The sequence below is a fragment of the Halomonas dongshanensis genome, from assembly GCF_024790395.1.
GTDB lineage: Bacteria > Pseudomonadota > Gammaproteobacteria > Pseudomonadales > Halomonadaceae > Vreelandella > Vreelandella dongshanensis.
On record NZ_JAJISC010000001.1, the window covers coordinates 452916 to 510586 of the forward strand.

Annotated in this window: 48 protein-coding genes (1 of these 48 only partly in view); 33 read left to right on the plus strand and 15 right to left on the minus strand. The window is 59.8% G+C overall.

Annotation, left to right across the window (positions count from 1 at the left end; all coding sequences use genetic code 11):
• Positions 1-436, minus strand: partial view of an FAD-dependent monooxygenase gene (locus LLY24_RS02105; protein ID WP_259034606.1) — the beginning only. 731 nt of this gene lie to the left of the window's left edge; 436 of the gene's 1167 nt are visible here — the first part of the coding sequence; the start codon lies at positions 434-436; its stop codon lies beyond the left edge, outside the window.
• 433 nt (positions 437-869) lie between these two features.
• Between LLY24_RS02105 and LLY24_RS02110 the strand changes: the two genes are divergently transcribed.
• Genes LLY24_RS02110 through LLY24_RS02130 form a run of 5 tightly spaced genes read left to right on the plus strand, consistent with a single transcriptional unit; the run spans position 870 to position 7082 of the window.
• The gene (locus LLY24_RS02110) at positions 870-1367 is read left to right on the plus strand and encodes a (2Fe-2S)-binding protein (RefSeq protein ID WP_259034607.1); all 498 of its coding nucleotides are present in this window, start codon (positions 870-872) and stop codon (positions 1365-1367) included.
• Entirely contained in the window at positions 1360-4293 is a 2934-nt protein-coding gene (locus LLY24_RS02115) for a c-type cytochrome (protein WP_259034608.1), read from the plus strand. The genes LLY24_RS02110 and LLY24_RS02115 overlap by 8 nt, the downstream gene beginning before the upstream one ends.
• Before the next feature lie 21 nt (positions 4294-4314).
• Positions 4315-4503, plus strand: a complete 189-nt coding sequence (locus tag LLY24_RS02120; protein WP_259034609.1) for a hypothetical protein — start codon at positions 4315-4317, stop codon at positions 4501-4503.
• On the plus strand, positions 4496-6013 hold the full coding sequence (locus tag LLY24_RS02125; RefSeq protein WP_259034610.1) for a sodium:solute symporter family protein: 1518 nt from the start codon (positions 4496-4498) through the stop codon (positions 6011-6013). The genes LLY24_RS02120 and LLY24_RS02125 overlap by 8 nt, the downstream gene beginning before the upstream one ends.
• A gap of 37 nt (positions 6014-6050) precedes the next feature.
• Positions 6051-7082, plus strand: a complete 1032-nt coding sequence (locus LLY24_RS02130) for a 2,5-dihydroxypyridine 5,6-dioxygenase NicX family protein (RefSeq protein ID WP_259034611.1) — start codon at positions 6051-6053, stop codon at positions 7080-7082.
• 80 nt (positions 7083-7162) lie between these two features.
• Here LLY24_RS02130 and LLY24_RS02135 read toward each other — a convergent pair whose 3' ends face one another.
• From LLY24_RS02135 to LLY24_RS02175, 9 genes are all read right to left on the minus strand, one after another.
• Positions 7163-8932: a S8/S53 family peptidase gene (locus tag LLY24_RS02135; RefSeq protein ID WP_259034612.1), complete on the minus strand. Its 1770-nt coding sequence runs from the start codon at positions 8930-8932 to the stop codon at positions 7163-7165.
• A gap of 101 nt (positions 8933-9033) precedes the next feature.
• Positions 9034-9963, minus strand: a complete 930-nt coding sequence (locus LLY24_RS02140) for a 5-oxoprolinase subunit C family protein (RefSeq protein ID WP_259034613.1) — start codon at positions 9961-9963, stop codon at positions 9034-9036.
• The gene (locus LLY24_RS02145) at positions 9960-10664 is read right to left on the minus strand and encodes a 5-oxoprolinase subunit B family protein (protein WP_259034614.1); all 705 of its coding nucleotides are present in this window, start codon (positions 10662-10664) and stop codon (positions 9960-9962) included. Before LLY24_RS02145 ends, LLY24_RS02140 begins: the two co-directional genes overlap by 4 nt.
• Positions 10661-11422 carry a 5-oxoprolinase subunit PxpA gene (locus LLY24_RS02150; RefSeq protein WP_259034615.1) on the minus strand — a complete coding sequence of 254 codons (762 nt, stop codon included), beginning with the start codon at positions 11420-11422 and terminating at the stop codon, positions 10661-10663. Before LLY24_RS02150 ends, LLY24_RS02145 begins: the two co-directional genes overlap by 4 nt.
• A 24-nt stretch (positions 11423-11446) precedes the next feature.
• Positions 11447-13225, minus strand: coding sequence for a M14 family metallopeptidase (locus LLY24_RS02155; RefSeq protein ID WP_259034616.1), 1779 nt, complete (start codon positions 13223-13225; stop codon positions 11447-11449).
• Positions 13222-14070 carry an ABC transporter permease gene (locus LLY24_RS02160; protein WP_259034617.1) on the minus strand — a complete coding sequence of 283 codons (849 nt, stop codon included), beginning with the start codon at positions 14068-14070 and terminating at the stop codon, positions 13222-13224. The genes LLY24_RS02155 and LLY24_RS02160 overlap by 4 nt, the downstream gene beginning before the upstream one ends.
• A 9-nt stretch (positions 14071-14079) precedes the next feature.
• Positions 14080-15003: an ABC transporter permease gene (locus LLY24_RS02165; protein ID WP_259034618.1), complete on the minus strand. Its 924-nt coding sequence runs from the start codon at positions 15001-15003 to the stop codon at positions 14080-14082.
• Between the two features lie 55 nt (positions 15004-15058).
• The gene (locus LLY24_RS02170) at positions 15059-16534 is read right to left on the minus strand and encodes an ABC transporter substrate-binding protein (RefSeq protein WP_259034894.1); all 1476 of its coding nucleotides are present in this window, start codon (positions 16532-16534) and stop codon (positions 15059-15061) included.
• A 159-nt stretch (positions 16535-16693) separates the two neighbouring features.
• The gene (locus LLY24_RS02175; RefSeq protein WP_259034619.1) at positions 16694-18568 is read right to left on the minus strand and encodes an ABC transporter ATP-binding protein; all 1875 of its coding nucleotides are present in this window, start codon (positions 18566-18568) and stop codon (positions 16694-16696) included.
• Positions 18569-18751: 183 nt separating this feature from the next.
• Between LLY24_RS02175 and LLY24_RS02180 the strand changes: the two genes are divergently transcribed.
• The 9 genes from LLY24_RS02180 to LLY24_RS02220 all read left to right on the plus strand — a co-directional run bounded on the left by LLY24_RS02180 (position 18752) and on the right by LLY24_RS02220 (position 28092).
• Positions 18752-19282, plus strand: a complete 531-nt coding sequence (locus tag LLY24_RS02180) for a winged helix DNA-binding protein (RefSeq protein WP_259034620.1) — start codon at positions 18752-18754, stop codon at positions 19280-19282.
• A gap of 312 nt (positions 19283-19594) precedes the next feature.
• Complete coding sequence (locus LLY24_RS02185) at positions 19595-20512, plus strand: TRAP transporter substrate-binding protein (RefSeq protein ID WP_427854531.1); 918 nt, start codon at positions 19595-19597, stop codon at positions 20510-20512.
• Positions 20513-20570: 58 nt separating this feature from the next.
• Positions 20571-21134 (plus strand): TRAP transporter small permease, encoded by a 564-nt coding sequence (locus tag LLY24_RS02190; protein WP_259034622.1) that lies wholly within the window; start codon positions 20571-20573, stop codon positions 21132-21134.
• Between the two features lie 38 nt (positions 21135-21172).
• Positions 21173-22477 carry a TRAP transporter large permease gene (locus LLY24_RS02195; protein WP_259034623.1) on the plus strand — a complete coding sequence of 435 codons (1305 nt, stop codon included), beginning with the start codon at positions 21173-21175 and terminating at the stop codon, positions 22475-22477.
• 320 nt (positions 22478-22797) lie between these two features.
• Positions 22798-23493, plus strand: coding sequence for a cyclase family protein (locus tag LLY24_RS02200; protein ID WP_259034624.1), 696 nt, complete (start codon positions 22798-22800; stop codon positions 23491-23493).
• Positions 23494-23576: 83 nt separating this feature from the next.
• The gene (locus LLY24_RS02205; RefSeq protein ID WP_259034625.1) at positions 23577-24626 is read left to right on the plus strand and encodes a TRAP transporter substrate-binding protein; all 1050 of its coding nucleotides are present in this window, start codon (positions 23577-23579) and stop codon (positions 24624-24626) included.
• Between the two features lie 61 nt (positions 24627-24687).
• Positions 24688-25305 carry a TRAP transporter small permease subunit gene (locus LLY24_RS02210; RefSeq protein ID WP_259034626.1) on the plus strand — a complete coding sequence of 206 codons (618 nt, stop codon included), beginning with the start codon at positions 24688-24690 and terminating at the stop codon, positions 25303-25305.
• Positions 25302-26603 (plus strand): TRAP transporter large permease, encoded by a 1302-nt coding sequence (locus LLY24_RS02215; RefSeq protein WP_259034627.1) that lies wholly within the window; start codon positions 25302-25304, stop codon positions 26601-26603. The genes LLY24_RS02210 and LLY24_RS02215 overlap by 4 nt, the downstream gene beginning before the upstream one ends.
• 10 nt (positions 26604-26613) lie before the next feature.
• On the plus strand, positions 26614-28092 hold the full coding sequence (locus LLY24_RS02220; protein ID WP_259034628.1) for an amidase: 1479 nt from the start codon (positions 26614-26616) through the stop codon (positions 28090-28092).
• Between the two features lie 338 nt (positions 28093-28430).
• Here the strand turns inward: LLY24_RS02220 and LLY24_RS02225 are convergent, their stop codons facing one another.
• Positions 28431-29114, minus strand: a complete 684-nt coding sequence (locus LLY24_RS02225; protein ID WP_259034629.1) for a GntR family transcriptional regulator — start codon at positions 29112-29114, stop codon at positions 28431-28433.
• 359 nt (positions 29115-29473) lie between these two features.
• On the opposite strand from LLY24_RS02225, the gene LLY24_RS02230 reads away from it, so the two are divergent.
• Genes LLY24_RS02230 through LLY24_RS02265 form a run of 8 tightly spaced genes read left to right on the plus strand, consistent with a single transcriptional unit; the run spans position 29474 to position 37441 of the window.
• Positions 29474-30475, plus strand: a complete 1002-nt coding sequence (locus tag LLY24_RS02230; RefSeq protein ID WP_259034630.1) for a TRAP transporter substrate-binding protein — start codon at positions 29474-29476, stop codon at positions 30473-30475.
• Between the two features lie 8 nt (positions 30476-30483).
• Positions 30484-31041 carry a TRAP transporter small permease gene (locus LLY24_RS02235; protein WP_259034631.1) on the plus strand — a complete coding sequence of 186 codons (558 nt, stop codon included), beginning with the start codon at positions 30484-30486 and terminating at the stop codon, positions 31039-31041.
• On the plus strand, positions 31038-32318 hold the full coding sequence (locus tag LLY24_RS02240) for a TRAP transporter large permease (protein WP_259034632.1): 1281 nt from the start codon (positions 31038-31040) through the stop codon (positions 32316-32318). Before LLY24_RS02235 ends, LLY24_RS02240 begins: the two co-directional genes overlap by 4 nt.
• An 18-nt stretch (positions 32319-32336) precedes the next feature.
• A complete protein-coding gene (locus LLY24_RS02245) occupies positions 32337-33704 on the plus strand; it encodes an amidohydrolase family protein (protein ID WP_259034633.1) in 1368 nt (455 codons plus the stop codon).
• Positions 33705-33721: 17 nt separating this feature from the next.
• On the plus strand, positions 33722-34474 hold the full coding sequence (locus tag LLY24_RS02250; protein WP_259034634.1) for an aspartate/glutamate racemase family protein: 753 nt from the start codon (positions 33722-33724) through the stop codon (positions 34472-34474).
• A gap of 34 nt (positions 34475-34508) precedes the next feature.
• Positions 34509-35249, plus strand: coding sequence for a maleate cis-trans isomerase family protein (locus LLY24_RS02255; RefSeq protein ID WP_259034635.1), 741 nt, complete (start codon positions 34509-34511; stop codon positions 35247-35249).
• Positions 35242-36690 carry a dihydropyrimidinase gene (hydA, locus tag LLY24_RS02260; protein ID WP_259034636.1) on the plus strand — a complete coding sequence of 483 codons (1449 nt, stop codon included), beginning with the start codon at positions 35242-35244 and terminating at the stop codon, positions 36688-36690. Before LLY24_RS02255 ends, hydA begins: the two co-directional genes overlap by 8 nt.
• Positions 36683-37441 (plus strand): fumarylacetoacetate hydrolase family protein, encoded by a 759-nt coding sequence (locus tag LLY24_RS02265; RefSeq protein WP_259034637.1) that lies wholly within the window; start codon positions 36683-36685, stop codon positions 37439-37441. Before hydA ends, LLY24_RS02265 begins: the two co-directional genes overlap by 8 nt.
• Before the next feature lie 144 nt (positions 37442-37585).
• Here the strand turns inward: LLY24_RS02265 and iolB are convergent, their stop codons facing one another.
• Together iolB and LLY24_RS02275 are read right to left on the minus strand one after the other, a co-directional pair.
• Complete coding sequence (gene iolB, locus LLY24_RS02270) at positions 37586-38389, minus strand: 5-deoxy-glucuronate isomerase (protein ID WP_259034638.1); 804 nt, start codon at positions 38387-38389, stop codon at positions 37586-37588.
• 133 nt (positions 38390-38522) lie between these two features.
• Positions 38523-39353: a MurR/RpiR family transcriptional regulator gene (locus LLY24_RS02275; RefSeq protein ID WP_259034639.1), complete on the minus strand. Its 831-nt coding sequence runs from the start codon at positions 39351-39353 to the stop codon at positions 38523-38525.
• Between the two features lie 395 nt (positions 39354-39748).
• On the opposite strand from LLY24_RS02275, the gene LLY24_RS02280 reads away from it, so the two are divergent.
• From LLY24_RS02280 to LLY24_RS02305, 6 genes are all read left to right on the plus strand, one after another.
• Entirely contained in the window at positions 39749-40573 is an 825-nt protein-coding gene (locus tag LLY24_RS02280; protein WP_259034640.1) for a TIM barrel protein, read from the plus strand.
• 73 nt (positions 40574-40646) lie between these two features.
• Positions 40647-41657 carry a bifunctional inositol 2-dehydrogenase/D-chiro-inositol 1-dehydrogenase gene (gene iolG, locus LLY24_RS02285; protein WP_259034641.1) on the plus strand — a complete coding sequence of 337 codons (1011 nt, stop codon included), beginning with the start codon at positions 40647-40649 and terminating at the stop codon, positions 41655-41657.
• Between the two features lie 163 nt (positions 41658-41820).
• A complete protein-coding gene (locus LLY24_RS02290) occupies positions 41821-43764 on the plus strand; it encodes a bifunctional 5-dehydro-2-deoxygluconokinase/5-dehydro-2-deoxyphosphogluconate aldolase (protein ID WP_259034642.1) in 1944 nt (647 codons plus the stop codon).
• Positions 43765-43813: 49 nt separating this feature from the next.
• Positions 43814-45664 (plus strand): 3D-(3,5/4)-trihydroxycyclohexane-1,2-dione acylhydrolase (decyclizing), encoded by a 1851-nt coding sequence (gene iolD / locus LLY24_RS02295; protein ID WP_259034643.1) that lies wholly within the window; start codon positions 43814-43816, stop codon positions 45662-45664.
• Positions 45665-45756: 92 nt separating this feature from the next.
• The gene (gene iolE, locus LLY24_RS02300; RefSeq protein ID WP_259034644.1) at positions 45757-46656 is read left to right on the plus strand and encodes a myo-inosose-2 dehydratase; all 900 of its coding nucleotides are present in this window, start codon (positions 45757-45759) and stop codon (positions 46654-46656) included.
• A 101-nt stretch (positions 46657-46757) separates the two neighbouring features.
• Positions 46758-48260, plus strand: coding sequence for a CoA-acylating methylmalonate-semialdehyde dehydrogenase (locus LLY24_RS02305; RefSeq protein WP_259034645.1), 1503 nt, complete (start codon positions 46758-46760; stop codon positions 48258-48260).
• 76 nt (positions 48261-48336) lie between these two features.
• Here the strand turns inward: LLY24_RS02305 and LLY24_RS02310 are convergent, their stop codons facing one another.
• Positions 48337-49389, minus strand: coding sequence for a LacI family DNA-binding transcriptional regulator (locus tag LLY24_RS02310; protein ID WP_259034646.1), 1053 nt, complete (start codon positions 49387-49389; stop codon positions 48337-48339).
• 74 nt (positions 49390-49463) lie between these two features.
• Between LLY24_RS02310 and iolE (LLY24_RS02315) the strand changes: the two genes are divergently transcribed.
• The 5 genes from iolE (LLY24_RS02315) to LLY24_RS02335 all read left to right on the plus strand — a co-directional run bounded on the left by iolE (LLY24_RS02315) (position 49464) and on the right by LLY24_RS02335 (position 56623).
• Positions 49464-50384 carry a myo-inosose-2 dehydratase gene (iolE, locus tag LLY24_RS02315; RefSeq protein WP_259034647.1) on the plus strand — a complete coding sequence of 307 codons (921 nt, stop codon included), beginning with the start codon at positions 49464-49466 and terminating at the stop codon, positions 50382-50384.
• Between the two features lie 33 nt (positions 50385-50417).
• Entirely contained in the window at positions 50418-51581 is a 1164-nt protein-coding gene (locus tag LLY24_RS02320) for a Gfo/Idh/MocA family protein (RefSeq protein ID WP_259034648.1), read from the plus strand.
• Between the two features lie 88 nt (positions 51582-51669).
• Positions 51670-53271 (plus strand): solute:sodium symporter family transporter, encoded by a 1602-nt coding sequence (locus LLY24_RS02325; protein WP_259034895.1) that lies wholly within the window; start codon positions 51670-51672, stop codon positions 53269-53271.
• 30 nt (positions 53272-53301) lie between these two features.
• Entirely contained in the window at positions 53302-54465 is a 1164-nt protein-coding gene (locus LLY24_RS02330; RefSeq protein WP_259034649.1) for a Gfo/Idh/MocA family protein, read from the plus strand.
• 439 nt (positions 54466-54904) lie between these two features.
• On the plus strand, positions 54905-56623 hold the full coding sequence (locus LLY24_RS02335) for a purine-cytosine permease family protein (protein ID WP_259034650.1): 1719 nt from the start codon (positions 54905-54907) through the stop codon (positions 56621-56623).
• A gap of 7 nt (positions 56624-56630) precedes the next feature.
• Here LLY24_RS02335 and LLY24_RS02340 read toward each other — a convergent pair whose 3' ends face one another.
• A complete protein-coding gene (locus tag LLY24_RS02340) occupies positions 56631-57659 on the minus strand; it encodes an HDOD domain-containing protein (RefSeq protein ID WP_259034651.1) in 1029 nt (342 codons plus the stop codon).
• Positions 57660-57671 lie beyond the last annotated feature (12 nt).

Genomic DNA, 57671 nt, shown 5'->3' on the forward strand with positions numbered 1-57671 from the left:
CGGCAAAGGTTAAGCGCACTTTGTCGCCACTGTCGTCGACGTCGACCAAACGTTTGTCGAAGAACAGGTTGTCTTGATCGAGTGCGTCGACCATGAGCGCATGCAGGTCACCACGGTGTACGGTGATGTAGGAGGCGCCGTAACGCTCGCGAGCGAACTCACCCAAGGGGATACGCGATTGGTACTCGCCGGTCATGCCGTTGCGGCTGAACCAGTAATCGGGGTGTGAGCCCATGGCATCCAGGGCATCCTCGATGCCGATACGACGCATCACCTTCATCACATTGGGGCCCAGGTGAATGCCCGCGCCAAGCCTGGAAAACTCAGGGGCCTGCTCGAATACCTTGGTCGGGTAGCCGGCTTTTTGTAGCAGCGCGCCTGCAGCCGCGCCGCCGAGGCCTGCGCCGATCACGGCAATGGTGGGTTTGTCACTCATGGGGATCATTTCCTCGCTTTTTGTTGGCGTATGGCGCTAGAGCGCCGGGTCCGAAAAGGACCTTGGTTGTTTAAAAGTAACGTATACACCATTTATTTTTTGGTCAAGAGAAAAGCATTATATTTCTCGAGATAATTGTGGCTTAGTGAATGATCGTGTTAAATTATTGAAATAAATATTATTTTTAATTTTTATTGGATCAATAGTAAAATCCTTGATTGCTGGTGGAGTAAGGTGGTATACGTTTTATATAGCAATTTAAGGTGTGTGCACTATTAATGTTCGTGGCTTCTTCTGGGCGCACCACTACGGTGCGAAACCGTTGCGGTGTGAAGAAGAGCCCGCGCAAAAGCACGACATCTAACAACACAAAATGAATGCTCGGCATGCAACGTATGTCATCGAAGCTTCAACAATAATGACGATTGACCCTATGACACTGACGCTAAGAGTGAACGGGCACGACCACACCTTGGCCGTGCCTGCCGATACGCCGCTGCTGGCGGTGCTGCGCAACGATTTGGCGCTCAATGGCCCCAAGTACGGCTGTGGCCTGGGCGAATGCGGCGCCTGCAGCGTGCTGGTGGATGGCGTGGTCGCCCGCGCTTGCGTGTTGACGGCCGCCGCCGTTCAAGGGCGCGAGGTCACTACTCTCGATGGATTGGCCGTCGAGGGGCGGCTGGACCCAGTGCAGCAGGCGTTCATCGACGCTCAGGCCGCTCAATGCGGCTACTGCCTAAACGGTATGATCATGAGCGTACGCTCGCTGCTCAACCACGTGGCAACGCCGAGTGCGGCGCAAATACGCGCCGCACTCGAGCACAACCTCTGCCGCTGCGGCACGCACGTGGAAATTCTATCGGCGGCGCACTTGGCCATCGAGCTCGACGCCCAGCAGTGCAAGCAACTGCAGGGAGGCGCCCATGCTTGAGCCGACCGCCAAGCCAGCGCTGCCCATCGAGCTAGCGGGCACCCGTTTTGGCGTCGTGATGCGTCCACCTCACTATCGTTGGGATGGCGAGCGGTTGATCTGCTCTCGGCTAAGGCAGGTCGACGACTCAGCCTTGGCTGGCCTCGAAGAAGTACGGGTCGTGGTCGATGAAGACTTCGTTGGTGTGGTGGCTCCCACCATCGAGGCTGCTCGCAACGCGGCGAAGCGCGTGGTACTCACTTGGGACGAGCCGCCTGCCGCCAAGGCGGCTACTCGCAGCCCCAAGGCCAAGCTGACCAACACCTCCAGCGCCGCAAAGCGCGATACCCATACGCAGACCTATGCTTGGCCCAGCCGCCTGCGCTGGGGCGACGCGCCTGGGTGGGTGGTGGCGCGGGCCGATCAGGCGAGTCTGGAGGTGTGGGCGCCAACTGCCACGCCCGAAGCGCTACGCGTTGATTTGAGCCTCGCTACGGGTTGCGATGCCGAGCGCATCGTACTGCGCGACCCTTCGGGTTTGGGATTCGCGACGGGGTTGGGGCGCCACTGCGGGGACGACGCTGCCGTAGATGCGGCGCTGCTGGCGCAGGCGGTGGGTGCTCCCGTTGCGGTTTGGCTGGATGCCGATTACGCCCGTGACGTACGCGCCCTCGGCCGTGCCCAGTGCATGACCTTGGGCGCGAGCCTTGATGCCGCGCACGTGACCCGCTTTCGCTATCGCCAGGCCCATGCCCAAGGCGAGGTAGCGGCCGTCGGGCTTTTGCTGTGTGGTCGGGAAGCGCCGACACGACACGGCGATACTGACCGTGCCGATCTCTACTCGCCTTATCGCTTCGAACAAACGCACGTGTCGGCACATCGTGGTGCACGCGCCTATCAAAACGACGACTCGACCAGCATCCAGCACACCTTTGCGCGGGAGTCGTTTCTCGATGAGCTCGCCCATGCCGAGGGCGTTGATCCGCTGGCGCTGCGCCAGCGCCATTTGGAGGATGCACGGGGCCTCGAACTCATCGGCTCCGTGGCCTCCCAAGCCGATTGGGCTGTCCCGGTAACCGAGCCGCCAGTTGGCGATGTGATGCGGGGCCGCGGATTGGCGTATGCGCAGTTGCCCGATCGGCATCAGCGTCTCGACGGCGGCGTGCGTTCGGCCTGGATTGCCGATGTCGAGGTCAACCGCACGACCGGTGACGTTCGCTTGACGCGCTTGGTCGTCGGCCAAGATAGCGGAGAGCAGGTGGATACGGCGCGCCTTCAGCAGACGCTACAGGCGCGCGTATTGAGCAAGCCGCAGGGCTTACTCGGCCGTACGCCTGCGTTTGATGAGTGGGACGACGGCCGCACGACAGCCGTTGAGCGCGCCTCTTTTACCCCCGCGCCTGCGCCTATTTCCAAGGGCGTCGAGACGCTACCCGAACGCTTCGACGACACCGATTTCGCCCCTGGCGTGGCGGTCATCGCCAACGCGCTGTTCGATGCCACCGGTGTGCGTTTTCGTGAACCGCCCTTTACCGCTGGGCGCGTTCGCCAAGCGCTCGCCATGGGGGAGGCCTTCGACGGTGACGATGCGACGGCGCAACGAGGTACGCGAAAAACCAGCGCCAAGCTATCCGGTACGCGCCGCTGGTGGGCGGCTGCGGCGCTTACCACGGTGGCGGGCGGCGCCGTCATGGCGTGGCCTTTCAAGGGGGCAATTGCGCCCATTGCGCGGCCAGCGGCCACGCTCTACTCGGCTGAAACCATCGAACGCGGGCGCCTGGTAGCGGCGGCGGGGGACTGTGCAGCATGCCACACCGTGGCGGGGGGAGCGGTCAATACCGGAGGTCATGCCTTCGAGACCCCCTTCGGTACGCTCTACAGCACCAATATTACCCCCGACGAGGCGACCGGCATCGGCAACTGGTCCTACGCGGCCTTCGAGCGCGCCATGCGTCACGGTATCAGTCGAGATGGGCGCCATCTCTATCCAGCCTTTCCCTATACCGCATTTGCCAAAACCAGCGACGCCGACCTTCAAGCCCTTTATGCTTACCTGATGGCACAGCCCGCCGTAGCGGCGCCTGCGCCCGAAAATGCCCTTACCTTTCCTTTTAACCTTCGCGCGCTCATGGCACCCTGGAATGCGCTTTACCATGATCCTACCCCCTTCGTACCGAACCCGGCACAAAGCGATTTGTACAATCGCGGCGCCTATTTGGCCGAAGGATTGGGTCACTGCAGCGCCTGTCATAGCCCGCGCAATGCTATGGGCGCCGAGCAGGGCGGCGAGCGCTATTTCGCCGGGGCCCTGGTGGACGGTTGGGAGGCACCGCCGTTGAATGCGCTGTCGCGCTCGCCAGTACCCTGGAGTGAGAATGCTCTGTTCGACTACCTGCGACACGGCAGCTCACCCCTGCACGGCGTGGCCTCTGGCCCTATGGCGCCTGTCGTGGCCGGGCTTGCTGAGCTTCCCGAGTACGATGTGCGGGCCATTGCTCACTACGTTGCCCAGCAAATGGGGGCTCCTGTTGAGGACGAACCCGCCCAGTACGCTCAGGCCGCGCAGTTGGCGGCGTCGAGTGCGGCGAGTCCGAGTGGTCAAGAGGAGGGCGCACGGCTTTTCGAAGGCGCCTGCGCGGCCTGTCATCTGGATAACGGCGTGCCCGCCTTCACCAAGGCTTCAACGGCGCTGGCGCTTAACACCAACCTGTACAGTGAGCGACCCGATAACGTGATTCACTCGATTCTAGGCGGCGTGCACGATGACGCCGTACCGGGCTCGGGCAGCATGCCGGGCTTTGCCGACAGTTTCAGCGATACCCAAGTCGCTACCCTTGCGGCCTATCTCCGGGCGCGCTTTGCGCCCTCTGAGCCGCCTTGGCAACAACTCGAACAACGCGTTGCCGCACTACGTCAGCCTCACAACAACACTCCCTCTACTCCCTGATACGACAACACGAGGTGGAACATGAAACGAAGCAAGTGGATATGGGCCGTCTGGATAGTGATCCTATTGAGCTGCATCGTGCCCTATACCCTCCTGACCAACGTGGCAGCCTGGTATGGCAGCTTTCTTTTCTGGAGCTGCGCGGGGCTCGCTGTCATCGCGCTGAATGTCTACATCACCTTGGATTTCGAGGAGCACGATCATGACTGAGTCGATGATCTGGTGGTCGATCGGCATCTATCTGCTGATTGCGGTGGGCATCGCCTTTCTGTCGCGTCAGGGACCTGCCGAGAGCATGTCGGGCTACTTTCTCGGCAATCGACAAATGAACGGGTTCGTTTCGGCGCTGAGCTACAGCGCTACCACTTACAGCGCCTTCATGATGGTGGGGCTTGCCGGGCTTACCTACGCCGGTGGCGTTGGGGCGCTGGGCTTCGAGATCATCTATTTTGCTGGGGTGTCGCTGGTGGCGATCTTTGGCCCGCGTTTTTGGGCCGTGGGTAAGAAATTCGGCTACGTCACACCCAGTGAAATGCTTGGCCACCGCTATAACAGCAAGCGCGTTGCCATGGCGGTATCGATTGCTAGCTGTATCTTTTTGATTCCTTACTCCGCCGTGCAACTGGCCGGGGTGGGTTATCTGCTCGAAGGGACGACCGGCGGGGCGATCAACTTCACCACGGGCGTAGTCATGGCCACCGCCATCGCGATCTTCTTTTCCTACATTGCGGGCATTCGCTCGGTGATGTGGACCGACTCGCTGCAGGCGCTGATGATGATCGTCGCCTCGACGCTCGTGGCGTTTTTGGTGATCCAAGGGCTTGGCGGTTTCAGCGGTCTGTTCGGTACGCTCGCAGCCGAGCATCCGGCATCGCTGAGCGTACCGGGCTCGGGGCTTTTTAGCGTTGTGACCTTCCTTGGGCTATGTATTCCCTGGTTCTTCTTTAGCCTCTCCAACCCGCAGGTGAGCCAGCGTTTGTTCATGCCCTCGTCGCTGCGCTCCATGCGCCAGATGCTGATCGGCTTCTTGGTCTTCGGCTTCATCTACACGCTGGTGTCGGTACTTTGGGGCTTCTCGGCGCTTGCCGCCTTTCCGGGCCTGGCGCGCGCCGATCTCGCTACGCCATCGCTTCTGGCCTCCGAGTTCGTGCCGCCGGTACTTGGCGTCATCGTAATGATCGGCATCATGGCCGCCGCCGTTTCCACCATCGACTCGATCATGCTCACCCTGGCGTCGATGTTCTCGCGCGATGTCTACGCCAACGCCAAACCTGGCGTCGATGAGAAGCGCCAGCTGTTCGTGGGTAAGATCGTGGTGCCCGTCGTTGCGCTTCTGGCACTTGGCTTCGCCGAGCTTCAGCTCGACTTGATCGCCGTGTTGTCGGTGGCGGCTTCTTCGGGGCTGGTGGCCATGGTGCCGGCGATCATCGGGGCTTTCTTCTGGAAGCGCGGCACGGGCGCGGGGGCGCTTGCCAGCGTCGTTGGCACCAGCATCTTCGTACTGGCGATGTACGCCACAGGCAACTCGCTCTTGGGTCTGCCATCGGGCATTTGGGGCATCGTCGTTTCCACCGTCCTGTTCGTCGGCGTGAGCCTTGCGACCAAGCCGCATACGGCCTCGACCGATGCCTTCATGAGTGCCATCAGCGACGAACTGAGCCGTAAAAAGAGCCGCACACAAGAGGCGGCGTCGGTTGCCCCTAACGAGGCGGCTGTCTAAGGACCGTGTTTATCCTGACGCTAACCTAGGAGTCATCATGGATCACGCAAGCTTTACGGAAATCTGTCTGCATCAGCTGAAAATGTCGGGCGTGCGCTCGGACGAACGTCTCATCGTACTGACCCAGGGCAACGAGCGGCTCGACTACGCCGATGCGTTCATGGCGGCTGGGCAGCGCCTAGGGGCCAATATGTATCATATGCGCCTCCCGGCCCCGCCCGCCGTGGGCGGGTGGAACGTGGGCACGACGGGCCTTGCCGCCATGCCCGAAGCAGTCGAGGCGCTGAAGAACTGCGACATGCTCATCGACTGCGTCTTTTTGCTGTTTTCTCCCGAGCAGATGGCGATTCAGGCCGCAGGCACTCGGATACTCACCGCCGTCGAGCCGCCTGAGCTGCTGGCGCGTATGCTGCCGTCGCAGGAGCTCAAAGAGAAGGTCGAAATCGGCGCGGCACTGCTCGAAAAGGCCAAGGTGATGCGCATCACCTCACCTCACGGTACCGATGTCACCTATCGCCTGAACACCTATCCGACCGTCGCCGAATACGCCTGCACCGACGAGCCGGGGCGCTGGGATCATTGGCCTTCCGGCTTCGTCTTCACCGGCGGCGATGACGACGGTGTCGACGGCACCATCGTGGTGGCACCTGGCGATATCCTGTTACCCCAAAACATGTACGTGCGCGAGCCGATCACCTACACCATCGAGAAGGGCTTCATCAGCGACATTCGCGGCGGCCTGGATGCGGAACTGGTGAAATCCTACATGGCGAGCTTCGACGACAAGCGTGGCCTGGGCATGAGCCACGTGGGATGGGGGATGAACCCAGATGCCAAATGGCACCGCATGGTGCCGGGTGAGTTTCCTGGCGGTATGGGGATGGAGCCACGCAGCTTCTACGGCAACGTGATGTTCTCCACCGGCCCCAACAACGAGCTGGGCGGCCCCAACGACACCGCCTGTCACCTGGACATTCCGATGCGCGGTTGTTCGCTGTTTCTCGACGACGAGCCCATCGTCATCGACGGCGATATCGTGGTGAAAGAGATGCAGATGGCAAGGCGCTGACATGCCGTCCAGGCCAATGAAAAGCTGAGCACACAAGGCACCTTCGCGGGTGCCTTGTGTGCTTTTGCTTGGCGTTTTATCTAGCGCGCCCGCTCCAGGCTCTGCACGGTCAAATCCAGCGCCTTGTACATGTCGAGCCGGGCGGAGAGACCGATATCCGGGTGGTTGAGGTCGTTGGTGCGCTCCGAGGGTAAGATGGGGGCGGTGAGATCGTCGGCGTCGGTGGGCTCGAAGTCGTACTCCTCGCCTATCGGCATGGCGCTGCGGCGCAGTAGGATACGCAGCTGTGCCGGGGTGAGCGTTGGGTCGATCGACATCATGGCCGCGATCAGCCCGGCCACGAGCGGGGTCGAGTAGGAGGTACCGCAGTGGGTCTCGCCCTCGACGCCCTCTTCGCGCGTCGAGCCATGTACGCAGGCGGCGGCGGTGATATCCACGCGCATGTCGATGTTCGAGGCGTCGCGCTTCACAGCGTAGTGCACGTCCTCTACCGGCACGTCTTCGCCGCTGCGCTCGTGACCACCGACGACGAAGAGCTGGTCGGTGACGAAGGAGGAGGGCAGGCGATACTCGTCGCGTCCGGAAAACGACGAGGCGTTGCCCGCCGAGTTGACCACCACGACGTCCGGATGCTCGCGGCGCAGCCACAGGAAAAACTCCTCGAGCAGTTCCTCGTAGCCGTCCATGGCGATCCCGGAGCGCACCAACGAGTCGACCTCGTCGCCGTTGATGTCGGTGGTGCCCACGCGGTGGATGCCCCAGCTCCAGTTGAGAACGCGAGCGCCGTCCTGAACCAGATTGACCGAAGCCGCGACGTTGGCGGTGATACCGGCATCGGAGTTGCGGTCGACGATCACGTCGAACCCCGGGCCAACGCTGTCGAGGCCGCGAAGAAAGCCGCTGTTGCCGCCCTCGTTCCAAGCGGCGCCCAGAATGCCCGCTACGGTCGTGCCATGGCCGTCCGGAGCATCGGCGTCGCGCGCGTACACGCAGGTGCGCGTGGCCTCGGCGCGGCAGTCGCCGAGATAATCGGCGAAATCGGGGGTATCGAAATCGACGTTGCGCTCGATCACGCCGATGCGCACGGGGTGGGTATCGACGTCGTCGTGATCACGCGGCAGGCGCCGCTGATAAAAATTCACCGCGTCGAGAAAGCGGTTCGCCGCCCACTCCTGGTCGTGGTCATCCGGCGGGGCGGTCGCGTCTTGCTCGATGCTCTCTTCTGCGTTCGACTCCTCCACGATCACGGCATCGACGCTGAGTTCGCTGCCAAGGCGCAGTACCAGGGCGTCTCGCCCTTCTAAATCGTCGACCGGCAGGCGCAGCTGGTAGGTGTTGAGCGGGGGAATCTGCCCGACCACGTCGGCGCCGTAGCGCTCGGCCAGCCGCCGCGCCTCCTCCAAACCGTCGTACTCCTCCTCGATGATCAGGCTGACGAGATCGACGTAGCTCGACACGCCGTCCATGTTCTCGGCAATCTCGTCCTCCGTGGCGGCGATGACGTGGCTACCTTGCAGGGTGAGCCAGACCGGATTGCTGGCACGGTCGTGCTGTTCGAGCCACAGCGGCCCGCTCTCGGCCTCCGTGGTGTCGATGTCGATACGCAGGCGCTGCCCGCTGCGCTCGACGGCGTCGGGCGCTAGGGGCGTGCCGTTCAAACTAAGCGTGACCTCGGCATCGTCGAGCCCCTCGGTGTCGAGGCAGAAGCGCTGCGTCGGCGAGGAGAGCAGATCGTCGCAGCGCTGTAGCTGCTCGATACGCAAAGGGGTGTCGGCCGCTGCCGTCGTGGCCGTTATCAGTGCGGCTGCTAGTGCCATGCGGCCTATGCCGCGTCCAACGTTGACTGCCATGTCATCGCTCTCCATCGTTGCGTCAAGAGAGCAGCATAGCCGCTCGTTCTGAATGGAACGTGAACGGCTATGAGGAGTGCGGATTAGCGAAGAGAGATGCGTTAGGCCCAGGCGCTCAGCTGCTGGCGGTGTGCTGACTGCGCCTGGGTGGCGCTGATCGGCTGGAGCCAAATCTCTGTGCCGGGCAGGCACTGGGCGAGCAGGGCGCAGGCGCTGGGCGTGAGCGCACCGATGCGCGGGTAGCCACCGATGGTTTGACGATCGTTCAACAGCACGATGGGTTGACCGTCGGGCGGTACCTGAACGGCGCCTAGCGGAATGCCCTCGGAGATCACCCCACCGACATCGCTTTTGAGCGCCTGCCCGGTAAGGCGGATGCCCATGCGGTCAGCGCGCTGATCCACCGTCCAGGGCTGGTTGAACGCTTGGTAGAGGCTGCGCCCGGCGAAGTGCGCCGCCTGGGCGCCCAGCACCATGGGCAGATGACAGCGCCCGGAGGGGATCGGCAAGCGCGCATCGGCGGGAAAGCGCTGCGGTAGCACCGACACGCCCTGCCAGGTCAGTTGATCGCCTTGGGTCAGCGGTTTGCCGTCTTCGTGCAGCCCACCGATCTGCTCGCGTGCGGTGCACGCTTTGCTGCCCAGCACCTCGGGCGCCTCGAGCCCGCCGGGAAAGGCGAGATAGGCGCGCAGCCCCGCTTTGGGTTGGCGAAAGGTGAGTGACTGCCCCGGGCGCAGGGTAAAGGGGGCGTTGGGCGCCAGCGGCTTGCCACCAAGCTCAGCCCCCAAGTCGGCACCGGCCAGCGCCAGGCACACGCTCACATCGCTCTCAAGGGTCAGGTTGCCGCCCATGACGATCTCCAGCGCGGCGCAGTCGAGCGCATTACCCAGCAGCCAGTTGGCCCAGCGGTACGAGATCCAGTCGGCCGCGCCGCCCTGGGTAAAGCCAAGGTGGGCGACGCCAAAACGCCCGCCGTCCTGCACCAGCGCAAGCGGCCCCGCCTGAGTGACGATGATGCTTCCCTGGCTCATGCGCGCTCCTCCAAGGGGGTGGTGTCGCCGCCTGCGGCTTCGAACTCGGCTTTGTCGATAGCTTTGAAGCGGACCTTGTCGCCCGGCTGAAACAGCGGCTCGCCGCGCTTGGCGTACTCGAACAGCGGCACCGCCGTGCGCCCAAGAATGTTCCAGCCGCCGGGGGATAGCAGCGGATAGATCGCCGTCTGGCGCTCGGCGATGCCGACGCTGCCCGCCGCCACGCGCTGCCGAGGCGTTTTGAGGCGGGGCGTGGCGAGCGCCTCTTCTACCAGGCCCATGAAGCCGTAGCCGGGGGCGAAGCCAAGCGCGAACACGCAGTAGTCGTGGCCACAGTGGCGCGCGATGAGCGCATCGACGCTAATGCCGATGCGCTGGGCGACCACGGGCAGCTCCGGGCCGACGCTTGCGTCGTACCACACGGGGATGTCGTGAAGGCGACCGTTATGGGTATCCACCGGCGTAAGCCCGCTGAGCGAGGCGCGAATGCGCGAGGTCGCCTCGGCGAAGTCCAGCACGCGACAGTCGTAGTGCACCAAAAGCGTAGTGTAGGAGGGCACCAGATCGATCAGCGACTCGCCGAAGGCGCGCCTCAGTGCGGTGTCGGCGGCCATGATCCAGCCCATGTTGCCCTCGTCGATGGTATCGAACAGGCGCACCGTCAGGGCGTCCATGGCAGCGGTTTCAAGGCGCAGCTTCACGCGGACTCCAGAGCGTTGAACGCTTCACGGATCGCGCGTACCGCCTTGATCGATTCCGGGTTGTCGCCGTGCACGCAAAGCGTGTCGCAGGCAAGCGTGAGCGGCGTACCGTCGCGGGCGGTTAGCGCCTCGCCTTTGGCAAGTGCCACGGCCTGGGCGACGATGGTCGCGCGGTCATGATGCACCGCGCCTTCGAGGCGCCGCGAGGCCAAGTGGCCGTTGGCCTCATAGGCGCGGTCGGCGAAGGTCTCGAACCAGAGGGTGACGCCCAGTTTCGCCGCCAACTCGCGCTGGCCCTGGGTATCGGCGGTGGCCATCACCATCAAGGGCAGTGCGGCATCGAAGGCCTTGACGGCGCGCAGCGCACCTTCGAGCAGCTCGAGATTGGCGGCCATGTCGTTGTACATCGCCCCGTGGGGCTTGATGTAGGCAAGCTCGGCCCCTTCGGCGCGGCAAATGCCGGCAAGCGCCCCTGCCTGGTAGAGGATCATATCCTCGACCTCCGCGGCCGAGCAGGCCATCGAACGACGCCCGAACCCCATCAGGTCGGGATAGCCCGGATGGGCGCCGATGCGCACGCCGTGTTCGGCTGCTAGCGCCACGGTGCGGCGCATCACGTGGGGGTCGGAGGCGTGGTAGCCGCAGGCAATATTGGCGCAGTCCACAAACGGCATTACCTCGGCGTCCATGCCCAAACGCCAGTTACCGAAGCTTTCGCCCATGTCGCAGTTGAGTAGCGGGAGCGTGTTATCGGTCATTGTGTTCTCTCCTGATGAGCCCCCTCAGCGCTGCGCGTTGGGCAGCGCCAGGGTCTGATAGCTGCGGTAGGCACTCATGATGGTCTCGAACTGCACCTGATGGGCCATCACGAAGTCATCGCCGTAGATCGTTTCGTCCGGATACTCGGTGATTAGCTGCAGCGGCGTAAGCTGAGTATCGTCGGGCGTGAGCAGGTAGGGAATATGGTTCTGCACGGCGAAGCCGAGCTCTCCGGCGTGCGCCTCGAAGGCGGCGATCTGGCGCTGGTTGTAGGCCACGAGCCCCGGCACCTTTTCGAGGTGCGCGGTCACGTCATCGAGCAGCGCCCGGGCCTGGGCTTCCCACTCACTATGGTAGCGAAGGACCAGGAAAAAGCCCTTGGGGATCGACCACAGCTCGAAATTGCGTGGCACGTAACCGGTCAGCGGCCGGGTCCACTCGTGGGCGGGATAGCCGTGCAGGTTGATATGCAGCGCCGCACCGCTTACCGCCTTTGCTCGCTCGCGAATGGCCAGCTCGAACTCGCCCCCTAGCGGCTGGGCTTGGAGGTCGTTGCCGAAGGCCGTGTAGCGCGCCGCGTGGTGCATATGGTGGGGCTGCTCGGCGACCAGGCGCTGCTGCAGGTGATAGCCATCCGGATTTTCCAGCGGCGAAAGCACGAAGTGCGCCGAGGGCGCCTGGGCGAGCGCGTGGCCTGCGCGCAGTGCACCAACGATGCCCGAAGGCTCGTTGGCGTGCTGGGCGGCGCTGATGATCACCGCGCGATCGCTCCCTTGACGGTAGCGTGCGTTGAGGACACGTCCGCTGCGGCTTTTGGCCGTTAACGGCTCGCCGCCGAGGCCGTCGAGCTCGGCTTTGATCTGCGCCACACCCAGCGGGTAGGGCGCGCGCTCAAGCTCGGTGGGTTCGACCTCGCGTGCGGCGCCGGTGTCGAGCGGGCGCAGGGTGATGGTCACCGAGGGCGCGTCGCTTGGGCGGGTCAGAATCTCGGGGACGATCTGGCCCGGCTGAATCGAGCGGTCGCCCAGCGGGAGTCCCGCCAAGTGCTGGTAATACTCCAACAGCGAGAAGTAGAGCTCTTCGTGCAGGGCTTCGGCGAGGCTTATGTGTTCGCTACCGAAGGCCAGCGGCTGATCCGCTGCGGGTAGGGTCACGCGAATGTTGAGTTCGTCGAACAGCGGCTGGGTCCCGGGCCAGGATGCCCCGGTGACGGCCTGCATGGCGGCTTCGAACAGCATCACGTAGTCGCAGCGGTAGGGCGCGCTTTCGGGCTCGACATCCGCCTTGCGCGAGGTGACCCAGCCGCAGGGCGAAAGCTGCCAAGCCTCGACGTGATCGAGATGGCGGCGGTTGGGCGCGGCCACGTTGATCTCCTCGCGGCTGCCGTCGCGGTAGGTCAGCGTTAGCGCGTAGTGGTAAAGCGCGGTCTCGGCGCGACAGGCCACGGCCTCGAAGCTCAGGTCGACCTCGGCGCCGAGCAGTCCGGCTAGCGGGTAGGCTTCGAGCAGAAAGCGCTTGGGCGACTCTTCGGGGGCCGGGTAGTGGATACGCACGGTTTTAAGCGCGCGGGCGCCCGGTTCTAGCAGGCCGGTGTCGAGGAAAAAGTGCACCAGCGGCTTGTAGGCGCTGTAGAAGCGCGCCTCGATGCCGTGCTCGGCCAGCGCCTGCTCGGCGCCGCGGCGCGCCGTGCGGTCATCGAATACCCACGCCGTGAGCGTGTCGCCTGCGGCCAGGGTTTGGCGGTAGTGCGCCACCAGCGCATCGACGCTGCGCTCGACGCTGGTGTCCAGTAGCGTGGTCATCGGGACGTCCTTCCGGTCGGGTCGAGGGTATCGCGCAGCCAGTCACCCAGCAGGTTGAGGCCAAGCACGGTGAGCAGAATTGCTACGCCCGGGAAGACGCTGACCCACCAAGCGGTTTGCAGGTAGGTACGCCCTTCAGCGAGCATGCCGCCCCAGCTGGGGATGACCGGGTCGACGCCGAGGCCGAGGAAGGTCAGGCTGCTCTCCAGCAGAATGTTGTTGGCAACGTTCAGGGTCATCAGCACGATGACCGGGCCCAGCAGGTTGGGTAGCAGGTGCTGGAACAGAATGCGCCAGTCGCGCACGCCGATTGCCTGGGCCGAAAGGATGAATTCGCGATCCTTGAGCGACAGCACCGAGCCGCGCACCAAGCGGGCGTACTGCACCCACTGGGAGATGATCAGCAAAATGATCATATTGGTGAGCCCGCCGCCGATCACCGCAATGAAGGTGATCGCCAGCAAAATGAAGGGCAGCGCGAGCTGCACGTCGGCAAAGCGCATGACGAGCATGTCGATGACACCGCCGTAGTAACCCGACAACAGCCCCATGACGATGCCCAGCACCACCGCACCCAGCGCCGAATAAAAACCGACCTTGAGCGAGATCTCCCCGCCGATGACCACGCGCGCCAGCACGTCGCGGCCGAGCGGGTCGGTGCCCAGCGGGAAGCTGCCATCGGCGAATGGCGGGGTCAGGCGCATGGCGAGGTTGACCCCGCCGCCGCCTTCGGGAAACAGCCAGCCTGAAAACAGCACGGCGAAGGCAATACCGCCGACCAGCAGGGCGCCAAGGATGAACTCGATGTTCTTGAAGCGTCCCAGATCGAGAGAAGTTAGCGTCATGGCGGCACCCTAGCTCTTGCGTACGCGCGGATCGACGAAGCCGTAGGCGATATCGACCAGCAGGTTGATGGAGATGATCATCAGCGACAACACGGTGATGACCCCTTGCAGCACGGGATAGTCGCGGGCCGCCACGGCGTCGAAGGCGAGCGTACCCAGCCCCGGCCAGTTGAACACTCGTTCGACCACCACGATGCCGCCGAGCAGGCCACCGAACTGCAGGCCGAAGTAGGTGATCAGCGGAATCGAGCAGTTGCGCAGCGCGTGCTTGTAGAGCACCACCGAGTTGGAGAGCCCCTTGGCACGGGCCACCATGATGTACTGCGAGCGCAGGGTTTCGAGCATGGTGGTGCGTACCAAACGCACGTTGGTGGCGGTGAGAATGATGCCCATGGTCGCGGCCGGCATGATGAAACTCTGCCACCCCTCGAGCCCGCTGGGCGGCAGCAGGTTGAAGGTGATGGAGAACAGCAGGACCAGCATGATGGCGAGCCAGAAGTTGGGGAACGAAAGCCCCACTAGCGACACGATACGAATGAGCTGATCCGGCCACTTGCCGCGCGACACTGCGGCCTTGATGCCCAGCGGAATCGACACCACGATGGAGATGACCAGCGAGGCCAGCGCCAGGCCGAGCGTGGCGGGCAGCGCGCGGCTGATGAGATCGCTCACCGAGGTGCCGCCCATGAAGCTGCGGCCCAAGTCGCCGGTGAAGAGCCCCTTGAGGAATTCGAGGTACTGCACGATGAAGGGTTGGTTGAGCCCCAACGCTTCGCGAATGCGTTCGAGATCGGCCTCGGTGATGCTACCCGCTCCCTGGGCCAGCATGACGGCCGGGTCGCCGGTCAGGCGAATGGCAAACGAGACGATCAGGGTAACGGCTACCAGCACGAAGAGCGCCTGTAGCACGCGGTAGAAGAGAAACTTGGCCACGTGGCCTCCCACTCGAAGAAGAAACGACCGCCGCCCGGGCGGCGGTCGGGTCGGCTTACTCGGAAACGTCGACCTCGGTCAGACGAATCCGGTTATCTGGCGCCGGGTCGAAGTTCTCCACCCGGTTACCCACGCCGTAGAGCGCGTTCAAGCTGTAAAGCGGCATTTCCAGTGCCCGCTCTTTGGTGTAGCGCGCGACGAACTGCAACAGCGTCTCGCGCTCGGCGCGGTCGGTGATGCTGCGCTGGGAGTCGAGCATCTCGTCCAGGGTGGCGTCGCTGTCGTAGGGGTTCCAACGCTCGCCGGTGTGGTACATGAGGTAGGCGGTGTTATCGAAGTCGAAGGTCCAGCCGCCCCATTTTTGCTGGAACATCTCGCCGGTGCGCCCGGCAGGGATGATGTCGTTGAGCAGCACGTTGGTTTCGTAGGGCTGGATCGAGACGTTCAGGCCCACGCCTTGGAGGTAAGCCGCGACCACCTGAGCGACTTCGCCAAAGGTAGCGTCGTTGCCGCGCACGTCGATCTGGAGCTCGGCACCCGGCTCTACGCCTGCCTCGGCCAGAAGTTCCTGAGCGCGCTGCGGATCGAAGGGGTAAGGGTCGAGCTCGGGATCGAAGCCGAAGGACTGCTCGCCCTGGAAGCTCGCGATGACGCTGCCTTCACCCGAGAGGATGGTATCGACGATCGCCTGACGGTCGACCGCCATGATCAGCGCCTGACGCACGCGCTCGTCGCTGGTGATACCGGACTGGGTATTGAAGCGCAGCGCCTCGACGGTGGGCGAGGCCACGCTCACCACCTGGGAGTTGGGGTGATTGTTGATCGATTCGACCATGCCCACGGGGATGGTTGGCGGCAGCACGATATCGACGCGGCCGGCCTGCAGCTCGGCCACGGCCGTGGAGGGCTCGGCGATGAAGCGATAGGTCACGCTGTCGAGCTTGGGCGCACCACCCCAGTGGTCGGCGAAGGCTTCCAGGCGCACGTCAGAGCGCGGGGTGTACTCGACGACCTTGAACGGCCCGGTGCCGACCGGGTGTTCGTTGAAGTACTCCTCGCCGTGCTCTTCGATGTAGCCCGGGGGCACGATCATGGCGCCGTAACCGGCCAGCTTGGTCAATAGCACCGGGTCCGGCTGATACAGGAACATGTCGACGGTGTACTCATCGATCACTGTCACGTGGGAGATCGCGGTGTAGTTGGAGCGCTGCGGCCCACGTGCACCCTCTTCACCCAGCAGGCGGTCGAAGGTGAACTTCACCGCGTCGGCGTTGAAGGGCTCGCCGTTGTGGAAGGTCACGCCTTCGCGCAGGGTGAAACGGATACGCTTGCCGTCGTCCAGCTCCTCCCAGCTAGTGGCAAGACCGGGCACCAGTTCGAGGTCGGGGCCCCGATAGGTCAAACCGTCGAAGATATTGGTACCGACGGCTGCCCAGTTGACCAGGAACGTATCGATGGGGTCCCAGTTGCCCGGATCCTGCGGCGAGGCGATGGTCAGCGAACCCGCGTGGCTGGCTGTCGCCGTCATCATCGCGGCGGCCAGGGCGCCGACCTTGAACAGCGTGGCGGTTTTTCCCGTTACCTGCGCCATTAGCGTCTTTTTATACATCGTTGTTTCCTTAAGGCTGTTTTTTAAAGGCTTTATAAATGCTTTTTTAAAACGACTTTTTTAAAGGCTTGTGAGAGGGGCCTAGGTAGTGGCCACAAAGTGACCAGGCGCTACCTCATCCAGCGGGTGCACGGTGGGTTCGTCGCCCACTTTACGCACCGGGCTTGGGATATCACCTTCCAGCAGCAGGTGCTGGCGCCGGTGATGCGGGTCGGCTACTGGCACCGCCGACAAAAGCTTTTGGGTATAGGCGTGACGCGGTGAGTCGAACACCAGCGCCCGTGGCCCCATCTCGACGATCTGGCCCAAATGCAGCACGGCGACGCGGTGGCTCATCTTCTCGACCACGGCCATGTCGTGGCTGATGAACAAATACGCCAGCCCCTCTTCGCGCTGTAGCTGCATCATCAGGTGGATAATTTGCGCCTGGATGGAGACGTCCAGCGCCGAGAGCGCCTCGTCGGCGATGATCAGTTTGGGCTTGGACGCTAGCGCGCGGGCGATGCAGATACGCTGGCGCTGGCCGCCGGAGAACTCGTGCGGGTAACGCCTGGCATGCTCCGGCCTCAAACCCACGCGCTCTAAAAGCTCATCGACGCGCTGCTGAATGCGCTTGCTACCGGTCATCAAACCGTGGGTATGGATGGGCTCGGCAATCGAGAAGCCCACGGTCTTGCGCGGGTCGAGCGAGGCGAAGGGGTCTTGGAAGATGTACTGGACTTGCTGGCGCAGCGCCTGCTTCTCGACCCGCGACATGCGCGAGATCGGCTTGCCGGAGAACGAAATCTCGCCGCTGGTACTGGCCTGCAACTGCTGAATGGTACGTCCGATGGTCGATTTACCCGATCCGGACTCGCCCACCAGCGCCAGGGTTTCACCGGGAAAGATATCGAAGCTGACGTTCTCCACGGCGTGCACCCGGTGGCTCACCCCGCCAAAGAACCCTTTATGAATGTCAAAGCGCGTCACCAGGTTGCTGACGCTGACCACCGGCGTCTCCTGCACGCGCACGGTGTCCTGCACCGTTGCCTCGCCCTGGGTCACCACCTTCTCGCCATCGAATACTACCAGCGGCTCGGCGCGCGGAAGCGTCTGCCCCTGCATGCTGCCAAGGGTGGGAACGGCGGCCAAGAGCGCCTGGGTGTAGGGCGCTTCAGGGTTGGCGAACAGATGGCCGACTTCGGCCTCTTCGACCTTCTCGCCGTTGCGCATGACTACTACGTGATCGGCGATCTCGGCCACCACGCCCATGTCGTGGGTGATGAAGATCACCGCCATGCCGAGTTCTTTTTGCAGATCGCGGATGATGGCGAGTATCTGCGCTTGGATGGTGACGTCGAGCGCGGTAGTGGGCTCATCGGCGACCAGCACCTTGGGCTTACAGGCCAGGGCCATGGCGATCATCACCCGCTGGCGCATGCCGCCAGAGAGCTGGTGCGGGTAGCGCTTGATCAGCGATTCGGCGTCGGCCAGACGTACCAGGCGCAAGAGTCTCAGCGCCTCGTCGCGGGCGCTGGCGCGGGAGTAGTCGCCGTGCAGCTGAAGCACCTCGGTGAGCTGGTCGCCGATGGTGTAGACCGGGTTAAGCGAAGTCATCGGCTCCTGGAAGATCATCGAGATCTCCTTGCCGCGAATCTTGCGCATCGCCTTGTCAGAAAGCTGAGTCAGATCGATGGGGGCGGCATCGGCCTGGCGGCGATAAAGGATGCGCCCGCTGCCGATGGTGGCGTTGAGGTACTGCACCAGCCCCATGATGGCAAGCGACGTCATCGACTTGCCCGATCCCGATTCGCCAACGATGGCCAGCGTCTGCCCGGCGTGCAGGTCGAACGAGAGATTTTTGACGACCCGGTTCGAGCCGAAAGCGATGTCCAACGACTCGACGCTCAAAAGCGGCGGCTGTGCGGAGGAGGGCGCTTGGAGCGGCGCTTCAGCGCGCGGAAATTGCGAAGACACAGAGTCACCTGTACTTTTTATGTAATTTGAATAGAAATTATCGATATAGTATCCCTATGTCAATCAAGCATCATCTATTCCGATTACGACTAAGGTCGTAGTCCGAAAGCGGCTTAGTGTTTGCATGCCTAGGGCGTAAGCAGTGATCATGAGGCGTTACCACGACCATCATGGATATCAGGCATGACGCAATCGAGCTCTGAAATGCGGGCGGGACGCGGCCCCATCGTCTCCTCCGAGCATCTTTCGCACAAAGCGCACGAACTGTCGGAGTTCGAATTTGGACTGATCATCTCCGGGCACGCCTTCAATCGTTGGATGGTGCGCTGCATGACCGCCACCGGCTATCCTGAGCTTGGCTCGCTGGATATCCTCGTGCTGCACCGGGTCAACCACTGCGCGCGGGCCAAGCGCCAGGCGGATATTTGCCTGGTGCTCAACGTCGAGGACACCCACACGGTGACCTACGCGCTGCGTAAGCTTGCCAAGCTTGGTCTGGTGAGCGGTGAGAAGCAGGGCAAAGAGACCTTTTTTCGCACCACGGAACTTGGTCGCGACGCTTGCAGCCGCTACGCCGAGCTGCGCGAGGCCTGCCTGATCGACTCGCTCGCCTCCATGGGCATCGAACGCGCCGAGATCAGTCGCCTGGCCGGAATCATGCGGGCGATGTCGGGGCTCTACGATCAAGCGGCGCGCTCGGCGGCGTCGCTATGAGCGCGCCCTTCCCGCGTGCTTGGTGCTAGACGCTCCATGTTTGACGAGGAGTACTGAATTGACGTGGCGTACTGAATTGACGAGAAGTACTAATAGGCTTATCAACGAGCATAAAAATAGCGATAAATAGCGATAAATAGCAACGCGCAGCACGCCAGCGGCTCACTGCCGCTCTTGCCGGTAACCCTCGAATAACCAATAGCAAAAGAGGAAACACCCATGCGTATCGTCACTCCCTTGGCAAGCTTTGCCACCCCGTTCGTACTGCTCTCGGCGCTGGCCGCCTCTGCCGCTCATGCTGCCGAATGGACCATGGCCACGCCCTATGGCGATGCCAGCTTCCACACCCAAAATACCCGCGAGTTCGCCGAAGACGTCGCCAATGCCACCGATGGCGAACTGACCATCACCGTGCACAGCGGCGGCTCCTTGGTCGCCCACGGCGAGATCAAGCCTTCGGTGCGCCGAGGCACCATCGATGCCGGGGAGGTCTTTCTCTCGGTACTCTCCAACGATGACCCCATCTTCGAGGTCGATACCCTACCCGGCGTTGCCGGAAGCTACGACGATGCCTACGCGCTGTGGCAGGCGACCAAGCCGATCATCAGTGAGAAGTTTGCCGCCGAAGGGCTGATGCCGCTCTACGCCGTGGCCTGGCCCGCCCAGGGTATCTATACTGGCGAAGCGCTGACCGATCCGACGCAGTTCGAGGGGCTGCGGGTACGCGCGCCCAACATCAATACCCAACGCTTCGTCACCAACCTCGGCGGTAGCCCAACCGAAACCGAGGAGTCCGATATCCCCACCGCCTTCAGCACCGGCCGAGTGGATGCCATGATCACCTCAAGCTCCACTGGCAACGCCATGACCGCCTGGGACTACGTCGACTACTACACCGATGCCAACCTGTGGCTGCCGAAGAACATCGTGTTCATCAACCAGCGCAGCTTCGACCGCCTAGATGAAAGCACCCAGCAGGCGCTGCTCGATGCCGCCGCGCGCGCCGAAGAGCGCGGCTGGCAGCAAAGCCGTGAAGACAATCAGGCGAGCCTGGCGGCGCTGGAGGAGAACGGCATTGAGGTCTCCACGCCCAACGAGGCCGTAGCCGCCGCGCTGCAAAGCGCGGGCGACACGCTCTACCAGGACTGGCTGAGCCGCGCCGATGACGAGGCCGAAACGGTGCTGGAAACCTATCGCCAGCAGCGTCCGAGCGAAACGAACGGCGAGTAACCCCGCCACCTCGGGAGCCGTGCGCTCCCGAGACTCTTCTTCTGTGCGAGGGAACATCATGACGTTCAAATTCGACCTGCTCTATCGGCTGGGCGCCTGGGCAGCGGCTGCCTGCATGATCACCATTTGCGGCGTCATCGCCTTACAGGTGAGCTTTCGGCTCGTCGATGCGCTCTTGGTGCTGCTTGGAATGCGCCGTCTGGGCGTAAGTATCACCGGGGTGTCTGAGCTTGCCGCCTATCTGCTGGTGGGGGCCACCTTTCTTGGCCTTGCCTATACCTTCGTTCATCACGCGCATATACGCGTGACGCTGCTCATTTCACGCCTGCCTTCTGCTCTGCGCGTTTGGTGCGAGGTGTTCTGCTTAGGCGTTGCGCTGGCGATCGGGCTTTTGCTGGCCTATGGGCTTGTGGGCCTTGCGCGGGAAAGCCTGCAGTACCACGACGTCTCTTCTGGGTTTCTCTCCATCCCGCTATGGATTCCCCAGAGCGTGCTGGCGCTGAGCGTTGCGCTTTTGTGCCTGGCTTTGCTCGAAGCGTTGATCATGGCGCTACGTATCGCCGTGCGCGATCCGGCGAGCTTTCGCGAAGCCACCGCCACCGACGACAGCGAGATGCACTGAGTCGCGCTCACTCTTATCACTTTGCGGGAGAATACGTCGTGCTACTACTGAGTTTGGCGACCGTAGTGACGCTTTTGGTACTGCTGGGCAGCGGCGTCTGGATTGCCTTTGCGTTGATGGGCACCGCCTGGATGGCGCTGACCTTCTTCAGCCCCTTTGCGCCGGGGCCGGTGTTGGCCTCCGACTTCTGGGGCGCCAGCTACGGCTGGGATTTGACCGCGCTGCCCATGTTCATCTGGATGGGCGAGATCCTGTTCCGCTCCGGCTTGGCAGACAACATGTTTCGTGGGCTTTCGCCCTGGCTCAACCGCCTGCCGGGGCGGCTGCTGCACACCAACATCATCGGCAGCGGAATGTTCGCGGCCGTCTGCGGCTCTTCGGCGGCCACTTGTGCCACGGTGGGCAAGATGACGCTGCCCGAACTCGAGCGGCGCGGCTACGACAGCAACATGGCCATCGGTACGCTGGCCAGCGCTTCAACCCTGGGGCTTCTCATTCCGCCGTCGATCATGCTCATCGTCTACGGCGTGGTGACCGAGCAGTCCATCTCGCGGCTGTTCATGGCGGGCGTGGGGCCGGGGCTGATGCTTTTGGCGCTGTTCATGGTGTATCTGGTGATCTGGTCGCTGCTGAAGGGAGACCGAGCGGGGCTCGCAGGGCATGACGAGTCGACCATGAGCTTGGGGGAAAAGCTACGCAATACCTGGGCGCTCGTCCCCATTCTCGTGCTGATTGGCGGCATCGTCGTCACCATTTACGGCGGGCTTGCCTCGCCCACCGAGGCGGCCGCCGTGGGCGTGGTGCTCTCTATGGCGATCGCGCGCTGGAACGGTAGCTTCGATCTGACAACGTTCAAGGCATCGCTCTTTGCCGCCATTCGCACCGCCTGCATGATCGCGTTCATCATCGCTGGAGCGTCGTTTTTAACCTCGGCCATGGGCTTTACGCAGGTGCCGATGCAGCTGGCACGCGCCATCGGGGAAATGGGGCTATCGCCGACCATGCTGCTGGTCGCGCTAACGCTCTTGCTGCTGATCATGGGCTGCTTTTTGGACGGTATCTCGCTGATCCTACTGGTCACCGCGATCATCATGCCGCTGGTGAGTGCAGCCGGGTTCGACCTGATCTGGTTCGGCATCTATCTCGTGGTGGTGGTCGAAATGTCGCAAATCACCCCGCCGGTCGGGTTCAACCTCTTCGTCATCCAGAGCCTGACCGGTAAGGACATCTTCACCATCACCAAGGCAACGCTGCCGTTTTTCCTGCTCATGCTGCTGGCGATTGCGCTGATGCACCTGTTTCCCGATATCGCGCTTTATCTGCCTCAGGCGATGAATCGTTGAGCATTCCCTGCAGGGCATTTAATGCTCCGCAGGGAACTACTAATCCTTATTTATTCATCGGTAGCTTTTACGGACTTCCACTGTTTGTTTACGCACAAAATAAGAGCATTCAGAGATATCGGCACAATTTTTGTGCATGATTTTTGTGCTTATTATTGTATGCAATGTTGCGATCAATGATGATTGGCCATAGCGTGATTTTTTTAACGTCATGAAAAAAAAGTTTTTTTTAGTTTTACTTTGAGCTTGGCTCAAAAAGTGCTGATGGCTGGTTATCGCTAACACTGAATCCCAGTCGTTGAATCAGCCAAGGTATTTTCATGCCCACCATTATTGACCTTACCCTACCACTTCAGGATGGTTTGCCCGCATTGGGTCGGCTTGCACGTCCTGTGGTGATTCCGCATACCACTCATGAAGCCTCCAAAAAGTTCCAGCAGGGGACGCCGGAGGATCTGTTGACGTTCACGACCTTTTACCTGGGAATGCTGGACCACACCGGAACCCATGTCGATGCGCTATCTCACAACCATCCTGACGGGGCCACCATTGACGAAATGCCTGTGGATATGTTCATGGGTAAGGCTGTCTGCCTGGATTTGCGCCATGTCGGGGATCGGGGGGATATCACCCGCGATAGGCTGGAAGCGGCCGAGCAGGTTGCAGGAGTCAAGGTGGATGGGCATATCGTTTTACTGTGTACCGGCTTGAATGCGCGCCACTGGCCTAACGATTCGATTTGTACAAACAATGCCCAGGTCACCGCAGATGCTACTCACTGGCTTTACGAGCGGGGCTCCAGGGTGCATGGCGTTGAGGGGCCATCTACCGACCGTGTGGATGAAAATATCTTCGAAAATCACCGAGCCTGTCGTGACCTGGGAATGGTGCATTACGAGTGGCTTTGGAACCTTGAAGCACTGGTTGGTAAAGGAGAGTTTATCTTTCAGGGTATTCCCCTACGTATCAAGGGTGGCTCAGCATCTCCTGTTAGAGCCTTAGCATTTCTTGAATAACTTCCTTGTCTTTATCGCGGTGAGCAGGGAAGTTCCTTCCTGCCAGCGCATACCGTCATATTTCAACACTTGAGGGGAACGTCGTGAGAAAACGTCATCTAGCGCTGATGATTGGTTGCACCTTTGTAGCGCTGTCATCCACTACTCTGCATGCCGAACAGCTTAGCTTGAATGCGATTGGTATTGTCTCAACCCACCAGCACCACACGGCGCTGGAGCGTGATTTTTACGCCACCCTAGGTGAACGGACAGGGTTAGATGTACAGGTCAACTTCAATCCATTGGATGTCGTCGGTGTCAATATGCAGGACACCATGCGTATGGTGAGCAGCGGTAGTTTCGATGTTGTCGAAACCACGATTGGTTCCGCTGCACGTGACGATCCTTTCCTGGAAGGCCTAGATCTGATTGGTGTGTCGCCGGATATTGATACGTTGCAAACCACCATTGAGGCCTATCGTGATGTGTTCAGTGACCGGGTGGCTGAGCGTTTTAATGCCCGTGTTATGGGGTTATGGCCATTTGGCCCCCAAGTGTTTTTTTGCTCTGGTGACGTGGCAAGCCTAGCTGACTTACGTGGCAAACGTGTCCGTTCCTTTACCCCAAGTATGTCTGCCTTATTGGAGTATCTGGGAGCGACGCCGATTACGCTGCAGTTTGCAGAAGTTTACCCTGCCTTGCAGCGAGGCGTAGCCGAATGTGGGGTAACCTCACCCACCTCGGGTAATACCGGGAATTGGCCGGAAGTCACCGACTCTCTATTGACGCTTGGGGTGAGCTGGTCAGTGCAGGCGCACATGATGAATCTGGATACCTGGAATGCCATGTCGCCCGAGGCGCAGGAGGCCATTGCTGAGGCGTACGTGGACCTGGAAAGCCAGTACTGGAACATGGCCAGAACACTTACCCAAGATGCGGTGAATTGCTCGACCGGTAGCGACAACTGCGACAGTTATCAGCGCTTTGATATGGCCCTTGTCGAGCCCAGCAGTGAAGATGAGGAGCTTCTGAATGCTGCGGTGTCCGAGGTGATACTGCCCACCTGGTCTGAAACCTGTAACGCTAACTACTCAGCGTGCGCTTCTCTTTGGAATCGCACCATTGGTGAGGCACGCGGCTTAGCCATCGAGTAATGAGCTCTGCCGGACGAGCGATCAGCATCCGTCCGGCGTATCTATGAAGGAGATATCGCAGATGCGGTCCATCAGGTTTTTTTCAGGGCTGGAACGGCTAGTCAATATCGCTGCCATTCTGTGTGGGTATGCATGCCTTGGGCTCTGCTTGTTAATAGGTTACGAGATTGTAGCTCGCCGGTTACTAGGCCACTCGATACAAGGAGTGGATGAGCTCGGTGGTTATGTTTTAGCGATTACCTCTGCTGTTGGTTTTTCTGCTGCGCTCATGCACCGGATGCACACGCGGATTGAACTCGGGCTCAATCGTTTCCCTATTGCTATTCAGGCGGGACTGAACACTATAGCAGTATTGTTATTGGCGGGATTTGCGGTGTTTATGTTGCTGCAGGTCTGGGGCACATGGCAGTCGAGCATCGCCTACGGGAGTCGCGCCAGTACCCCTTTGCAGACCCCGTTATGGATCCCTCAAGGGGTGTGGATGCTGGGCGTAACACTCTTTGCACTCGTCGCCGCAGCGATGCTGTTACACAGTCTTTGGTTATTAGCAGGCGCTCATTATCAGACGCTCAATGACCGCTATGGCCCTCCCTCGTTACAAGATGAGGTGGAGAAGAGCCTGGCAGAAGCTGAAAGCCAGTTGGAGAATCAGTTTGTCGGTAAAGGGGAGCGGCCATGATCGACATTACCGGTGCCCTGATGGGCTTTGCCCTTATGTTGGGGTTGATGATTTTTGGCGTGCATGTCGCCGTCGCTATTTTTCTAGCGAGTGCATTGGGCGCACTGGTGTATCTGTCGCCCGCCATGTTGGGGACCTTCGGGACCCAACTTTGGGCGGTGATGAACGATTTTCTGTTAACGGCGATACCGCTGTTTATTCTGTTAGGTGAACTGCTACTGCGTTGTGGCGTCACCCAGCGAATGTATAACGGATTATCGGTACTGCTTGGCCGCTTACCTGGTGGACTACTGCATACCAATATCGGCGCGAGTGGTCTTTTTGCGGCGGTGTCAGGGTCTTCAGTAGCCACGGCAGCCACCATTGCAACCGTAGCGTTGCCGGAGTTTAAACAGCGAGGCTTTAATGAGCGCTTGGTGCTGGGGTCGATTGCGGCGGGCGCCACGCTAGGGATTTTGATTCCCCCCAGTGTGAACCTGATAATTTATGGTGCGCTGACCGGTACCTCTGTGGGCCGACTGTTCGCTGCAGGGTTAATACCTGGATTGTTGCTCGTTACGCTGTTCATGCTGGCGATCGCTATTATCTGCACGCTATTTCCCAATCTTGCCGGTACCCTTCAGGACAAAAGCCCCTTGAAGGTTAGATTGACCAGTCTACAACACCTGATTCCCCCTCTATTGGTATTTGGTGTGGTCATGGGGAGCATCTATTTGGGCTGGGCGACACCAACCGAAGCAGCTGCACTGGGCGTGTTGATGGCGCTTGGGCTAGCGGTATGGAATCGTGCGCTGACAATGACGATGCTACACGCAGCGTTTCTCTCTACCGTACGCACAACGGCGATGATTCTGCTGATTATCATCGCGGCCTTTTTTCTGAAGTTTGTGGTTGGCGTTTTGGGCGTGCCTCAGGCGCTAACTCGTTTTGTCGCTTCCATGGAACTAAGTGTGCTCGGCTTTTTACTGGTTCTGGTGGTGTTTTATCTCATCCTGGGATGCTTTATTGAAACGCTCTCGATGATGGTGGGCACCATCCCCATCGTGTTTCCTATCGTAATGTTCATGGGTATCGACCCCGTGTGGTTTGGAATTTTTTTGGTCTTGATGATGGAATTAGCCCTGATTACGCCGCCCATTGGTATGAACCTCTTCGTGGTGCAGGGGGTGCGCCGCACCGGCTCGGTCATTGATGTTTACTGGGGCATCATTCCGTTTGTTGCTGTATTGCTATTCGCGACGGCGTTGATTATTACCTTCCCGTCCATTGTGACGTGGCTACCATATCGGTTGTTGTAAGGAGCCGAAAGTGAATGACGATCTCAATGGCATATTGCACCAGTCAGCGAGTGAGCTACTCACTCAACTGACGGAGGGCCGCTTAACCTCTCAAACGCTGGTAGAGGCGTCCTTGGCTCGCATCGATTCGCTTAATGGTGCGCTCCAGGCATTTATTAATGTCGATGCGAAAGGTGCTCTTGCTGCAGCAAAAGCGTGTGATCGAAAGCGGCGTACAGGCCAAACGCTCGGTGCTCTGCATGGGCTACCGGTCGCGGTGAAGGATGTGAGCGACTCGGTGGGTATACCTACCACGAAAGGCTCACGCCTTTTGGCGTACAACCGGCCAGTACGAGACGAGCTTTCCGTTGCACGGCTGAAAGCGGCTGGTGCCATTGTGCTAGGTAAAACTAATACGCCGGCATTTGCTTTTGGGGCTATTTGCACCAACGACCTCTGCGGTCCGACTGCCAATCCATGGGATCTAGCGCTCAGTTCAGGAGGGTCAAGCGGTGGGTCGGCCGTTGCGGTGACCACAGGTATGGTGCCGTTGGCCCAGGGCACGGATTTTGGCGGGTCGGTACGAACGCCGGCCGCTTTTTGCGGCTGCGTAGGCTTGCGGCCAGCGCCGGGTACCATCGCCGAGCCGTACCGCCCGCGTGGGTGGAGCATGCTGGCTACCCAAGGTGTATTGGCCCGCAACGTGCGGGATGCAGCGTTAATGATGGATGTTATGCAGGGTGGGCATACGGATGATCCCAGCTCGGCGCGCTTCATATCGGACGCGTATTCGCTCAAGGTAGCGAATCTAGAATCTGTCAACGGTTCGCGCATGGTTCGAGTGGCTGCGTCCCTGACGCTTGGCGGTGCCTATCATGTCGCAAAACCAATCGACACCGCTTTCTCTCAGGCGGTCGAACTGATCGGTGTTTTACTTGGACCTGTAGCGTGGCAGCATCCTGAGGTGTCAGAAGGCGTTGCGGCGTTCAAAACGCTTCGGGCTGCTGAGTCATGGGCTACTTTTGGCGCACTGGTCAACGCTCAGGAGCAGCATCTCTCCGCTTCATTTGTTTGGAATGTACGTCAGGGCGAAGGCATTAGCGCCTCTCAGTATCTACACGCTGAAAATACACGCACAAAGGTGTACCGACGCTTTCAGGCATTCTTCTCACAATTTGATCTACTCGTGCTACCGGCAACCAGTGTCATGCCATTTGCTAATACTCAAGACGATGTCTGGGAAATAGAAGGGCATGCCTGTGAGACGATCATCGATTACCTGGCATGTACGTTTCTGATTTCGTTGGTGGGGTTTCCCAGTATCTGTTTGCCGATGCCGCGCCAGCCTGGAGAGCTACCCGTTGGCGTTCAACTGGTCGCTAAACCAGGTAACGAGCGCTGGCTGCTACAGGTGGCTATGCAGTTGGAAAATAGTGGTTTTCAACACCAGTGGCCACCTTGTGTATCGGGGCCCTCAACCGAAAGGAACCCTTATGCCATAGGCGATTGATCTGGATATAGCAGAGCGCTTGCGTGATCTACAGGGGGATGCCGGGCGGCCCCTGTAGCCTTGCTGTCCGGAAAAAGCAGTCTACCGTGCCTACATAGAAAAGCTGCTGAATCATATCTGCTGGGTGCACACTAAGCATATCAGTGGGATAGCCTGATGGTTGGCTAAGCGTAGATATTAGCGCTCTTTTTAGATTATGCGGAGCGCCACAAATGTGTGTGAATGATACGGCTTTGTATTATCGCTAAGCATTGGGGCACTAGTATCATGCCACCCCAAGCTTCTGGTAAAGAGGATGAGGCGGCAATATAGGAAGCTACATGCGAGCAATAAGAACGCTAGCCAAATAGGGTTTCCCAGTGAATATCCCGTGCTTCTGGGTCTCCCAGATGTAAGGCATCCTGAATGTGATTAAGGTGATGCAGCATCAGGTGAATGGCGCTTTCGGCATCTTTGTTGATGATCGCATCCACAATGCGCGCATGCTCATCCTCAGGGCAGGCGGGCATTTGCGGAGCATCATATAGCGCAATGATTAGGCAAGTGAGCGGACATAGCTCGGACATTAACTTCTGAATGAAGAGATTGCCGCCGAGCTCTGCCAGCAGCATATGAAATCTGCCGGTTAAGCTGATGATTAGTCGCCGATTACCCTCTGCTCTGGCACGTTCTTCCTCGACTAAATGCGCCTTAAGCTTATCCAGGTCGGTAGGCGTTGCCCGGGCGATTACCTGCCGAATGATTTCCGGCTCGATCAAACGTCGGGTTTCCATGAGATCGAGTGCTTCCTGGCGGGTAGGGCGGGTCACGTAAGCTCCACGGTTGGGATGCAGGGTGACCAACCCCTCCTTGGAGAGTGAGGTAAGCGCTTGCCGAACCTTGGTACGGCTGACATTGAACGTTTGCGCGAGGCGGTCTTCCCCTAGTTTTACCCCTGGCGGTAGCCGGTGCTCCATAATGGCATCGGTAATCCGCTCAGCTATCTGTTCAATGGCGGGTTTCGTCGTCAGAGAAGCGTCCATGGTCGTTATATCCTGTCAAAAACTGAGTCCAGTATGCCGTAAGGTGAAGCGAGCCAGTAGTGCTGCATTAAAAACGTTTTAGCCAGTATTACTACGCACTTTCTTGGTGCGTAGCAGGCTATTTTGGTGCTAAGTGCGCGCATTTTATTGTGCTATTTATTGTATGCAATATTTTAATTAAAAATTGTTTATTTCATGTTATTTTTTTAATTTTATTTAAAATCAGTGTTTTATGATTTTTTTTTAGGGAAATGTTTTGAGGTTCTCGAGGGGCCATGGCATGGCGCTTGCTATTCCATAACGTACCCGCCCATACCCGTAGGCGATGGTTACCCCATGAAACCGCTGGAGCCTCCCCCATGATCTCAAAAGCATCTGTATTGACATTGGCGTCACTCATCACAGCAGCAGCGCTGTTTTCGTCCTCGCTACAAGCTGCAGAGCGGCTGCGCGTCGCTGGTAATTTTCCGACCGATCACTCGGTTTCCCGCGCCATGGAGGTATTCAAAGAGCAGGTCGAGCGGGAGTCGGATGGCGAACTGCAAATCGATCTATTCCCCGCGATGCAGCTAGGCGGTGCCACCGAGAATGTTGACCAAGTGCGCTCAGGCACGATTTTTGCGGTATTCACCTCGATCGCCTATTTCACGCGCACTATTCCCGAATATGAAGCCGTCAGTCTGCCCTTCCTATTTGATAATCGAGAGCAGGCATTTGCTGTGATGGATGGCCCGGTCGGCGAGCAGTTGGATGCCAAGATGGAGGCACTGGGGTTTGTCAATCTTGGCTATGGTGAGCTGGGTTTTCGTCATGTTACCAATAGCCTGCGCCCTATCACTTCTGTGGATGACTTTGCTGGTATGCGTATTCGTCTACAGCCCAATGAAGTGCATCTGCAAACGTTCCGAGCGCTGGGTACCAACCCGGTTTCCATGGACGTCTCCGAGCTGTATTCGGCGTTACAACAAGGAGTGTTGGATGGCCAGGAAAACCCCTACAACATTATCGCTAGTCGTCGCTTCAATGAAGTGCAGCCGTATTTGTCTGATAGTGGCCACTTCTATGACTTCATCAACGCGGTAGCCAATAAGCGCAGCTACGAGCGTCTTTCAGAAGAGCACCGCGCCATTATTGATACCGCTATGGCAGAGGCCATGGCTTGGCAACGTGCAGCCGCTGCGGCTGAGGAAGAAGAGTGGCGCGAACAGCTAGTAGCAGCGGGCATGGAATTCACGCCTATTTCTGCTGAGTTACGGGCTGAACTGCGTGATGCGACTCAAGAGGTTACTACCAGTCTGAAAGAGCGTATCGACCCAGCATTTATCGAGCTGGTCATCCAGGAAGCTCAAGCAGCACTGTGAGACCCGCTATGAAAAATACCTCTGTATCACTTCAAGAGCCAACGCAGCGGGGGCCTGAACCCCCGCGCACCAGTGCTCTGTTTCAGCGGGCTAAATGGGTGGTTGGGCGTCTGGATGGTGTGACCTACTGCGGCATTGTCGTCGTAATGGCACTGATGGTCACTATCGTCGCGCTACAGGTTTTCTGGCGCTATGTGCTGGGCTCCTCTATCGATGCAGCCGACGAGCTTTCACGGTTGTGCTTTGTATGGGCGATCTTCCTGGCGATTCCCCATGGTGTGAAGCACGGCGTCCATGTCGGCATTGATCTGTTTGTCATGATGATGCCGGCTTGGTTGCAGGAAATACTCTTTCGTCTGATGGCTGGGATCTCGACGCTGTTAATGCTGATGGTGATGTTAGGTGCCTGGGTGGCAACAGTAGACCGCTGGCCTGAGCTGATGCCGACACTACCGGTAACGTCAGCGATCTACTACATCGCGGTGCTGATTTGCAGTGCCCACGCCTTTTTACACCTGGCGTTGCTGGCATGGGGTGGCTCGCGGACATGGGAGGAACTGTCATGACTTGGCTGGCGATTGGCGTATTTCTTGGGCTGGCTTTCTTTGGTATGCCGCTGGCCTTTGCGCTTGGGTTTGGCTCACTAGCGGGTTTATGGATGCTCGACTTTGAGCTGGTGGTGATGCCACAGCGCATGATGCATGCGGTTAATAGTTTTCCCTTAATGGCCATTCCGCTTTTTATGCTGGCCGGTGAGCTAATGGTGCGGGCAGGGATTATGGATCGCCTGATTGCCTTTGCGAATAGCTTGGTGGGTCGAATGCATGGCGGGTTAGCCCACGTCACGATTACCTCAGGGACTATTTTTGCCTCCGTGAGTGGGGCTGCGGTAGCCAGTGCTAGTGCCATGGGTAGTACCCTGGTTCCCTCGCTGCGTAAGTACTATCCCGATGCTTATTCAGGCGCGGTCATTGCCTCTGCAGCTAATTTGGGCCCGGTGATCCCGCCCAGCAATGCCATGATCGTCTATGCGTTGATGGCGGGCTCTTCGGTATCGGTAGGCGGGCTTTTTATTGCGGGTATTCTGCCTGGCATACTGTTGGCGATCGGTTTTATGGCGATTGCCAGTTGGATCTCCTGGAAGCGTGGTTACGCCCTGACCGGAGAGCGATTCAATTTAGCGAATGTCTTTCTCCAGGGCCGACGCGCTCTGATCATTATCATGATGCCGGTCATTGTGGTGGGCGGCATTGTAGGTGGCATTTTTACTGCCACGGAAGGGGCCGCCATCGCCGTGGTCTACTCAGCGCTGATCGGATTTGTCGTCACGCGGCGGCTAAAAATCGCCGATCTGCCGGGCTGTCTCTACCGTGCTGCGGTCACGTCGGCCATGGTCGGCGCGTTGATAGCGTTTGCTTCCGTGCTGACGTTCATCTTCACCATCGAAATGGTGCCGATGATGCTGTCCTCTTTTATCCAGGATCTGACCAGCGACCCGATGATGTTCATCCTGCTCACCATGGCACTGTTGGTCGTGGTAGGGATGCTGATTGAATCGAATGCTGCCTACATCATGCTGGTGCCGCTGTTTGCTCCTGTCGCGCTGACCTATGGCATTGACCCGCTCTATTTCGGTTTTCTGTTCATGTACAACTTGGTGGTTGGCATGATGACGCCGCCGGTGGGAGTGCTTTATTTCGTGATGAGTGGGATTACCAAGGTGCCAATGATGCAACTGGTGAAAGAGTCGCTGCCGTTTGTGGCGTTTCAGTTTGCTGTGCTTGGCCTGTGTATTTTTATCCCGTCACTTGTCACTGCACTGCCACGTGCATTGGGCTACTAACGGATTAGGGAGAAAAGCATGAAAAGCACTTTTGATGCGCGACATCCTGCCGATTTGGTTATCCATGGTGCCCGTGCCCTCACCATGGATGAGACATTAGGAGAAATCGCCAACGCCCGACTCGTGATTCACCAAGGTCGATTAGTCGAGATAGGGCCAAACGATCCGGCACAGCCGCTAATGCCCGCGCGCCGGACCCTTAATTTAACCGGTCGCGTGATTACCCCAGGCTTTATCAATGTGCATACCCACACCATTTTGAGCATGGTGCGCGGTGTGGCAGAAGATATGGGCTTCGCACCTGCCTATACGCCCGGGGTGCCACACGGCCACGAAGTGAGCGAAGAGGAGGCCGTTGCTCTGGCACGGTTAGGGGCTGCCGAAGCGCTATTATTCGGCTCCACACTGATTAACGACAGCTATGTTCATGCGGACCTAACGCTGCCCGCTATGGGCAAGCTAGGCATGCGGGTGATTACTTGTGGACGTATCCACGATGTGGATTTCAGCCGTGTACATGAGGGGATCTGGCAGCATCGTGATGCAATTGGCGAGCGAACGCTGAATGAAGCCATTGCGCTTCACGAGCGCTGGCAAGGCAAGCTGGATGGTCGATTAGGCGTAGAGCTTGCTGCCCATGCACCTGATACCTGCTCCCGAGATTTGTTAACCCGTGTGGCTGCCACCCGAGATGCGCTAGGTATTCATGTCAACGGCCACCTTTCTCAAAGCCTTAAAGAGAATCGGCGCGTATTTGAGCGTGACGGTATGACCCCCAGCGAACTGCTGGAGGACGTAGGCCTGCTCGGGCCACGCTTTACCGCCGCGCACTGTATGTACGTGAGCGACAGTGACATCGAGCGCATTGGCCGTACCGGTACCAACATTGCCCATATTCCGCGCGGCAATGCGACGGGGGGGCGTATTGCCCCCACCACCCGTTTACGCGCAGCGGGCGCGAACCTTGCTCTAGGCACCGACAACATGCACGGCGATATGGTGGAAGTGATGCGCTGGGCATTGATTATGGGCCGGGTGCAAGAGAGCGAAATTAACGACAGCTGGCAGCCGCATCACGTGCTGGAAATGGCCACCTTGGGAGGCGCCAAAGCGTTAGGGCTGGATGCTGAACTGGGTTCTCTCTCTCTCGGTAAGCGTGCTGATTTAGTGGTGTTTGACTTCCGCCGCCCGCACTTGGTGCCGCTGATCAATGCCCTTGGCAACTTGGTACACACCGCTCAAGGGCGGGATGTCGAGATGGTGGTATGTAACGGCCAAGTGGTGGTTGATGGTGGTGAACTCTGTTTCGCCGATACCTCCGCATTATTGACGGATGCCCAGCGCGCCGCTGAAGCACTGTGGACGCGTGCGCGAGCCCAGGTATAGAGAAAGGAGAGTTCTCGATGAAACTACTCATCGTTAATCCCAATATTTCCCAAAGTGTGACCGACCTTATTGCCACAGAAGCCAAGCGTTCCGTCAGTGCTACTACGCAGCTTACCTTGCGCACGGCCGCCTTTGGCGTGGCTTATATCGAAACCCGCGCTGAAGCAGCGGTCGGAGCGTATGCCACCCTGAACGAGCTTGCTGAACACTACGCCGGACATGACGCCGCTATTGTTGCCGCCTTTGGCGACCCGGGCTTAGAAGCTGCCCGTGAAATGCTGCCGATACCCGTGGTCGGGCTTACCGAGAGTGCCCTGATGAGTGCCGCCATGCTGGGTGGTCGCATCGGTATTGTGGCGATTTCGCGGCGTATTCGCGCCTGGTATAGCGAAACCGTTGACCGCTACGGCATGGCTTCCCGGCTAGCGGGCGTCCGCTGCTTAGACGAACCGTTACCCAACATTGGCAGTGTTCAGCAGGACAAAGGTGAACAGTTGGTAGCGCTATGTGACGCCGCAGTGCGCGAAGATGGCGCTGATGTGTTGATTATTGCTGGCGCACCGCTGGCCGGCCTGGCCCGCAGTGTTGCTGAGCGAATTCCAGTGCCAGTGGTGGATGGCGTTAGCTGTGCCGTTCATCAGGCAGAGCTGCTGGTACGGCTGAGTCCTCATAAAGCCACTGCAGGAAGCTACTCCGCACCCCCTGAAAAGAGCTGGACGGGGTTGTCGCCTGCCTTGGGCCAGTTAATCGGGCGACAGCGCATATCGTAAGGCAAATACCGCCTATCAATTTTGGAGCAGGACCATGACCACGCCCCGCAGCCGTTTTGGTGTTCTAACACCCTCTTCGAATACCGCACTAGAGCCATTGACCTCGGCGATGGTGGCTCAAGTGTCTGGTGTCACCGCGCACTTTTCACGATTTGGAGTCACGGAAATAGCTCTAAGCCAACGCGCATTGGGCCAATTTGACGATACCCATGTGCTCGCTGCCGCCAAGCTGCTCGCCGATGCCCGGGTGGATGTGATTGGTTGGAGCGGCACCTCCGCTGGTTGGCTTGGTTTTGATCACGATGTAACTCTGTGCCAACGCATTAAGGCTGAAACGGGCATTCAAGCCACCACATCAATGCTGGCGCTTAACGAGATCATGACCGACCACGGTGTGCGTGAGTTTGGTCTGGTAACGCCTTATACCGACGATGTACAGCAGCGTATCTTGGCGAATTACCACGCTGAAGGCTTCACTATTGTTGCGGAAGATCATCTTAGTATCAGTGAAAATTTTGCCTTTGCTGAGGTGAGCGCAGAGACCCTTACCGCCCAGGTGCGGCGGGTGGCTGAACAGGGCGCTCCCTTGATTGTCGTCGCCTGTACCAACCTCAACTCTGCTCAACTGGTTGCTCAGTGGGAAGCTGAATTAGGTGTGCCAATACTGGATACCACTGCCACGGTGGTGTGGAAAATGCTGCGTATGACGGGGCACGCTACTACGCCGATCACCGGCTGGGGACGTTTGATGGAAGGGGCACTGTCACATGGCTGAGTTCGATTTAGTGGTTCGTCGGGCGCGCTGCGCCACCGCCGCTGATGTTTTTGAAGCCGATATTGGGATCCGCGATGGCGTGATTGTTGCCTTGGGCAATGCACTTGCTACGGGGAAAGAAGAAATTGACGCAGCAGGGCGCTGGGTACTGCCTGGTGGGATTGATGGCCACTGCCATCTGGATCAGCCCACATCTGATGGTACTCAAATGGCTGACGATTTCCTCACTGGGACACGTTCAGCCGCCTGCGGTGGAACAACGACGATATTTCCTTTTGCCTGTCAAATTAAGGGCCAGAGCCTGCGAGCGGCCGTCGAGGATTATCATCAGCGAGCGGAAGGTAAAGCGTGCATCGACTACGCCTTCCATCTGATCGTCACCGACCCCACGCCTGAAGTGCTTGCCGTAGAGCTGCCGGAACTGATCCGCGAAGGGTACACCTCTTTTAAAATCTACATGACCTACGACGATTTAAAGCTAGCTGATCGTGAAATCATAGATGTGTTGGCGGTTGCCCGTGAACATGGTGCCATGGTGATGGTGCATGCCGAAAATGCCGACTGTATTGCTTGGTTAACCGAGCGTCTTATTGCCAATGGTCATACGGCACCCCGCTATCACGCGGCCGCTAGGCCGATGTTGGTTGAGCGCGAAGCCACCCATCGTGCTATTGCCTATGCCGAGCTGGTTGATGTGCCCATCTTGATCGTGCATGTGTCTGGGCGTGAAGCGATGGAACAACTGCGTTGGGCGCATCAACATGGTTTACGTGTCTATGCCGAAACCTGCCCCCAGTACTTATTCCTAACCGCCGATGACCTGGGCCTGGATGATGACCCCCAGGGAGCCAAGTGCATTTGTAGCCCACCTCCTCGCGATAAGGCGAATCAGCAACTCGTCTGGGATGGACTAGAGAATGGCGTGTTTCAGGTGTTCTCCTCCGATCATGCACCGTTCACCTTTGACGGACCGCAGGGCAAGTTTGCGGCAGGGGAAGAGGCCAGCTTTGATCATATTCCCAATGGTATACCTGGACTCGAAACCCGCTTAGCACTGCTGTTTAGCCATGGGGTCGAGACCGGTAGGATTACCATCCAGCAGTTTGTAGCGCTAACCGCCACCAATGTTGCGCGTATGTATGGGGTTTATCCACGTAAGGGGTCAATTGCCATCGGTGCCGATGCTGATCTAGTGATCTGGGATACTGGCCTTGATCGCACTATTCGTAACGTCGATTTACATCATGCGGTTGATTATACTCCGTATGAAGGATTAAAGGTTAATAGCTGGCCAGCTATAACTCTTTCAAGGGGAAGAGTGGTTTGGAAAGATAGTAGCTACCTCGGAGAAGCGGGTTACGGTAATTTTTTACATTGTGACTTACCTGTTCCAGCAAGACCTAAGTTTAAGGTAGGGGCAGGAATTAAAGAGAATGGTTAAATATGATAAGAAAGAGTTGGTAGCCACATTGGTTAATGCATGGAAGGGGAATGGGTTAGTCAATGCTGAGTTAGCTAGTGACTTATCTCCTGGAAGTCTGCTAGAAGCATATGAAATTCAGAAATTATTAGGTATACAAATGGAGTGGTGGCCTAATGGAAGGCCTTCCGCATGGAAGCTTGTCGGTGAAAGAGAGTTAGCGGCACCTGTTCCTGACCGCTTTATAATTCCTTCTCCTTCAGTAATTAAAAAAAATTCTTTGTTTAGTTTATGTGGGATTGAGGTTGAAATTATAGTTAGACTGTCAAGAGAGTTACTGGGGGGGTGTAGTGATCGTGATGTCAGAAATTCAATAGATGGCGTTTTTTCTGCAATTGAAATATTTGATGTGCGTGTTGAAGATTGGAGAAATGTGCCTGATAACTTTCTCTTAGCAGATCTTCAAATGCATGGAAAATTGGTTTTGGGAGATGGGGTTTTAAATGAATGGAATAAAAGTCTTTATGGAACCGAGCTAGATATTTTAGTGAACGGCCTTTCATTGGATAAAGGGTTGTTCAGGCATCCGATGGGAGATCCATTAGCAATGATTCCTTGGCTTGCCTCGCATGCAGAGAAAAGAGGATGGCCTTTGCAAAAAGGCGATATGATTGCAACTGGGTCATGGTCAAAAATGTTTGAAATTAATCCTGGCGATGTAGTTCAAGCCTTCTTTAAGGATATTGGAGGTGTTTCTGTATTTTTAGAGTGATTGCTTAATGAGTGTGTGAAGGCTCTGAGCTTAATGCATGGCGGATGCTGATACATTCTTTAATACTGGGTTTGATTTGCTAAATGAGTGCAGCACCTAGAGAAATAATTAGATGCTGCACTCATTTTATGTAGACTTAGAAGTTTAAGTAAGCATCAACCATTCGTGATCGGGATCGTTATAGAACTGCCAAACGCGCTGGGGCCCGGCCATTACGTTGAGGTAGTAGAGCGAGTAGCCGTGGGGCGCGCCGACGGGGTGATACCCCTTGGGCACCAAAACGCAGCAGCCGTTTTCTACCGCCATGGTTTCGTCCAGCGTGCGGTCGTCGGTGTAGACGCGCTGGAAAGCGAACCCTTGGGGCGGGTCGATGCGGTGGTAATAGGTCTCTTCCAGCAGCGACTCGTGGGGTAAGTTATCCACATCGTGTTTGTGCGGCGGGTAGCTCGACCAGTTGCCCGCTGGGGTGAACACCTCGACCACGAGGAGGCTATCGGCGGGCTCGGTTTCGGGCAGGATGTCGTGCACGTGGCGCACGTTGCTACCTTCTCCGCGCGTACTCTGCTTGATGTCACTTGGTGCGATCAGCCTTGGCGCGCGGTTGCCCTGGCCCGGGGCGGCGCACACGGCGAGTTCGAGCTCGGTGGTCGCCTCCACGGTGTAGCTTGTATCGTTAGGCAGATAGACCGCATAGGGCGGTATCTGCTCGAACACGTCCATTCGCTCGCCGATGTCGTCGAAGCGGTGCTCGCCGCTCACTACGTTGGCGCGCCCGGTAAGCAGTACCAAACAGACTTCCTGATCGCCGGTGGTGGCTTCAAGGTGCTCCCCTGGCGCAAGCTGATGCACCTGAAAGCCGATGTGTTTCCAGCCTGCCGAGGCGGGCGTCACGTCGATGATTTTGCCCTGTGCATCCGGGGCGCTGGGGCGAACGAGTAGCGATGACATACGGTCTCCTGGTGTGCTGGCGAGAGGTGCGTTGTTGTATTTAGAATTTATATTCTATTTTTTAAATAATCAAAAAAATGAACCATTGAGTTTCCGCTCACCGCGTCGTAGCCGTTCGAACCGCAACGTTTCTTTAAGCCCGCGCAGTGTCCTGGCGAACCCCCAGCGCAATCGCCAGCGTCTGCGCTAGGCAGAGTGAAGCGGTTAACCCACGAAACCCTTTTACTTCTGCCTCGTGAACGATCAGCGCGACATCGGCCAGGCGCACCAGCGGGCTTAGCGTGGAGTCGGTGAGTACCACGAGCGGAATGCCGCGCGCATGGGCTTGCTTGGCGACCTCGGTCGACTCCTCGGCGTAGGGGGCGAAGCTGATCACCAGTAGCGCATCCTCGTGGCTCACCGCCTTGAGCTGCTCGTCGTACATGCCGCCCAGGCCATTCATCAGAAAAGCCGGTTTATCGATGTGGTGCAGCGCGTAGGTCATGTAGCTGGCAACCGTAAAGCTGCGTCGCGCGCCCATTAGGTGTACGGCTTTAGCACGCTCGAAAATATCCAGCGCCTGCTCCAGCTGTTCGGGGGCGATACGCCCAGGGAGCTGGCTGAGCGCTTCCTGGTTGGCGGTGGCGAACTCCCAAAGCAGCTGCGCGCTATCAGGCGTTTCACCCGTGGCGGTACGCACGGCGCGGATACGCTCGTTGTAGTTGGGCAACTCGTCAAAAAGACGCGCCCGAAACAGCTGCTGCATCTCGGAAAAGCCGGAAAAGCCGAAGCTGTTCGAGAAGCGGATCAGCGTCGAGGGCGTGACCCCCGCCTGCTGCGCTAGCTGGGCTACGGTGGCGAAGGCGACTTCCTGCGGATGGTCGAGCAGAAACTTCGCCGTTTGCTGCAGCCGACGGCTAAGCGACGGATAGTCGGCGGTGATACGTGCTTCAAGGGAAGCGAAATCGTGGGGTAGTGGGGTCATCGGGCGCTCTGACGGTCGAGGTCGTGGGATCTTGTTGGAGCCCCTAGCCTAGTGAACCTGGAATATAAATTCCATCGAGAGTTTTGCTCGCTGTAGCGAGTCCAGGCCTTTCGTCGGACAAAGGCGGACGGCGGCTAGCTACCACCGTACTGCTTTAGTCGGACGCAAAGTGCCGTGGATATCGCACGCTTTCCGTTAACACACTGTTTTTTCTTGGCTGCTTTAGCGATACCCATCTTCGGTCGTGAAATCAAAAGTTCGGCGTGTTGTTGCGATGGAATGTTTATTCTATTCTCGCCGTGTTCTTTCTTGAGTACGTTCTTGAGTACGTTCTTGAGTACGTTCTTGAGCAATCGTTCTTAGCCAACAATGAAAATGACCTCTTGGAGATCGTCATGGCCCATGCCGAGCTGAAATTTGCCCTCAACCATATGGTCAATCCACGCTGGACGCCTCAACAGCTGATCGAAACCGCTGCCGCCATGGGCGTGAGAGCGGTCGAACTGCGTAACGACGTCGGCGCCAATAGCATCGTCGACGTTGCCTCGGCGCAGCGCGCAGGTGCTCTTGCCCGTCAGTTGGGTATCGATGTGCTGAGTCTCAACGCGCTCTACCCCTTCAATGTGTGGAACGCCGAGCGCGCCCAGCAGGCCGAAACGCTAGCGCAGTGGGTCGACGCCGCTGGCGGCCAGGGCTTGGTGCTCTGCCCCCTGGTAGATGCCGATCACCGCGCTAGCGCCAGCGAGCGCCGTGCTGGGTTGGAGCAGGCGCTCACGGCGCTGGATGGGGTATTGGGCCGCTACGATTTACAGGGCTTCGTCGAGCCGCTTGGATTTTCTACCTCCACGCTGCGCATGAAAGCCGAAGCGCTGGACGTGATCGATGCGCTGGGCCTCAGGGCGCGCTTCTCTCTGGTGCACGACACCTTCCACCACCGCGGTGCGGGAGAGCAGGCGCTCTTCGCCGAGCGCACGGGGCTTGTGCATATCTCCGGGCTCGACGATCCCACCATCGCTTTGGACACCATGCTCGACGAACATCGCGTGCTGGTCGATGCCGACGACCGCCTGGATAACGTCGGGCAGCTCAAGCGCCTGCTAAACGATGGCTATCGCGGCTATGTCTCCTTCGAACCCTTCGCCGCCCGCGTGCATCAGCATCCTGATCCCGACGGCGCGCTGGGCGAGAGCATGGCCTTCGTACGCCAGGCGCTGTCCTAACGCTCCGCAACTCACAGCTCACAGCTCACAGCTCACAGCTCACAGCTCACAGCTCACAACAAGAGGACATTGCATGACGATTCATATTGGCATCATCGGCACCGGTATGATCGGTGAAGAGCACGCGCGTCGGATCACCCTGCAGCTCACTGGCGCTACGATCACGGCCGTGACCGACGTCGATCAAGAGCAGGCGCGCGGCGTGGTCGAGCGCTTGGGGCTTGCCGCAGAGGTCTATCCGGACGGCGCCTCACTGATCGCATCCGAGGCGGTCGATGCGGTGATGGTGACCTCCTGGGGCCCCACCCACGAAGAGTACGTGCTGGCCGCAATCGAAGCGGGTAAGCCGGTCTTTTGCGAGAAGCCGCTTGCCACTACCGCCGACGGGTGTCGGCGTATCATCGAGGCGGAGCAGGCCGCGGGTAAGCGCTTGGTACAGGTCGGCTTCATGCGCCGCTACGATAGCGGCTACCAGTTGATGAAAGAGGCGATCGACACCGACCGTTTGGGCGCGCCCTTGATGGTCCACGCCGCCCACCGCAATCCCGAGGTGCCCGAGCGCTACGTCACGCCGATGGCGATTCACGACACCTTGATCCACGAACTCGATACCTTCCGCTGGCTGCTCGACGACGACTACAAGAACGCCCAGGTAGTGTTTCCACGCAAGACCCGCCACGCCCATAGCCAAGTGGCCGACCCGCAGATCGTGATGCTCGAAACCGTCAAGGGCGTGCGTATCGACGTCGAGGTGTTCGTCAACTGCCGCTACGGCTACGACATTCAGTGCGAGGTAGTCGGCGAGGAGGGCGTGGCCCGCCTACCGGAACCTCAGTCGCTGCAGTTCCGCCAGTCCGCCCAGCGCTCCAACGAGATTCTGATGGATTGGAAAAAACGTTTCGCCGACGCCTTCAGCGTCGAGCTGCAGGCGTTCATCGACGGTGCGGCGAGCGGCACGTTAGGTGGTCCTTCGTCGTGGGATGGCTACGCGGCCGCCATTGCGGGCGATGTCTGCGTTAGGGCCCAAGAGAGCGGTGCCATCGAGCCCATTTTGATGCCCGAGCGCCCGGCGTTCTACGCCTGATGTGGTGCGGCTAAAGTATCGCTCAAGCACCGTTCTATTTGTTGATTATTTAGAATTTTTATTCTAATTTGAGCGCAACGCCAATGAATAACAACGTCTCTTTTCCAGCCAAATCTGTCTCGCCGAGCGCGGCACGAAAAGAGATCACCCAGGATGTGACGCCATGAAAGAGACCAAACCGCTCGATCTCATCTGCCTCGGCCGCGCCGCCGTCGATCTTTACGGCCACCAGGTAGGAAGCCGTCTAGAGGATATGGGAAGCTTCGCCAAGTATCTGGGCGGCTCCTCGGGCAATATCGCTTACGGCACGGCGCGTATGGGACTCAAATCGGCGATGCTCACCCGGGTGGGCGACGAGCACATGGGGCGCTTCGTGCGCGAAGAGCTGGCGCACGCCGGGGTAGACGTCAGCCACGTCGTTACCGACAAAGAGCGCCTGACGGCCCTGGTGATCCTCGGTATCAAGGACCGCGATACCTTCCCGCTGATCTTCTACCGCAACGACTGCGCCGACATGGCCGTCGATAGCGCCGATTTCGACCCCGAGTTCATTGCTTCGAGCCGCGCGCTTTTGATCACCGGCACACACTTCTCCACCGAGCAAACCTATCGCACCAGCAAGACCGCCATCGAATACGCCAAAGCGGCGGGCACCAAGGTGATTCTCGATATCGACTACCGTCCGGTGCTCTGGGGGCTGACCACGCTGGGAGACGGCGAAACGCGGTTTATCTCCAACGAAGGCGTTAGCCGCCATTTGCAGACCATTCTGCCCGATCTGGATCTCGTCGTTGGGACCGAAGAGGAGGTGCATATCGCCGGAGGAAGCACCGATACCCTGGAAGCGCTTAGAAAGATTCGCGAACTGACCGACGCCACCATCGTGCTCAAGCTTGGCGCTCAGGGCTGCACCGTGCTGGATGGCGAGATTCCCGCGAGCGAAGACGATTTCGAAGTACATACCGGCGTGCGGGTAGACGTGCTCAACGTGCTTGGCGCGGGCGACGCTTTCATGAGCGGCTTTCTGCGCGGCTGGCTGAATGACGCCTCCCACGCCCAAAGCTGCGCTTACGCCAACGCCTGCGGCGCGCTGGTGGTCTCGCGCCACGGCTGCGCCCCGGCGATTCCCAGCGCCGAGGAGCTCGACGACTATCTGGCCCGCGCCGAAAGCATTCCCCGCCCGGACTTGGATACCCGGCTCAACTACCTGCACCGCGTGACCACCCAGCGCAGCCCCCAGCAGTGGGACGACTTGTGCATTCTGGCCTTCGATCACCGCAAGCAGCTGTTCGACATGGCGCGCGAAGAGGGGGCGGATGTGGCGCGCATCCCCTATTTGAAGCAGCTGCTGGTGAAGGCGACCGAGCGCGGCAGCGCCCACCTGGGCAGCAGTCAGGTCGGCGTTTTGATCGACGATACCTACGGCCAAGCCGCGCTCAACGACGTCACCGGGCGAGGCTGGTGGATTGCCCGTCCGGTGGAGCTACCAAGCTCTCGCCCCATCGAGCTCGAAGGGGGGCGCAGCATTGGCTCGCGGCTAACGCAGTGGCCGAAGGAGCATATCGTCAAGTGCTTGGTCTTCTACCATCCCGACGATGAGATCAGCCTGCGTCAGGCTCAGGAGCGCCAAGTCATGGAGCTCTACGCCGCCTGCGCCGAGGCGGGCAACGAACTGCTGTTAGAGATCATCCCGCCGCGCGATACCAAAAACGATGCCAAGAACGATGCCAAAAACAGTGACGATCTCTTCATCGCCACCATGAAGCGCTTTTATAACCTCGGCGTCTACCCCGACTGGTGGAAGCTGCCGCCGCAAACGCCAGCGGCTTGGCAGCGTATCGGTGAGCTTCTCAACGCACGCGCGCCGCACTGTCGTGGCGTGGTGATGCTGGGGCTGGATGCGCCGGTCGAGGAGCTCAAAAAAGGCATCATGGATAGCGCAGGCGTCGAGGTGTGCAAAGGGTTCGCGGTGGGCCGCACGATCTTCGGCAAGCCCAGCCGTCTTTGGCTGCGCGGCGACTACGACGATGAGCAGCTGATTCACGCCGTGCTGGACAACTACCTTGCCCTGGTCGATGCCTGGCAGATGCGCCAGCGCTCTCTGTGAGCACCATCGCCACCCGACTTTGGACATGACGACAAGACGAGAAAACGCGATGCAAACGATCAAATTGACGATGGCGCAGGCGCTGGTGCGCTACCTGGTGGCACAGAAGGTGATGGTCGATGGCGAGGTGAAACCGCTGTTTCCTGGCGTCTGGGCCATTTTCGGCCACGGTAACGTCGCCGGGCTCGGTGAAGCGCTCTATCAGGCCCGCGACGTGCTGCCTACCTACCGGGCGCACAACGAGCAGGGCATGGCGCACGCCGCCATCGCCTACGCTAAAACCCTCAATCGCCAGCAGGTGATGGCCTGTACCGCCTCGGCGGGACCGGGCTCGACCAACATGGTGACGGCCGCAGCGGTGGCGCACGTCAATCGCCTCCCGGTGCTGCTGCTGCCCGGTGATACCTTCGCTACGCGAATGCCCGATCCGGTACTCCAGCAGGTCGAAAGCTTCCACGACCACACCCTAACGTCCAACGACTGCTTCAAGCCGGTCAGCCGCTTTTTTGATCGCATTACCCGGCCCGAGCAACTTCTCACCTCGCTGCCCCAGGCAGTGCGCGTGCTCACCGACCCACTCGAGTGTGGCCCGGTGACGCTGGCGCTGCCTCAGGATATCCAGACCTTTGCCTTCGACTACCCCGCGCACTTCTTCGACGAGAAAATTCATCGCCTGCGCCGCCAGGCGCCGGATCGTGACGAGCTCGAAAGCGCGCTGGCGCTGATTCGCCAAGCGAAAAAGCCGCTGGTGATCGCCGGCGGCGGCGCTCACTACTCCGGCGCGCTCGAGGAGCTCGATGCGCTGGTCTCGCGCTATCACCTGCCGGTGGGTGAGACCCAGGCGGGCAAGGGGGCGCTACCCTGGGATCACGCGCAAAACACCGGCAGCATCGGTGTGACCGGCGGCGCGGCGGCCAATGCGCTTGCCGCCGAGGCGGACCTGATCGTTGCCGTGGGCACCCGCCTTGGCGACTTCGCCTCGGGGTCGAGGGCGATGATCAACCCGGACGCGAAACTTCTGAGCATCAACGTGGCCTCGTTCGACGCCGTGAAGCATAAAGGCCAGGCGCTGGTGGGCGATGCCAAGCTCACGCTCGCCGAGCTGGCGGATGGGCTCGAGGGCTGGCAGCCCGATGGCGCCTGGATCGAGCTTGCGGCGTCGCTTCGCGCCGACTGGAACCGCACGGTAGAGAAGGTCACTGCCGATCGCGGAACGCCGCTTCCCTGTGATGCCGAAGTGGTCGGGGCGGTAAACCGCGCGGCGGGCGAGCGCGATATCGTCGTCTGTGCCGCCGGGGGGCTGCCCGGCGAGCTACAGAAGCTTTGGCGCACGCGTTTCGATCGCGGTTACCACATGGAGTACGGCTACTCCTGTATGGGGTATGAGCTTGCCGGCGGCGTCGGCGTCAAGATGGCCAAACCCGACTCCGAGGTGTTCGTCATGGTCGGCGACGGCTCCTACCTCATGCTCAACTCAGAGATTGCGACCTCCGTCATGCTCGGCCACAAGATCATCGCCGTGGTGCTGGATAACCGTGGCTACGGCTGTATTCACCGGCTGCAGCAGTTCTGCGGCGGGCCGGGCTTCAACAACATGCTCGAGGATTGCCTGAGCGTGGAGGCGGGCGCGCCCAAGACCGATTTCGCCGCCCACGCCCGCGCCCTGGGCGCGCAGGCCGAACAGGTCGGCAACATTGCCGAGCTCGAAGCGGCGCTGACGCGGGCGAAGGCGAGTGCGTCGAGCTATGTCATCGCCATCGACACCGACGCCTTGGCCGATACCCAGGAGGGCGGCACCTGGTGGGACGTCGCCGTGCCGGAAGTGTCCGAGCGCGCCGAAGTGCGCACGGCACGCGAGCGCTACGAGCGCTACAAAGCGCGCCAGTTCAGCAACCTATGAAAGCTCGGCCGTGCCCTGACAGTTCAAAAACAGCTCAGCAAGACAGTTCAGTAAAACAGTTCAGTAAAACAACAACCGCCACGGAGATCGCCATGAGTGTACGACTCGGGATCAATCCTCTTACCTGGACCAATGACGACATGCCCGAGCTTGGTGGCGATACCCCGCTCGAGCACTGCCTGGCCGAAGCTCGGCAGGCTGGTTTCGCCGGTGTCGAGCTTGGCTACAAGTTTCCGCGCGATGTCCAAACGCTTGCACCGCTGCTGCAAACCGCGTCTCTGGCACTGGCATCGGGCTGGTACAGCAGCCACCTGCTCGAGCGCAGTGTCGAAGAGGAGATCGCAGCGCTGACGCCGCACCTAGGGCTACTCAAAGCGCTCGGCGCCAAGACGCTGGTGTTCTGCGATATGGGCCGCCACGTCTACCGCACGCGGCAAACGCCGCTATCGCATTCGCCGCTACTCAGCGAGACGGAGTGGCGCCACTTTACTCAGCGCCTCGATCAAGTGGCGGCGTACTGCCAGGCGCAAGGCGTACAGCTCGCCTATCACCATCACCTGGGGACGCTGATCGAGACGCCCGCAGAGATCGAGCGTCTGCTAAGCGAGACGTCTTCCGCCGTTGGGCTACTGCTCGATACTGGTCACTTGAGCGCTGCCGGTGGCGACCCTGTCGCGCTATACCAAGCTCATGCCGCACGCATCCACCACGTGCACTGCAAGGACGTTCGTCACGCCGTGCTGGCCGATGCGCGCAATCGCGATCTTAGCTTTCTCGATGCCGTCCTCAATGGCCTATTCACCGTGCCCGGCGATGGCAACCTGGCGTTCGCGCCGCTGCTCGCTGCGCTCAAAAAACACGGCTACGCGGGCTGGCTGGTGGTCGAAGCCGAGCAGGATCCGGCCATCGCCCACCCGCTGACCTACGCCCGCCTGGGCCACGACAATCTGCGCCGCCTCTGTATCGAAGCGCAGCTGGATCTCGCGGAATGAGCCGCGCCTGAACGACATCGCTTGCTGACCATAACGCTTACTGATCAGACCATTTAAAAAGAGCTATTCAAAAGAGCTACTGCCACGACAAGGAGCACCCCATGAGCACGCTAGGCAACTTCATCAACGGCCAGGCCACCGCCAGCCAGAGCGGCCGTACCGCACCCGTTTACAACCCGGCTACCGGCGAGAAGGCCTTCGAGGTCGCGCTCTCCTCGGCGGAGGAGACCCGTGAGGCGGTACGCGTCGCCCATGACGCCTTCGCTTCCTGGGCGAAGATCACCCCGCTCAAGCGCTCGCGCATTCTGTTCAAGTTCAAGGCGCTGGTCGAGGAGCACGCCGATGAGCTGGCGCGGCTGATCTCCAGCGAACACGGCAAGGTGTTCTCGGACGCCAAGGGCGAAGTGACCCGCGGGCTCGAGGTGGTCGAGTTCGCCTGCGGCATTCCGCACCTGCAGAAGGGCGAGCACTCCATGAACGTGGGCACCGGCGTGGACAGCTACTCGATGATGCAGCCGCTCGGGGTGTGCGCCGGTATCTCACCGTTCAACTTCCCGGCGATGGTGCCGATGTGGATGTTCCCGATTGCGCTTGCCTGCGGTAACACCTTCGTCATGAAGCCCTCGGAGAAAGACCCCTCCACGCCGATGCGCCTGGCGGAGCTGTTAAAAGAAGCCGGGCTTCCGGACGGCGTGTTCAACGTGGTCAACGGCGATAAAGAGTCGGTCGACGTGCTGCTCACCGACGAGCGTGTCCAGGCGGTGAGCTTCGTTGGCTCCACGCCGATCGCCGAGTACATCTACGCCACGGCATCGCAACACGGCAAGCGCGTGCAGGCGCTCGGCGGCGCCAAGAACCACATGGTGATCATGCCGGATGCCGATCTGGACCAGGCGGTAGGCGCACTGATGGGCGCGGCCTACGGCTCGGCAGGCGAGCGCTGCATGGCGATCTCGGTGGCGGTGCCGGTGGGTGACGAGACCGCCAACCGCCTGCGCGAAAAGCTCGAAGCCGAGCTTGCCAACCTGCGCGTGGGCCCAGGGCTGGTCGACGGTCCGGACAACGACATGGGCCCGCTGGTCACCCGCGAGCATCTGGAGAAGGTCAAAGGCTACATTCAAACCGGCGTTGACGAAGGCGCCGAACTCGTCATCGACGGTCGCGAAACCCGCGTAGAAGGCGCCGGGGATGGCTACTTCATTGGCGGCACGCTGTTCGACCACGTCAAACCCGGCATGCGCATTCACGCCGAAGAGATTTTCGGCCCGGTGCTGGCGATCAGCCGAGTCGCGAGCTTCGACGAGGCGGTGGCGATGATCAACGCCCACGAGTACGGCAACGGGACGGCGATCTTCACCCGGGACGGCGACGCGGCGCGCCAGTACTGCGAGCAGATTCAGGTCGGCATGGTCGGCGTCAACGTACCGATCCCGGTGCCGATGGCGTTCCACAGCTTCGGCGGCTGGAAGCGCTCGCTATTCGGCCCGCTGCACATGCACGGCCCGGACGGCGTACGCTTCAACACCCGGATGAAGACCATCACCCAGCGCTGGCCGAGCGGCATTCGTGAAGAGACCAACCACTTCACCATGCCGACACTTTAATCCTGCGCGATTGACGATAGCGGCGACAACGGCCCAGGCCTCGGTGGCAAACACCGGGGCCTGGGCCTTTTTTGCGTCACACGCTTTCGGGGGTATAGATGTCGATAGGAAGGAGAAATTGCCGCGTGCCTTCGAACTTGGTGGGCTCGGCCAGCCAGTCGAGCATGGCGGCAAGGGTCTGGTCGGCTAGCGCCTGGCGCGGCAGCGAGAGGAGTAAGTCGAGCGTGCCCTCCACCAAGGCGCCGCGTGTGGTCGCGGTCAGATCGTGGCCAACGACGAAGAGATCCTGGCGCCCTTGCTCGCGCAGTGTGGCAACGACACCTTCGATACCGCCACCCGCCACGTAGAGCCCTTTGAGCGTTGGCTGCTCTGCGAGTAGCGCCTCGGTCGCTTGGGCGGCCACGGCGGGGTCTTCCTGGCTGAACATCGGCTCTAGCACGCGAAAATCGGGCGCTTTCTCCCTGAAATAGCCGCGAAAGCCGATCTCGTAGAGCTCCTGGCACACGTAACGGTGGCTGCCGGTAATGATGCCCACCGGGCCGGGCGTGAGCATTCGGCTCATTGCCCAGGCCGAGGTGCGCCCCACCTTCCGCGCATCTTGGCCCACGAACGCCGCACTATGCCCGCCTGCGGGTAGTTCCGAAAGCAGGGCAAATACGGGTACGCCCCGCTGACGCAGCCGGGAAATGGCCTGAGTGACTTCGGGATGGTCGGTGGCAACCACGCCAATCGCTTCCACCCGCTGGCCCAGGCGCATCAGTGCCGCCGAGACCTGCGTCGGATCGAGCGTGTCGCAGTACTCGATAATCGGTGATCCCGAAAGCCTCTCTTGATAGCTTTTTGATGTTTCTATCAAGGATTCGGCGATGATGCGATAAACCGGCGAACGCCGCTTCTGCAACAAAAAACCCAGCCGCCTTTTGGATGCTGCCGCAACCTCGGAGGAAGCACTTTGCGTTTCTGAATTATCTATATAACCAAGCGACTTAGCTGCATTAATGACTTTTTCAGCGGTTTGCGGGCGTACGTTGGCCCGGCCGCTGAAAACGCGATCGACAGTCGCAACACCCACCTTCGCCGCCTTGGCGATATCGACCATGGTAGGGGTCGACGATGGCTTTCGAGTCATGGATTATCGCCCTTAATGATGTTCTATCATTTTATCTATCATTAGCTATCAAATACAACTGCGACGAGGTCGACATGGCCAATAACATAGCAGACCTGCTGGCACCGCATCAGCTGCGCTTGGGTATCAATCCGTTGAGCTGGACCAACGATGTGATCGAGGAGTTCGGCGACGATACGCCCGTGGAGACCTTTCTGCGCGAAGCCGCCGAGTGCGGCTATCAAGGTGTCGAGATGGGGCGCAAGTTCCCACGTCAGGCGGCGGCACTCAAGCCGCTTTTGGCCGAGTACGACCTGGCGCTGGTCAGTGGCTGGTATTCGGGCTTTCTGGCCGAGCGTGACGTCGAAACCGAGCTCGACGAAGTCGCCGCTCATGCCGACCTGCTCGCTACCTGCGGCGCCAAGGTCATGGTCTACGGCGAGTGCGGCCTGATGCCGGGTACCGCACCGCTGGATGCACCGCTCTCTAAAACGCCTGTCGTCGCTGCCGCCGACTGGCGCGCCTACGGTGAGCGTCTGACGCGCTTTAGCGAGACGCTCAAGGCGCGCCATGGCATTGCGCTTGCCTATCACGCCCATCTGATGATGGTGGTCGAGAGCGGCGATGAGATCGATGCGCTGATGGCCAACACCGGCGACGCGGTGGGCCTACTGTTCGATGCAGGCCACGTCGTGGCCGGTGGCGGCGACCTGAAAACGCTGCTCGCGCGCCATGGGTCGCGCATCAACCATCTGCACTTCAAGGACATTCGCCGCGACGTGATGGCCGAGGTGCGTCGAGGGGATTTGAGCTTCAACCAGGGGGTGCGCAACGGCATGTTCACCGTGCCGGGCGATGGCTATCTGGATTTCACTCCGTTGGTCGATTTTGCCACCCAGACCGACTACCAGGGGTGGCTCGTGGTCGAGGCCGAGCAGGACCCGCGCAAGGCGCCGCCCAAAGAGATGGCGAGTATCGCCTACCGCCACGTGCACTCACTTTTTGCCCATCGCTAAGCGCCCACGCTGCGCTCCCAAGGAGGTCATCACATGTCCAAGACACTCAACATCGGTTTGATCGGCAGCGGTTTCATGGGCCAGGCCCACGCCGATGCCTACCATCGCGCCCGCATGCTCTATCGCGACTTGCCGCTCGAACCCAAGCTCTACGCCATCGCCGACCAGGGCGATGAAACCGCCGAAGCCGCGCGCAGCCGCCTGGGTTTCGAGAAGGGCTACGGTGACTGGCGTGCGCTGATCGACGATCCCAACGTCGACGTAGTCGACATCACCTCACCCAATGCACTGCACCATGAAATGGCGCTGGCGGCCATTGCGGCGGGTAAGCACGTCTACTGCGAAAAGCCTTTGTCGATGAACGACGACCAGGCGCGTGAGATGCACGAGGCCGCCGAGCGCGCCGGGGTCAAGACCATGGTGGCGTTCAACAACATCAAAACGCCAGCAGCGCTTCTCGCCAAGCAACTGATCGATGCCGGTGAGATAGGTCGGCCGATTCGCTTTCGCGGCACCTTCGATCAGGGCTTTTTCAACGACCCTAACCTGCCCTGGTCCTGGCGCTGCTCGCGCGAAGGCGCGGGCACCGGGGCGCTGGGGGATCTCGGTGCGCATATCATCAGCGTGGCGCAGTTCTTGATGGGCGACTTTGCCGAAGTCAACTGCCAGGCGCAGACTCAGATCACCGAGCGGCCGGTCCCCGCAAGTGACGCGGGCTACGCCAGCCAAGTCGATGTCAACGCCGAGATGCGCCGGGTGGAAAACGACGACCAGACCCAGGCACTGGTCAAGTTCACCTCCGGCGCGGCTGGGGTGATCGAGAGCTCGCGACTCGCCGCAGGGCGGGTGTTTGGCGTCTATTGGGAGATCTCCGGCACCGAAGGCACGCTGTATATGGATGGCGAGCGCTTCAATGAGCTGCAGGTCTATCGCTTCAATGACGACAAGCGCGATCGCGGCTTCAAGACGCTGTTGGCGGGCTCCCAGGTGCCACAGTACAGCGCCTTCTTTGGTTTCGACTTCGCCGGGGGCGGGCTTGGCTTCTTCGATGCCAAAGTGATCGAGATTTATGACCTTATCCAGGGCATCGCCAAGCAGGACGATTGCTTCCCCAATTTCGCTTTTGGGCGTGCCAACCAGCGCATCATCACCGCCATGGACGAGTCTGCCCATAGCGGCCAGTGGGTGCGTATTTAGGCCTTTGCCAAGGCGCTCAATTGGCTTCGTGTTACACCCTAGCGCCCTCGCTAGAGGGCGCGTTGCAAGGCTTTAAATAATGACAACACTGCACGCCATTACGCTTTTGTCGTTTCTCTTCTTTACCGCGCTGGTGGCCGTAGTGACCTGGTGGATCACTCGCGGCGACGATCTCAAGAGCACCACCGGCATGTTCCTGGCCGGGCGCAGCCTGACGTTTCCACTGATAGCTGGGTCGCTGTTGATGACCAATCTCTCCACCGAGCAGATGGTGGGGCTCAACGGCTCGGCCTTCACCGATGGCTTTAGTGTCATGGCCTGGGAAGTGGTGGCGGTCATCGCTCTGGTGTTGATGGCGCTCTTCTTCCTGCCGCGTTTTCTCAAAAGCGGCATTGCCACCATTCCACAGATGCTGGCGCTGCGCTTCGATAGCGGCACGCAAAAGATCTGTAACCTGATTTTTCTCATCGCCTACGCGGTACTACTGCTGCCGATCATTCTCTACTCGGGCGCCATGGGGCTGCAGGGCATGCTCGACTTACCCGCCCTGACCGGTATTCAGTCGCCGACGCTGCTGCTCTGGCTGACGGTGTGGGGCGTGGGGCTGATTGGGGCGGTTTATGCGCTGTTCGGTGGGCTGCGCACGGTGGCGGTGTCCGATACGCTCAACGGTATCGGCCTGCTGGCAGGCGGTTTCATCATCGTCTATTGCGGGCTGCAGGCGGTTAGCGACGGTCAGGGCGTGGTGGCTGGCTGGCAGACGCTGGTGCAGAGCGACCCCGAGCGCTTCGACTCCATGGGGCGCGCAGATCAGCAGGTGCCTTTTGCGACGCTGTTCACCGGGGTCTTTCTGCTCAACGTCTTCTACTGGACCACTAATCAGCAGATCATCCAGCGCACTCTGGCCGCACGCACGCTGGCCGAAGGCCAAAAGGGGATATTGCTCACCGGTTTCATCAAGATTCTTGGGCCGCTCTACTTGGTGCTTCCCGGCATGATCGCCTACTACCTCTACGCCGACGAAGGCGTGGGGGCTGATCAGGCCTATGGCCACCTGGTGTTCAACGTGCTGCCGCCGTGGCTTAGCGGCTTCTTCGCTGCGGTGATGGTGGGTGCAATTCTCTCCTCCTTCAACTCGGCGCTCAACAGTACGACGACGCTGTTTAGCCTGGGGCTCTACCGTGATGGTTGGAAGCGTGACGCCGATGACGCTCAGGTAGTGCGGGCGAGCAAGCGGTTTGGCTGGATCATGGCACTCATCGCCATGACCATTGCGCCGCTGCTAGCGGGCCAAGATAGTCTCTACGACTACCTGCAAAAGATGAACGCAATCTACTTCATTCCCATTTTTGCCGTCGTGGTGGTGGGCTTGCTGACGCGCCGGGTGCCGCCGATTGCGGCCAAGAGCGCTTTGGTGGGCGGTTGCTTGCTCATTTTTGCGGGCTACTTCATTGCGCCGTTCAACCGCTTGCCCACTCTGATGCACGAGTACCATTTCGTTGGCGCCGTCTTCGTGCTGCTGGTGGCCGTCATGCTCTTGATCGGAAAACTCTACCCCCAGCCACAGCGTTGGGAGCAGCAAGCGACTGGCGAGGTCGATCTCACGCCTTGGCGCGCGGCCTGGCCGGTGGGGCTGCTGCTGGTCGGTATCGTCATCGCCATTTATACCGCTTTCGCCGGTGGCCTATAACGTATCCACGCAGAATCGAAGGAGAAGAGTATGACACGACCCAGAATTCGCATCGGTATGGTCGGCGGCGGCCCCGGCGCTGGTATCGCCAACGCGCACCGCATGGGCATGCGCTTGGATGACCGCTATGTCCTGGTCGCGGGTGCGTTTTCGCGCTCGCTGGAGAAGTCGCGGCAGGCGGCGGCCGAGCTGCATGTCGATCCGTCGCGTATTTATCAGCACTACGCCGAAATGGCGCAGGAGGAGGCCGCGCGTGAGGATGGCATCGAGGTCGTCGCCATCGTCACCCCTAACGATAGCCACTATCCGGTGGCCAAGGCGTTTCTCGAAGCGGGCATCCATGTGGTGTGCGACAAGCCCATGACCGATGACCTGGAGACCGCCATTGCCTTGCACGAGTTGGCCCAGCAGCGCGGGCTCGTTTTCGCCCTAACCCACAACTACAGCGCCTATGCCATGGTGCGCCAGGCTGCCGAGCTTGTGCGCGGTGGCGCGCTGGGTGAGTTGCGCATCGCCCAGGTGGAGCACGCCTCTGGCTGGGCGGCGGCACGTATGGAGGATGACCCGCACAACAAGCAGGCCGCGTGGCGTCTCGCGCCGGATCAGGCGGGCGAGTACAGCGTGCTATATGACTTGGGGACGCATGCCCACCAGCTGCTGCGCTTCGTCAGTGGTTTGGAAGTGACGGCAGTAGCCGCCGAGCTCAATACCTGCGTAACGGGGCGTCGCGTATTCGACGATGCCCATGTGCAGCTACGCCTCTCCAACGGCGCACGCGGCGCGCTCTGGGCCTCGATGGCAGCTACCGGAAACGCGCACGGGCTGCGCATTCGCCTCTACGGTGACAAGGCGTCGCTCGAATGGGAGCAGATCGATCCGCACCATCTCACGCTGCGTCATCTCGACGGCCACTGCGAGGTTCTCACCCACGGGTATGGCGGCCAGAGTGCCGCAGCCGAGCGCCTGACTCGGGTGGGGCTCGGACACCCCGAGGGCTTCATCGAATCCTTCGCCAACCTGTATAGCGATGTTGCCGAGGCCATCGAGCGCCATCGCCTGGATAAAAGCGTGCCGGGAGCAGACTCACCGCTTCCGGGCAGCCGCGATGGGCTGCTGGGCGTTCGCTTCGTCAAGGCGGTCGCTGAATCGCACCTTGCCCAAGGAGGCTGGATCGAGGTCGCTACCGAAAGCTAAGCCTCGTCCCTTAGACCCTACCGCGCGTCGCTTGTCGATGCGCGGTATTTCCCGTGCCTTAAGATTGGCGTTAGCGCTTTGTCCAAATAGGCCTTTTTAGTGTGTAAGGCGTGCGCTTACTCGCTGTTGTAGACAGTAAAACTTTCCTCATATCCGTAATCGACGCGTGTTTTATCCGTGCTGGTGGTGATTAAAACTCTTTAACGTTAAGGAGTTGAGTGTAACGCTCGACCAAAGTATGGAATAAAAAAATTGATATAATATTTTTTAGAATATAGGTTCCATAAAGGGGATGGTTTAGCGGTTAACGGTCCCACTATTGATCTGGTTAGTTGTGTTTTAGCGACGATGTTGCCCATAACGCCGCCTCGAAAAATCAATAGCTAGGTCTCGAATAACACTAGGTCTCGAATAACAACAGTCTTAACAGGAGATACGCGTGAGCACGCACACATCCACCCTGGACTCGTCAACGCGGTCGGCTTCGCAAACGGCCTATCCCGCGCCCACCAAAGAGTTCGAGCGCCAGCGGATTCCCGCCAGCCATCAGCTCAGCGGTAAATATTTCCTCGGCTCCTTCGCCGGTGAGCACGTAGCCGGTACGGAGTTCGTCATCGGGGCCTCGCTGGTAGCGTTGGGCGTCAGTACCAGCGACCTGCTGTGGGGGCTTTTGATCGGTAACTTGCTGGCCGTGCTCTCCTGGGCGTGGGTATGCAGCCCGGTAGCGGTGCGCTCGCGCATGACGCTCTACTGGTACCTCGAACGCCTCGCCGGTAAGCACTTCTCGTTTGTCTACAACTTATTGAACGGACTTATCTTTGCGGTCATTTCCGGGGCCATGATCACCGTTTCGGCCTCGGCGTTTCGGGTGGTGACCCATATCCCACCACAAACTGCTTGGTACCCGCAGAGTCTAAGCTTCGTCGCCTTGGTGCTGTTCGTCGGCGCCATTACGGTATTCATGACGCTGAAGGGCTTCAAGCTGATCGCCAATTTCTCCACCGTTTGTTCGCCCTGGATGGCGACGATGTTTCTGGCCAGCGGCGTGGTCACGGTGCCCATCCTGCTCAATATGGGCGAGCTCGATGGCATTACGTCGCTTTCCGGCGTGGTGGATACCTTCGTCTGGACTGGCGCTACGCCCGATGGCAGCCCGGGTATTTCGGTGTGGATCATCGCTGCTTGGGCCTGGGGGGCGAATCTGCCTCAGCATCTGGGCATGAGCGACATGACCATCATGCGCTTTGCGCGCAAATCCTCTTACGGCTACTTCTCGGCGGCAGGGATGTACATTGGTCACTACATGGCCTGGGTGTGCGCCGGGCTCATGGGCGCGACCGCTGCGCTTTTGGCCGGTGCGCAGCTCACCGAGATGGACCCGGGCGGCGTTGCCTTCCGCGTATTGGGCGCCATGGGGCTTATCGCGGTGGTGATCGCCGGTTGGACGACGTCGATTCCGTGTCTTTACCGTGCGGGCTTGGCCTTCCAGTCGGTCTTTCCCAAACAGTCGCGGGTGCGCGTCACCGCCATCACCGGCGTTGCCACTACCTTCATCGCCTGTTTCCCCTTCGTGTTTACTCAGTGGCTCAACGTGCTGTCGTATTTCATCATGCTGATGGCGCCGGTGGGCGCGATCATCGCCGCTGAGCATTTCCTGCTGCCGCGCATGCGTATTCGCCCCTTCTGGCGTGAGCATCAGGGTCTTGCGAGCAACTGGCCCGCCTTTGCCGCTTGGGGGCTAGGCGTACTGGTCGGTATTCTCTTTTTGCTCGAAGGGTCGCTACACCTGTTTGCGCTGTTCATTCCGGTATGGTTTTCGAGCTTCTTCGCCTATGCGTTGCTGTGCCGCCTGGCGGGCGCCGAGCGCGAAGAGCAAGGCGACTTGCTCGAAGCCGCCTATGGGCCGCTCAACCCTCCTGAAGCGGGAGAAGCTATCACTGCGCACAACCCCGTCAACCGTAGCAACCCCTGGTACCTCTCGGCGCTGGCATGTCTTGTCGTGATTGTCGCCATGGCGGGCTGGTCGTGGCGTCAGGGCTTGGATGCCACGGCGCAGCTAGATACTTTCCAGCTCTTCATCATCGTGCCGACGGTGCTCTACTTCATCGCCGCCACGCTATGGATGAAAAACCGCCGCCGCCCCCAGCGCGTGCGCTAACGTAGCCTCAGCGCCCGGTTTCATGCGGCATAAAGCGGTGGAGCCGGGCCGCCGATTTACGTTCGCGTCGCTCCTGACGCCGCTCCATCTCTAGCGTATGTTCGAATAGTAGCTCCTGTGCTTCGGCCAGGAGCGCTTGTATGTCCAGCGTTGAGGCGGCTGGAAGCGTCAAGGCCTCGCTCAGCGCCTTGAGTTGAGATTGAACGTGCTCAAACAGATTCTTCAATGAAAGGGGTGGGCAGAGCGCCAGGCGCTCTAGCGTAGGCAATATGCGCGCGAGCATGGCGGCTGGGTTGGGGGCGAGTAGCGTATCGGCGAGTGGCCCCGAAAGGCGTACGCATAGCTGCGCGGGCTCGCTGGGTTCGATTTCGGCGTGGCTTCCACGAATGGCATCGACGAGGGTGTCGGGCGCTCCCCACTTTGCCGCAAGCCACGCCCCTACCAGCGCATGATCACCATTGAAAAATGTCCGCTCAAGTTGTTCGATCTGGTGATGCGAAAGCTCTGCATCGCCGTACAGTGTGGCGGCCTTGCTGGGGTAGGCGGCTTGCAGGGCCAAAATGCCGATATCCTGCAGTAACGCTGCGGTATAGACGCTGCCGCGAGCGTCGGCACAGTAGCGCTCGGTTAGCCGTTGGGCAATCAAGGCGGCCGTGATCGAGCGTTGCCAGGCGCGCTGGCGGTAATGATCGGCGCTCGGCGGTAGTAGGCTAAAGCTCAAAACGGCAACCAGCGTCGTATCCAAGCCCAATTGCTGAACGGCATCAAGGCAGCCTGTGGCTTGCGAGACTCGGCTGTAGTAAGCGCTGTTGGCCAGCGTCACCAAGCGTAGCGTCAGCGCCGGATCGCACTCGATTGTTCGGGCGTAGTCGCCAAGCGTTGCGCGCGGCGTGCGCGCCAGCATCAGCACCTTTAGCGCTGTCGACGGCATCGCAGGCAGGTTCTTGCACTGCAAAAGGGCTTGACTGAGAAAGGTTGGTAGCTCTTCGGTAAGCGCCATGTAGCGCGTTCTCGTCGCCTCGACAATATCCATCATGGGATCCTCGCA

What these genes read in the sequence shown, in the direction of transcription:
- LLY24_RS02155 (WP_259034616.1), bottom strand. Translation starts at nt 13,225, where the DNA reads ATGACCACGCTACTGGACACCAGCGTCGAGCGCAGCGTCGATGCGCTG.
- LLY24_RS02115 (WP_259034608.1), top strand. Translation starts at nt 1,360, where the DNA reads ATGCTTGAGCCGACCGCCAAGCCAGCGCTGCCCATCGAGCTAGCGGGC.
- LLY24_RS02235 (WP_259034631.1), top strand. Translation starts at nt 30,484, where the DNA reads ATGAAAAATACCTCTGTATCACTTCAAGAGCCAACGCAGCGGGGGCCT.
- LLY24_RS02250 (WP_259034634.1), top strand. Translation starts at nt 33,722, where the DNA reads ATGAAACTACTCATCGTTAATCCCAATATTTCCCAAAGTGTGACCGAC.
- LLY24_RS02160 (WP_259034617.1), bottom strand. Translation starts at nt 14,070, where the DNA reads ATGACGCTAACTTCTCTCGATCTGGGACGCTTCAAGAACATCGAGTTC.
- LLY24_RS02190 (WP_259034622.1), top strand. Translation starts at nt 20,571, where the DNA reads ATGACGTTCAAATTCGACCTGCTCTATCGGCTGGGCGCCTGGGCAGCG.
- LLY24_RS02150 (WP_259034615.1), bottom strand. Translation starts at nt 11,422, where the DNA reads ATGACCGATAACACGCTCCCGCTACTCAACTGCGACATGGGCGAAAGC.
- LLY24_RS02290 (WP_259034642.1), top strand. Translation starts at nt 41,821, where the DNA reads ATGAAAGAGACCAAACCGCTCGATCTCATCTGCCTCGGCCGCGCCGCC.
- iolG (WP_259034641.1), top strand. Translation starts at nt 40,647, where the DNA reads ATGACGATTCATATTGGCATCATCGGCACCGGTATGATCGGTGAAGAG.
- LLY24_RS02130 (WP_259034611.1), top strand. Translation starts at nt 6,051, where the DNA reads ATGGATCACGCAAGCTTTACGGAAATCTGTCTGCATCAGCTGAAAATG.
- LLY24_RS02200 (WP_259034624.1), top strand. Translation starts at nt 22,798, where the DNA reads ATGCCCACCATTATTGACCTTACCCTACCACTTCAGGATGGTTTGCCC.
- LLY24_RS02210 (WP_259034626.1), top strand. Translation starts at nt 24,688, where the DNA reads ATGCGGTCCATCAGGTTTTTTTCAGGGCTGGAACGGCTAGTCAATATC.
- iolE (WP_259034647.1), top strand. Translation starts at nt 49,464, where the DNA reads ATGGCCAATAACATAGCAGACCTGCTGGCACCGCATCAGCTGCGCTTG.
- LLY24_RS02305 (WP_259034645.1), top strand. Translation starts at nt 46,758, where the DNA reads ATGAGCACGCTAGGCAACTTCATCAACGGCCAGGCCACCGCCAGCCAG.
- LLY24_RS02120 (WP_259034609.1), top strand. Translation starts at nt 4,315, where the DNA reads ATGAAACGAAGCAAGTGGATATGGGCCGTCTGGATAGTGATCCTATTG.
- LLY24_RS02340 (WP_259034651.1), bottom strand. Translation starts at nt 57,659, where the DNA reads ATGATGGATATTGTCGAGGCGACGAGAACGCGCTACATGGCGCTTACC.
- iolE (WP_259034644.1), top strand. Translation starts at nt 45,757, where the DNA reads ATGAGTGTACGACTCGGGATCAATCCTCTTACCTGGACCAATGACGAC.
- LLY24_RS02135 (WP_259034612.1), bottom strand. Translation starts at nt 8,932, where the DNA reads ATGGCAGTCAACGTTGGACGCGGCATAGGCCGCATGGCACTAGCAGCC.
- LLY24_RS02330 (WP_259034649.1), top strand. Translation starts at nt 53,302, where the DNA reads ATGACACGACCCAGAATTCGCATCGGTATGGTCGGCGGCGGCCCCGGC.
- LLY24_RS02320 (WP_259034648.1), top strand. Translation starts at nt 50,418, where the DNA reads ATGTCCAAGACACTCAACATCGGTTTGATCGGCAGCGGTTTCATGGGC.
- LLY24_RS02180 (WP_259034620.1), top strand. Translation starts at nt 18,752, where the DNA reads ATGACGCAATCGAGCTCTGAAATGCGGGCGGGACGCGGCCCCATCGTC.
- iolB (WP_259034638.1), bottom strand. Translation starts at nt 38,389, where the DNA reads ATGTCATCGCTACTCGTTCGCCCCAGCGCCCCGGATGCACAGGGCAAA.
- LLY24_RS02140 (WP_259034613.1), bottom strand. Translation starts at nt 9,963, where the DNA reads ATGAGCCAGGGAAGCATCATCGTCACTCAGGCGGGGCCGCTTGCGCTG.
- LLY24_RS02310 (WP_259034646.1), bottom strand. Translation starts at nt 49,389, where the DNA reads ATGACTCGAAAGCCATCGTCGACCCCTACCATGGTCGATATCGCCAAG.
- hydA (WP_259034636.1), top strand. Translation starts at nt 35,242, where the DNA reads ATGGCTGAGTTCGATTTAGTGGTTCGTCGGGCGCGCTGCGCCACCGCC.
- LLY24_RS02240 (WP_259034632.1), top strand. Translation starts at nt 31,038, where the DNA reads ATGACTTGGCTGGCGATTGGCGTATTTCTTGGGCTGGCTTTCTTTGGT.
- LLY24_RS02225 (WP_259034629.1), bottom strand. Translation starts at nt 29,114, where the DNA reads ATGGACGCTTCTCTGACGACGAAACCCGCCATTGAACAGATAGCTGAG.
- LLY24_RS02265 (WP_259034637.1), top strand. Translation starts at nt 36,683, where the DNA reads ATGGTTAAATATGATAAGAAAGAGTTGGTAGCCACATTGGTTAATGCA.
- LLY24_RS02255 (WP_259034635.1), top strand. Translation starts at nt 34,509, where the DNA reads ATGACCACGCCCCGCAGCCGTTTTGGTGTTCTAACACCCTCTTCGAAT.
- LLY24_RS02280 (WP_259034640.1), top strand. Translation starts at nt 39,749, where the DNA reads ATGGCCCATGCCGAGCTGAAATTTGCCCTCAACCATATGGTCAATCCA.
- LLY24_RS02275 (WP_259034639.1), bottom strand. Translation starts at nt 39,353, where the DNA reads ATGACCCCACTACCCCACGATTTCGCTTCCCTTGAAGCACGTATCACC.
- LLY24_RS02245 (WP_259034633.1), top strand. Translation starts at nt 32,337, where the DNA reads ATGAAAAGCACTTTTGATGCGCGACATCCTGCCGATTTGGTTATCCAT.
- LLY24_RS02215 (WP_259034627.1), top strand. Translation starts at nt 25,302, where the DNA reads ATGATCGACATTACCGGTGCCCTGATGGGCTTTGCCCTTATGTTGGGG.
- iolD (WP_259034643.1), top strand. Translation starts at nt 43,814, where the DNA reads ATGCAAACGATCAAATTGACGATGGCGCAGGCGCTGGTGCGCTACCTG.
- LLY24_RS02170 (WP_259034894.1), bottom strand. Translation starts at nt 16,534, where the DNA reads ATGATGACGGCGACAGCCAGCCACGCGGGTTCGCTGACCATCGCCTCG.
- LLY24_RS02185 (WP_427854531.1), top strand. Translation starts at nt 19,595, where the DNA reads ATGGCCACGCCCTATGGCGATGCCAGCTTCCACACCCAAAATACCCGC.
- LLY24_RS02230 (WP_259034630.1), top strand. Translation starts at nt 29,474, where the DNA reads ATGATCTCAAAAGCATCTGTATTGACATTGGCGTCACTCATCACAGCA.
- LLY24_RS02110 (WP_259034607.1), top strand. Translation starts at nt 870, where the DNA reads ATGACACTGACGCTAAGAGTGAACGGGCACGACCACACCTTGGCCGTG.
- LLY24_RS02125 (WP_259034610.1), top strand. Translation starts at nt 4,496, where the DNA reads ATGACTGAGTCGATGATCTGGTGGTCGATCGGCATCTATCTGCTGATT.